Raw genomic sequence first — 49,682 nt, forward strand, 5'->3', positions numbered from 1 at the left:
GCTGGGCCAGCGTTGAACGCAATAATGGTGTGCGCGCTCTCGCTCGCAAACAAGCAGTCATTAAATCCCTTTATCGTTATTTGCTGCGCGAGGATATGATTTCTAAAGATGTTACTATCAAGCTAGACCCGATTAATGTCAACCAAAAGCTTCCTAAAGCTCTTGAGCCTAATCAAATTGCTGACCTTACTGACGTTTTACAGAACGGTGTTGGTTTATCTAAGGAACAACTCAAATATCACGCATATACTGAAAAACGCAATTACGCAATATTTCTTACCTTTATTGGTACAGGATTGCGTTTATCCGAACTCTGTCATCTTAATCTCACAACTACAAACCTTAGTAAAGGCTACTTTGAAGTTATTCGCAAAGGAAATAAAGAAACAGTCGTATACTTTAATAGTGAGATCAAGGAAGCTTTGGACGATTATCTTCAAAATGAACGACAACGATATGCTCAAGGCAAATCAGAGGCATTATTTCTCTCTATGCAAGGAAAACGCATAAGTACAAGAGCAGTACAAAATCTCATAACAAAATATATGGCAATTCTTAAAACATTGGGACATAATACTGACGGTTTTAGCGCACACAAAATGCGTTCAACCTTTGCCACATTACTACTCCGTGAAACGGAAAACCTGGCAATTGTACAAGACGCTTTAGGACATACCGACCCCAGAACAACAAGAATATATGCTAAGGTTCTAGATGAACAACTTAAACGTTCAGCCGAATTGATAAAGTTTAGGTAGGAAATTAATTAACGCCCACCTTTGTTGAAATCAACAAGGGTGGGCGTTTTATTTGTCTGATTCTTCCTCGCTAGGTTAAATAATCGGCCATACCGAAGAAGGAGGTGCATCGTTATCTTTAATCTTTTTTGTTATTTGTGTCAAGGTTTTGGCCAAGCGCTGCACACTTTCAAGCAAAACGGTTTCATTGTGAGTCGTAAAACAGAGACGAAACTCATTATCAGGGGTGGGCATTGTATGGAAAGCTTCGCTAGGCACAAAGGAAATTCGGTTTTTTGCAGCAGCTTGTAGGAGTTGTTGGGAAGTACCCGCTTGTTTTAACTTACACCAAAAGTAAAACCCTCCCTCCGGCACCTTAAAATCAATATCTTTTACACACAAACGCAGGAGAGCTTTTGCCATTGTATCTCGGCGTTTTTTGTATTCTCTCCGAACCTTGGTCAGATGCTCTGCAAGCTTCCCTTCATTTAAGAACATGGTCACGAGCCATTGGGCTATGTTGCTTGAATGCAAGTCAATAAACTGTTTTTCCAAGGCAAGCCGATTGATTAAAACAGGCGGACCTGCAAGATAGCCTGTACGTAAACCTGGGAATAGGATCTTCGAGAAAGTTCCCAAATAAACTACTCCTCCGTAGGAATCCATTGCTTTAAGAGCCTGAGGCGGCTGTTCACCATAACACAAATCGCTGTAAGGATCATCTTCCACTATAACAAGCCGATGACGTTTTGCGAGTTTTACCAAATCTTTGCGCTCTTGTTCCGGCATTACCCTGCCGGTCGGGTTTTGATAGGTAGGTATGATATATAACAATTTCGGCCGGTAACGAATTAGAAAGTCCTCCAACAGCTCTATTGAAAATTTTTCCGAGTAAGGGAGGCTTAAAATCCTTGCTCCTGCAGCCTGAAAAACTTGGATAGCACCGATAAACGTTGGTGTTTCCATCACAACATAGTCGCCAGGTTCCAATAATACTTTGCTCAGTAAATATATGCCTTGTTGGGATCCTGAGAGAGTTAGTATGTTCTCCGTCGAAGCCGGTATCCCCTTCTCGCTCAACATTGCGGCAATTGCCCTTCTCAATGGGTAATAACCTTCTGTAGGAATATGTCCAAAATCTGCAGGGGGGACAGTTCCAATATTGTGGTTAAATAACTCGGTAAAGGTTTCCAGAGGATAAAGGGCTGGATCAGGCATACCTGCAGCCAGAGATATAGTACCCGGAGCATTAGTAGAAACCAGATCCCTCAGGATTGACGCTAAAGGGTTTTGAGGATAGGCAGTAAACAGTTGGGGCCAGGGGACTTCAGATAAGGACTCTAAATCACGTGCTTGCGCTACATAAGTCCCGCTGCCTACTTTGGTCCATACCAATCCCTGCTGTTCCAACTTACGATAGGCATTGATAGCAGTTGTACGGCTTACAGCAAAGAGGTCAGCTAATTCCCGTTCAGGGGGAAGCTTCGTACCTGAAGGCAAGATTTGCTTTTGGATTTTGTCAGCAATGAGTAAGGAAATTTGCAGATAGAGGGGTTGCTTATTAGAGGTATCCAACTCTGTGCTATTTAGGTATTTGGATATGTCCATTTGGCATTTCTCCTTATTTTGTATCCAATTTATATTATATAAGCATAATTGGATATTTACAATATTTTCGTTTCTCGTTAAGATTTAAAGAAATATTAAAGGTAGGTGGATGATTATGCTGCTATCAAATCTCCTCTCAGGTAAGAACGAACTAGCGGAAGAAGTATGGGTTGCACTTCGCGAATGCACCCCAGTGGTGCTTGGAGTAGTGCCCTTTGGTATCACCTGCGGGATAATGGGGCTTACAGCAAAAATGTCAGGAATAGAAACTATTCTAATGTCTGTCTTTGTTTTTGCAGGTGCGTCACAGTTTATTGGCATTACCATGCTGAGCGCAGGCATAACGGGCTGGGGAATTCTTATGCTTACAACCTTACTGGTAAACTTACGCCACTTGATCATGGGATCATCCTTGGCACCCTATATGGTTAGACTGCCCTTTCCCCTTCAAGCATTCCTGGCATTCTTTTTGACCGATGAAGCCTATGCCTTGACCATTAGCCGAATTCACAAGACCAGATACAGCGTGCCCTATCAATTGACTGTGAGTATTGTGCTTTATTTAGTTTGGGTTTTAGCTACTATTACCGGGGTAGTTTTGGGAAGCTACATTTCCGACCCCTTAACTTGGGGGCTTGATTTTGCCATGCCGGCAACTTTTTTGGTATTGCTGATACCGCTGTTGGCAGACCGCATCAGTCTAATTGTATTCGCTATAGCTGCAGTGGTTTCAGTAATTGCTGCCCTGTACTTACCGGGTAAATGGTATATTATTATCGCCTGCCTTATAGCCAGTTTAATAGGGGGTTTATTAGAGGGGGATAGCGAACATGCGCAGTGAAGTTTTATACATCATTATAGGGATGACCTTGGTTACATATTTCACCAGATTTGGAGCACTAGCTTTGTTCCGGTTTACAGGGGTTCCAATTTGGTTAAACAGATGGTTAAAATATGTCCCAGTTGCCATATTGACGTCCTTAATTGTCCCTTTGTTACTTTCGCCCAAGGGATATTTGGATATTAGTTTATACAATGATTACCTGATTGCGGGCATAGCTGCCGCTTTTGTGGCCTATAAGAGCCGTAATATCATCGCTACCTTGGGTCTTGGGATGTCAGTTATGTTTGTCCTGAAGTTATTATAGAGAACTACTTAATTCAAAAGCTATACAACGACGGAAGCCCCTAATAGCTATTACGCCTCAATATCCAAATCAGAATTTGGGCAATCCCGACAAGGATGGGAGCCTTCTCTTCGGCTTGTCCCACAATTCGACAGCGCTGTCGAATTGTGGACAAGCCCGGCCGGGTCTGACGTTAACTATTTGGTTTACGATACATCGTTTTTAACTCCATGTGCATGGTTTTTGACGCCAAAGGCTGTTCTTTCGTGCATATATTACGCAGAACTACCCGCAAATCCTTGCAAAATCTAAACTTTTCGAGAAATTAGCAAACCCTAATTAAGGACATCCTTGTATGGGTATAACCTTTCTTCCATCCCACGTATAAAAAACCCCGAAATCCATAATCAAAGGATTTCGGGGTTTGCTAAGTAGTCTGTATGGTGCCGATGACCGGAATCGAACCGGTACGGATATTACTCCGCGGGATTTTAAGTCCCGTGCGTCTGCCAGTTACGCCACATCGGCAAATTGATTGGAGGCGGCACTCAGATTTGAACTGAGGAATAGAGGTTTTGCAGACCTCTGCCTTACCACTTGGCTATGCCGCCAGATTGAGTGGCCGTTTAAACCGGAATTTCATATTAGCATTTTTAACTTACGTTGTCAACAGCTAATCTGAATTGTGATTGAAAACTCTAAACATATCACGCCATAAGTTGATTACTTTGTTTGTAATACCCGTTCTGCAAATTGATTAGTTAGACTCATTATTTTTTCATAGTCTAATAGTTTCTTCAGCCAATGATCAGGAATATTCGAATACCCATAATGAACACCAGCCATACTACCCGTAATTGCTCCCACTGTATCCGTATCCCAACCTAAATTCACTGCTTTAAGCACTGCGTCCTCAAACGACGATGTAGTGAGAAAGCTCCAGAGAGCAGCCTCCAAGGATTCAACGACATAGCCCCCCGATTTTATATCACTTTCATCAAGATCAGGAAGTTCACCGCTAATAATACGTTTAAAATGACTTAATTGCTTACCAATTTTGCGGTCTATAAAAAACACAGTTTGAGATTTAAGTCTCATAGTGTCATAGGCTTTTTGGGGACTGCTCCCTTTTAGTAATTCTCTCACGAACAGAGAATACAAACTGCACGCCAATTGGCTGCGCGGATGTCCGTGGGTTATCTTGGAAACTTCACACATCCGCTGAATCATAGTGTAATCAGATTCATGGGCGAAAAATAGGGTTGCTGGGAGAATTCGCATCAGGCTTCCATTCCCATTACTTTTTGCATCAGTAGGACCCGCTTTAAATGGAGCGACCCCATGGATCAATCTCTTCATGGCTATTTCTGTAGTTCCGCCTATATCAAAGGACTTGCCCAACGGAGTCAAATAGCCATCACGATACCACATTACAAAGCGACGAGCAATATCAGCAGGATTATAGCCCACCTCATACAGACTTTCAGCCAGACAGAGTGTAAGGGAACTATCGTCCGACCATGCTCCCGGTTCAAGTCCAGAGGCACCTCCTCCCCTCATATCTGTGATTGGGTTTTTCTTTATTTCTGTTTTCGTCATGAACTGGACAGGTAACCCTAAAGCGTCACCGATAATTACCCCCATGACTCCACCAATTATTGCATCTCGTTTCAAATGAACCACTCCCCAATTTTATTGACCATGACTGTATTATTTGAGCTTTTAACCACTTTAATTAACGCCATATTAAAACTCTTTAAGTATGGCCAATATCAAAGAACTGACTATATCACTTACCAGAAAAAATTAATTTCCTTTTTTGACTCTAGACAATAGCACCGGACGTTCAACATTGAAGTGAGTCCCTGGTTCTATTGTTTAGCATTACCACGCACTCCACGTGCCTCTGTCACGTTGAAAGTGCTGTATTTTTCTCCGGCTCATCACTATATATAGCCATTGATTTTCCTAATACTTTTTCGATAAATACACTTGTCAGTTCAGGATCAAATTGAAAACCTGCATTTCTATGTAATTCCGCTTTTACTAATTCATCTGGTAATGCACTCCGATAACTTCTCTCACTAGTCATTGCATCATAAGCATCCGCTATCGTTAATATTCTAGACACAAAGGGGATCTCTTCTCCTTTTAAGCCTTTTGGGTACCCTTTCCCATCCCATCTTTCATGGTGATACAATACGTAGTTAGCAATGTCGGACATATCATTGATCGTACTTAGAATTCTATAGCCTATTTCAGGGTGGCGCTTAATTTCCTTCCATTCATCGTCTGTAAAGTTACCAGTCTTATTAAGTATAGTTTCGTTTATAGCTATTTTGCCTATATCATGTAGTAATCCAACCGTCATAAGTTCCTCATTATCATTCTCAGGCATTCCGAGTACTTCTCCCATGCTTTTGCATAACGCTGAAACTCTATGTGAGTGCGCCTCTTCTCTTTTGTTTTTCTCATGAAGCGTATTAATGATAGCACCCATTGTTTTCCCTCTCACACTTGGACTCTCCAAGAGTTTTTTCTTATACATATGGTCCTCAGCCTTTTTGAATATTTCTCGATTATTTTCTTCTTCATTATTCTTGGTTTCATAACCAAAGGAAATAGAAACATCAATGGATCCTACTTTTTCTTTTAATGACAGATCCTTGATCCGTTTAATGATTTTCTCTGTTACAAAAGCATCCGTTTTAGGTAATATAATAACAAATTCATCCCCTCCGAGTCTGGCAATGATGTCATCAGCTCGGCATCCCCTCTTTATCACTTCTGCTACTTTCTTAAGAAGCTCATCACCCATGACATGTCCAAAGGAATCGTTGATAAGTTTTAACCCATTTACATCAGCCATAACAATGGTCATAGGAAGGTTTCTTTCTGTATCTAACCGTTTTAACTCATCTTCATAAAATCTTCGGTTGAATAAACCTGTTAAGGGGTCTGTGTTTGAAACCCACTCCAGCTTTTCCATATTATATTGCAGTGATATTATTTGAGATGCTGAGGATATCCCTGCATAAACAAATACATATCCTAAAATGATAAATACTAAAAACAATAGCATGTCCCATGTAGGGTTAAAACTTTTCGAATGTTCGAATGATATCGTATAGTTATTAAGTAATAACAAAAATGCAAGAATTGGGTAGAGAGACATAAAGCTTATGGTTTTATTGGATACTTTGTTAAGAACCATTTTGTAAGGTTCACTTATAAAAAAATAAGTGGCTAATAACAATAATACCTGAATACAAATTCTAAAAATATATATAAGGTTGAGAAAATATTTCAGATCATCAATACCAGAAAATAATTGTACAGATGATATGGCAATTACTAAACATATTGTTGAAAACATCCAAATGCTAAACATTGCAAATACTTTTTTTGTTATTGATTCTTCAAATACCAAATTAATATACGATATGTATAAAAAAGAATTTAAATATAATACATATTCAATAATTATGGGATCTTGTATATATTGTTTCGCACAAATATTAGTAATATAAATGAATAACGTGATTAATAAGAAGGTGTTCAAACAGAATTTAAAGGATTTTTTTCTTGTAAGTAAAGTATGTGTTGTTAAAACATTAAGGATAGCAATTAAGAATAAGTACGAATTTTGAAGTGATATCAAGTCAAATCTTCCCTTATCTAAATTATTTGTCCAGTATTTTTATACAATTCCACTTATTTCCTCAAAATCCTTCCGAGAACACATAAATATTACAAGGAACAACAAAAAGAGCCCGAACATATCTAAATCAGAAGAATTGAATTCGTCGGGCTAACTTGAAACACCTAGGAAATATAGATTTGAGGTATTTCAGAGAAAGCTTAAGGGGTTATAGCGAAACATTAGTTTCGCTATAACCCCTGTCATTATACTGAGTAGGTTCACTCACAAAGATCTCTTATAATCCTGCCGTTCACAGACTTATTTTGGGAGTTTAGATAAATACTTAAATGACCCCTCTAAATCAACGTACAATTTCTTATACAGCTGATAATACTCGTCGTACACCTTTCGTGTGGAAAGGTTTGGCTTCTGGATGCTATTCTTGATAACTAAATTGTCACAGGCATTTTCTACTGAATCATAGATTCCTGCTCCAACTCCTGCTAGTATCGCAACACCAAAGGCAGGTCCTTCATCCGCTTTGATCGTGCTTACAGGGCAACCGTACATATCGGCAAGCATCTGTCTCCAGACGGGACTTCTTCCTCCGCCACCACAGGCTATCATCTCTTCGACGTTAACTCTCATTTCCTTAAAGACATCAACACATTCAAGCTGGGAAAAGGCTACCCCCTCCATTACTGCACGAATCATGTTAGCGCGATTATGCGAAGCAGACAATCCGAAGAATACCCCTCTGCAATAAGGATCTGGATGAGGAGAGCGTTCCCCCATCAAGTAAGGCAGATAAACTAATCCCCCTGCTCCGGGCATAATTTTTTCGGCCAAGGTATTCATGACAACATAGGGGTCAACCCCTAGCTTTTCAGCCTCCATCATTTCCTCAGAGCAACAAGTATCTCTCAACCATTTCAAAGATAAGCCAGCACCCAAGGTACAACTCATGACCGTCCACTTCCCTGGTACGGCACTGCAAAACGTATGCACCCTGCCCTTAATGTCAATGGAAACCTCATCTGAAATGGCGTAAATTACACCGGAAGTTCCGATGGTCGTAAAAGCATTCCCTGCCCTTACAACCCCTGTACCAACTGCGGCAGCAGAGTTGTCGGCTGCACCGCCCACAACGATTGTACCCTCTCGGAGTCCTGTTAAGTCTGCTGCCCTTCTGTGTACCTTACCTGTAATATCTGGTGATTCATAGATCTTCCCCAGCATAGACTTGTCGATATTGAATTTATATAATATTTCATCAGACCAACAACGATTAGGAATATCCATCAGTTGCATACCTGACGCATCTGACATTTCTGTAGCAAATTCACCCGTAAGCATATAGCGGATGTAATCCTTAGGAAGCAAAATATGAGCACATTTCTCATAAACTTCAGGTTCGTTGTTCTGAACCCAGAGAATTTTGGAAGCAGTAAAACCTGTAAGTGCAGGATTGGCCGTAATTTCTATGAGCCTTTTTTCACCGATTATTTTATTCATTTGCTGGCATTCATTGTCTGTTCTCTGATCGCACCAAATGATTGAATTTCTCAAGATGATTCCATTCTTATCGAGCATTACAAGCCCATGCATCTGTCCGGAAAGACCTATTCCGGCAATTCCGGATGTATCAATACCACTCTCATTGACAACGTATTTAATACCATTACATGTCGCATTCCACCAATCAGAAGGGTCTTGCTCTGCCCAACCATTTGCTGGCTGATATAATGGGTATTCAATCGTCTTTGAAGAGATGGCGTTTCCGGCAAGATCAAACAACACAGTTTTTGTACCCGAGGTCCCTAAGTCAACGCCAAGTAAATATTGCATCGCGCATCCCTCCTGGTTTAGCAGTCTACGAATATTAGTACCAATAGATTAGCCGATTTTTATAACAGCTTTAACAACATCTTCTTTATGGTTAATCGCGAAGTCAAAAGCATTGGCAACATCTTCAAAATCAAACTCATGGGTAATAATTCCAGAGATATCAATAATCCCTTTTGAAATTGCATTGATCGCTTGAGGATAGATATTTCTGTAACGAAAAACGGATTTAATTTCCGCTTCTTTAGCCATAATTTTTGCAAAGTTATATTCGATAGTATCCTGAGGTGCCATGCCAACAAGAACGATACATCCACCATTCTTGACAAGATAAGGGGTTTGAGCAATTGTTTGGGTAGCCCCTGCAGTTTCGATAACAATATCGACGCCTTTTTTGTTCGTAAGTTTATCGATTTCCGCTAAAACATCCACTTCTTTGGTATTTAAAACGGTCGTTGCTCCCAGTTTTTTAGCATATTCCAGCCTTTTTGGAATAACGTCCACAACTGTAATATCCGTTGCGCCATACGCCTTACACGCCAGGAGTGTAACAAGACCTATAGTACCTGAGCCGAGGATCACCACTGAATCTCCTAACTTAACATTACCCTGGGCTGCAGCATGCATGCCAACAGCTAATGGCTCAACAAGCGCACCTTCTTTAGTTGAGATGGTTTCTGGCAGCTTAAAGGCCATGTTTTCCGGAAATGCAATGTAGTCCATTAAGCAACCATGATAGGGTGGTGTCGCTAAGAACTCTACATCCGGGCAAAGATTGTATCTGCCTGTTTTGCAAAATTCGCATTGACCACAAGTACATCCCGGTTCTAAGGCTACTTTATCTCCAACTTTGAGATTTTCTACGCCTGATCCGATGGCAGCTACAGTTCCCGCACATTCATGACCAAGTATAAAATCACCATTGACGATAAAATCTCCTATTTTCCCGTGTTCCAAATAATGCACGTCAGACCCGCAAACCCCTACATATTCAAGTTTTACAAGGACTTGTTTTTCTTTCGGTACAGGGACTTCGATTTCACGGATTTCCAATTTGTTGAGACCGGTCATGTAGGCTGCTCTATTTTTCATTGAGTACCCCTCCTTGAGTAATGTAGTTAGTTAATAATGGTGCAAGCACATATAAACGCTAGAGTAGCTGTTAGCCAACAGGACATTCATCCCTGAGGGAGAATGTCCTGCGTACTCCAGAGAGCCCTTAAACGTATTATTTAATTGTTCCGGATTTTTTTAGGATTTCGATGTATTGATCAACATTTTCCTTAGTAACCAGGGGGTTACCAATATCAGTGTTAATCTCTTTTTCTGCGCCAGTTAAAAGCTTGTTACTTGCGTCAAGCATTTTCTCTGCAAGTTCATTAGCATTTTGCAAACAAGTAGACGTCATTTTGCCTTCTTTAATAAGGAACAATGCTTCAGCAGTTCCGTCAACACCATAGGCAAACATTTTTGCATACTTTGGATTGTCCTTAACTACTTCAAGTGCTCCGGCAGCCATGTTGTCATTCATGGCAATAACAGCATCAATTTTATCGTTAGCTTGAACCCAGTCTTCCATATACTTCATAGCTTCATCTTTGTTCCAATTAGCGATTTGCTCACCAACAATTTTAACATCTGGGCGTTTGTCAAAGAACTCTTTTTGCCAGCTGGCACGACGCTCATCGGCATGGAAGTTACCGGAAGGTCCTTTTAGGACAACGACTTTTGCATCCTGTGGAATTTGTGTTAAAGCTGCACGTGCATTAACCGCTGCTTGCTCATAAGGTTGAGCATCAACTGACGATGCACCTTCAATACCGGAAATACGTGCATTAGTTGTAATAGCAAAGATACCGGCTTTAACGACCTTTTCTACATAAGGTCTTTGAGATTCGCCACTATTTGGCTGTACGATAACTAGATCGAATTTGTTGGTTATAGCATTCTCAATCATAGAGTTTTCTTTATCATCGTTTGCCTGACCATCGAAAACCTCTAGGGTAATATTCGGATATTTCTTAGCTTCATCTCTAACTGCATTAGCAAGCCAAGCCGCAAATGAATCGGATTGGGCGCGTGCTATGTAGGCAACCTTGTATGTTTTCTCGCTGGACGAGTCACTCTGAGCAGGCGTTGTTGGCTTACTTGATGAACAACCGGCTAATAAAGCCACCATTAATAACACTGAAACTACGCTTAACAGTTTTTTCTTCATCTTTTTTCTCCATCCTTCTCTCTTGTAAAGTTATATTTTTAAACAGCAAGGCTCATTAATTAAGTTCATAAAATACTTCGTTTAAGAATTTGATTATTTCTCATCATTAAACAAGCCTTAACTGATGTTTTTATTTTTTATCTGCTCCCAGATCCTCTGCTTTGACTAACGTAGCTTTTGCTCTGCGGTTCCTTGATCGAATATCGTAGATTACAGCAAGTGCGATAATGGTGCCGCGAACTATTTGTTGCATATAAGAATCTACATTGTTTAAGTTCATGATGTTATCTAAAAACCCGACAATGAACGCACCGGCAAGGGTTCCTCCTACGGTACCAATACCGCCCGAAAAGCTCGTTCCTCCGATAATAGCTGCGGTTAGAGCGGTAAACTCATAATTGATAGCGCCATTCGGAAGACCTGCATTGACACGGGACATGAATAAAACACCCGCAATCCCTACAAAAATACCATTAATGATAAAAGCAGTGTATTTAACCTTATGAACGTTAATCCCTGAGGCAATAGCCGCTTCTTCATTACCTCCGACAGCATAAAGAGAACGTCCAAATCGAGTATGATTCAACAAATACCACGTTAGAATTGCAATCGCTATTAGAAAAATAATAGGAATGGGAATAACTCCAATTGATCCCTGTCCTAATTCCGTAAATTTTCCCAATTGAAGGATGTTTTGTCCCTTCGTGTACAGAAGTGCCACACCACGAGCCACTGTAAGCATTGCCAATGTAGCAATAAAAGGAGGTGCTTTAAAGGTACTAACCATGATGGCATTGATTACGTTACATACAATCCCAGTCAGAATACCTACACTAAGTGCTAATAACAAAGAGCCTGTCGCTTTATAGGTAGATACTGCAAATACTCCGGCAAGTGCCAGGACAGACCCTGATGATAAGTCCAGCATTCCACTGATGATAAGCAGCGTCGCACCCAGTGCCAGGATAGTGGTAACTGATAACTGCCTTGAAATGTTGGTTAAATTATTGACTGACAAAAAATTAGGATTTGCCAGTGAACATACAATGAATAACCCGACTAGAATCATATAAATGCTGTATTTCTTTTTAACAGTACTCCAAAAATTACTTCCTAGTTTCATTTCAGTTCACCCCCTTAGTTGTCAAAGTTCCGGTAGCATATCTCATAATGAGCTCTTGAGAAAAGTCTCCTCGATTTATCTCCCCTGTGATAGTTCCTTTGGCCATGACATAAATCCGGTCACACATCCCAATGACCTCAGGGAGTTCAGAAGAAACGATAATTACGACTTTACCCTCTTTAGCTAAATCCGTCATAAGCTTATAAATTTCTAACTTGGCGCCGACATCAATACCTCGAGTAGGTTCATCCAAGATTAGAATATCCGGATTTCTTATCATCCATTTGGCGAGAACAACCTTTTGCTGATTACCTCCGCTCAGTGATGCTATAGGTGTATCTATGTTTGGTGTTTTAATTCTCATCTTATTAAGAATTTCGGAGACTAGTTTCTTCTCAACTTTTTTATGATTCCTGTAAGCATAAAAAACACTTTTCAAATTAGAAAGGGTCGTATTTTCCTTGACTGATCGCATAGGAATTATTCCGTATCGTCGCCTATCCTCTGAAAGCATGACCATCCCATGATCGATACTCTGACGCACGTTTTTAATCGTAACTTCCTTGCCTTTAATTTTTACAACCCCGGATGTTTTTGGATCAAGGCCAAATAGAGCGCGCATAACTTCGGTTCTTCCGGCACCCATTAGCCCGGCAAATCCTAAAATTTCCCCTTTTTTAACATGGAAATTAATATTATGGAACACATTTGTGCAATTCAAGTTTTCAACCTGAAGCATATCTTCCCCAATAGCAACGTGTTCCTTTGGAAAGGTCGTGGTAAGTTTACGTCCCACCATCAAGGCGATAACCGTTTCGATGTCCAATTCTTCCTTAGGGTGGCTTTCTACAACCGTTCCATCTCTTAACACTGTTATATCATCCGCTATCTGGAAAACTTCATCTAACTTATGAGATATATAGATGATGCTTACTCCTCTAGCTTTGAGTTCTCTTATCTTAACGAATAGTTTTTCTACTTCCTTAAGTGTGATCGCCGAGGTGGGCTCATCCATTATGATGATATCGGACTTGTAGGAAATAGCTTTAATGATTTCCAGCATCTGAATATCTGATATAGTAAGATCTTTAAGTGGGGTCGTCGGAGAATAGGGTAGATTTTCAGCCAGTAAGAGCTCTTTAGTGCGTCGTCTTACCTCTTTCCAATTAACATTACCGAACCTTTTGACGGGGAGATTTCCAAGAAAAAGATTCTCTTCAACTGTCATCTCAGGAACATAACTCATCTCTTGAAATATCATGGAGATCCCTAGAGTTCTCGCTTGGATAGGATTATTGATTTTCACTGGTTTTTCGTCCATGTAAATCTGACCACTATCCGGTTGATAAATTCCATTAATGATTTTCATTAATGTTGATTTTCCTGCCCCGTTTTCTCCACACAATACATGAACAGACCCTTTTTTGACAGCGAAATCAATCTTATCGAGAGCCTTAACACCAGGAAACGATTTCTCAATCTGTGATACTCGCAGCTTAAAATTTTCTTTCATTTTCTTCCCCCATGAGATTATTTGTTTAATCCTTTCTCATGCTGATTCTAAAATCAGAATAGAGTCTTCTTTAACATCCCTCATATTTCACCACTTAAACATTTGTAAAAAACGAACTTATTTTTCCGTGATTTATATAAGACTTTTGTAAATATGTTTTAATAAGATTTAATAAAATTATATCCCTTTTTTCACTTAAGTCAACCTGTGCTTGACTAGTAAAGTTATACATTTCTGAATTAATTTTGTCATCTGAACTCTATGGGTTTTTCCATTTTTCTGCAACACAAACATGAAAAATCATCTTGCCTGGAATTACTAAGTTATCCAGTAAAGATGATAACATTATTAGAATTGGTACTCCTTGCAGGGGTTGAGTACGTTAAGTAAATATATTTAAATATTATTGATAAAGGTTTCAACATGTTGCAGGGCTGCGCCAACGGCTGTTGCTTCCAACTTATATTTACAGACATGCAGATAACTTCCGTCTACCTCAAACGAATTTCTTTTTGATACTAATTCTCTTAATTGATCAATGTACTCATCCATATAGGCTCCAGCATACCCACCTAGGATTACATTACAATCATAGAGCATTCTTAAATTGTTGATAATGATGACCAAGTGCGAGAGATATTCTTCCCAAAGAGTTCTTTGAGGTTCATTATTTGATCTTAGAAGTTTAAAGAACTCAGCAATATTCCCGTTTGTGCTATCTGATAGGATTTTAGCTGAGCAATATACATCAACACATCCTTTTTGTCCACAGTAACAAGGGCGACCGTTTTGAACAATTGTCATATGTCCAAACTCACCACTGCGTTGATTTTGTCCTGAAAAGATATTCTTTCCTATAATAATAGATCCACCCACACTATTATTAAGAGAGAGATATACCACATTTTGTATATCGTCTTCATTCCATAGTTCTGCAAATCCTGCTGCATTTGCATCATTACTCAAAATGCATGGATATGGTATAAATTCACTAAAATCCTTTACGCTTCCCCCTTTGAAATCGATAACCGTTGCGTAATTCACCCTTTGTTTATCTGCTGATAATATTGCAGGTAAGGCAATACCTACACCTAAAATCTTCGAACTTTCTATTGTGCAATCACTAATGAATTGCTGTACTAAGTTTCCAACTCCTGCAAAGTATTCTTTAGAATTGACAAATGGATATTGCTTTCGGACATTTTTGATCAACTTTCCGCTTAAATCAATTAATACAATTCCAACATGATTTCGGGTAATATCTAATCCAATTGCATATTTATGACTATTAAACGTAATAGCCTTTGCTTTTCTGCCTCCTGTAGACTCGAATAAACCAGTCTCAATAATTAAATCTCTTTCTTGTAATTCTTTAAGATTTTGGGTAACGGTGGGTAAACTCATATTTAGAGTCTGAGCTATTTCTTGAATAGAGATAGGATCCCGCTTATATAAAAATTTGTAGATAGCATTTCGATTGATCTTTCTCACTTCAATGCTATTCACTCTGTTAATTGTCATCTTATCCCCGACTTTCATAAATGTGTTTTAATAATGTATTCATAGTATTATATTTTTGTTGTTTTTACAATCATAATGTCGAAACACTACTTGCTTATGAACATTTAAATCCTGCTTCAGTATCCTGAATTTTCTTTTCACGCCTGCATGGCAGTGCAAAATAGCCCGATAACCTTGATTTTGATAGCATCAAGTTATCGGGCTATTATTTATATGTGCGCGAGATCTCTAGGCAAAGTGCCTAGAGATCATAATTCTGTAAACATCCAAAGATACCTATAAAATTAAACCAGCATATTTCTGATTTCTTCATAAATCATGGAATCGCTAATCCCACCATAAAAGCATACCTTCCCCTTTATTGCGACCATAGGCAAGGCATATCCGGTTTTGAACATCATATGGGCTGTGTCATAGCCACTCAAATCATCCTCTAGTACATCAAGGAAGCGTATCTGCACCTCTTTAGCCACATCACTATGCAGTAGAAATCGTTTCAATTGCTCGAACATTTCACCCATGGTCTTTTCATGGCTCGAGTCACAGGAACCGCCACAACTGCAAATCCCTGCAGGTTCCTCATCTCGGATTCCAAACACCTCAATTTCGATCATACCTTTTCCCCCTCTATATCTTATTTTCCTTACTTTTTAATTTCAGGTGATACGTTTGGGAAATGTGCCTGAAAGATTAGAGAAATTCGACATTACCTTGATACTCTACCATAAATTATTAATTTTGCTTTTCAGGTCCATAACCTTCTGTTCTATCATTTGAGCAGTTTTTATAAACTCATGCTTATCCTTACCCGTCGGATCATCCAGTCCCCAATCTTCCCTGTATTTACACGGTAGAAAAGGACATTTGACGTTACATCCCATGGTAATTACAACATCCACAGGAGGAATATCTGAGAGCAATTTTGATCTTTGGGTTGTGTTCATATCAACACCATAAATCTCTTTAATTACTTCAACTGCATCTTGATTAAGCTGTGGCTTGGTTTCAGTCCCTGCTGAATAGGCCTCAAAGTTATCCGCTGCAATTAGCTTTGATATCGCCTCTGCCATCTGTGACCGACATGAGTTATGAACGCAAATATAGGCTACTTTAATTTTTTGCGGCATAATTCAAACCCCTTTTTCAAATATATGCTTTGGCAGACCATTTTCATTAAAATACTTGCGTTTGAAGAAGAGTGCGGCATTTACCAAAGCAATCATGACTGGCACCTCAACCAAAGGACCGATTACTGCAGTGAAGGCAACATCTGATGCTATACCGAAGACAGCTACAGCAACTGCTATGGCAAGTTCAAAATTATTACTTGCCGCTGTAAAAGCTAAGGTTACAGTTTGGTTATATCTGAAACCGCCTTTAAAAGACATATAAAAGCTTACAAAAAACATTATTGCAAAATAAATTAACATAGGTATTGCAATTCTAATGACATCTCCAGGATTTTGAATAATTTGCTCTCCTTTTGTTATAAACATAATGACGATTGTATAAAGAAGGGCGATCAAAGCCAAGGGAGATATCTTAGGAATGAATACCGTTTCGTACCACTCTTTTGTTTTGAATCTTATCAATCCAAACCTTGTAATAAAACCCGCTGCAAAAGGGATACCTAAGTAAATAAGTACACTCTTTGCTACTTCCCACATCGAAACATCCACCACCTGGCCTCCCCAGGAAAGCCCCAGCCACTTAGGTATGACAGTGACAAATATATAAATATAGACTGTGTATAAAAGAATTTGGAAGATAGAGTTAAGGGCAACCAAAGCAGCACAATATTCGTTATCACCTTTAGCGAGGGTATTCCAAACAATAACCATTGCAATACATCTGGCAAGACCTATGATAATAAGTCCAATAGCAAAGCCCGGTTTATCGCCAAGTAGCAGTATAGCAAGCACAAACATTAAGATAGGACCTATAATCCAGTTTTGAATCAGCGAAAAGGAAAAGATCTTTTTATTTTGTGTAACTTTTCCGATCTCTTCATACTTCACCTTGGCAAGGGGGGGATACATCATAATGATAAGACCTACAGCTATCGGCCATGATATTGTTCCGGTGCTGAATTCACTTAGTGACTTTGCTAAGTCAGGAAAGAAATACCCACCAAAGACACCGACTGCCATTGCGATAAATATCCATAGTGTCAAAAATCTGTCTAAAAACGACAACCTGGGTTTATCAACATTCTCCATTTCAATCATCCTCCCTATATCTAGTCACATTTAATATTCTTACGCTTTAGCCAATCCTTTAAGTTTTGCAAGTCATTTTGATATAATTCCAGATTCCTCAAGTTATCATATACCAAGCTATCCATGAACTTCATACGTTCATCTAAAGCCATGGAATAGTAGACCCATTGGGCATGTTTACGGTCTTTCACCAATTCGGCATTCTTAAGATAAATCAAGTGCCTTGATGCCTTGGCTTGTGAGATTTGTAAGGCTTCCATAATATCGCAAACACAGAGTTCTTTTTCGTATAACAGGTTTAGAATCCTCAACCGAGTTTCATCAGAGAGGGCCTTTAAGGCATCTAACAGCTTTTCCATTCAATCACCTCTTTTAAGTATAATACTCATATATTCGCTTAAGCGATTATATGAGTATTATACATCATAGTTTAGTAAAAGAATACTAGTATTGATAAATATGTATTAAGTATAGCTAGCCTATGCGTCAGTCGATTTCCTTTTTTACTTAGAAGTTCTTAGTGATTAAAAAGAAGCCTATTCGGCTTCTAAATTAATTCAAGTTATTCTGACAGAATTCTTAAAGCATCATCAAGGGCTAGGTGATAATGAGATGGCAAGTCGTGAACCGTTTCCTTGATTTCTTTAAATGCCCTCCGATGGGCCTCTAATGCTTGAGCGTCCTGAGGATAACAGGAATCCACCAAATTGACCATCGCCTTAGCTTCTTCAGCATATCCATGCTGATTGAGATAATCGTACAGGGGAAGTGCAAATTTCAAGACATCACTTTGAGTTTTAATCATAAAAGGCATTCTTTTAAACTCCAATCAAACAATTTTAGAAAGATTACATTACTATATATAATAACGCCTTAAAGGTCTAGCGGCTCCCAGCAGAATGCTAAAATAAGCAACTGGATTTAAGCGTTTAGTCATAACGGCATTCCCTAAAACCCATTTTTTCCATTATCAGATAAACCATAAATAATGTCACAACCTTCAACCTCTTTATAATTTTCCGGAACATATTTGACTTCTGCAAAATTTTTTGTAACTAATTCAGTCTCGATAATTTCTCCACTTTTCCTTCTTACTATCTTATTTCTCCATATTTCATTTTTTCGGTAGTATTTCTCCCCAATCTTAAGAAACTGATGATCTTTTTCAAATACGTGATATGCAAAATCTAAGTTCTGATCGATCCTTAATTCTCCTTCTAAACATTTATCAGAAAGCCAAAGTCTCAGTTGAAAAGTATACGGAGTACAATTCATAAACTGATAGTCTATATAATTGTAAAAGACTGTTGCCCCACTGCCGAAGGGCAATACCCTTCTGTCATCTGGGAATGGATCAAAACTATGATGAAACCGTTTCGTAACAATTAAGGGACTATGAATAACCAGCCAATGGATTAAATTGGCGATTTGACAGATTCCCCCGCCAATGCCGGGCTTCGCTTCACCACAAGACAATAGCATGCCAGGTAAATATCCCTTCCGCTTAGTGGTTAATCCGACTAATTGACAAAAAGAGAATGTTTCACCAGGCTTGATGAGAATACCATCAATTCGCTTTATCGCTATCGAAAGATTTTTAACTTTGTTATATTGCAACTGTATGTCTGTGTCGCCAAGTTTCCTTATCAGAACTGACTGATGCTTCTTGACTCTGTATGGTAATCTTTCGGAACTTTGCAACGAAGCAAACGTCTTATCCTCGAAACACCATCTTAAATATATTGCTAATCTTCGAAACCAGACTGATAAAAAATAGAGTATTGGGTGTATCTCGCTTATTAGCCTACGTGCCATACTAATCCTTCTCTCTATAAATCATCAAATGATTAGCCAGGTAAGATAATCTCATCTTAATACTTATCTACAACCACCCCAAACGAAGAAGCCTTAATATGTGGATTGTCAATAAGCAACTTAAGCTCATCCTTCGTTCCATATACGATCACCCCTAAAATAGGAACATTGGAGGAATCAGTGTAGCCTTTTGCGACAAGTTCGTTATAGATTTCGTTATACTTGTTATCTTTACTGCTTTTCAATAACTCACGGAGATTATTGTAGCCCTCGTTAAAGTCCTTAAGATCGTGGTATACGCTCACTCCTAAGGCATCATCTTCTCTAATATAGGTTGCTTTACCGTCGTTTTCAGTTGCTTGTTTTTTGTGTCGATCCGAATCTTCTTTTCTAAAGGCATCAACCCAATACCATGATATCTTAACCAAAGGTAGTATAGTTGGCATATCTGTTGCAATATATGGTTTATCAAAGGATAGTCCTAACTCAATAAGTTTATCCGAGGAGACCTTATCCAACTCGTCCAGATCATTCTTATATTCTTTATAGGATATTTCCGGATTAAAAAAGATCATTTTTCTGTATCCATTTTCCCAATAATCAACCGACCATTCTCCTGCAAAACTTCCCACGCCCTGGCTCCTTCCGAGAACAAGTGGCGTAAGCAAGCCATAGGCAGAAACCTTATTTTCCAGAACCACAGGTTTAGCTGCTACATCTCTGGAGACTGTATAATCACTCCTCCCCACTAAGAAACCCATAGAATCAGTGGACTTGCTAATATAACCGTTGGGTACATGAAGCTTAATGTTATTCTCATTAAAGCCAAAGATTTCATTACTCAACTTATGTGTTATGGCTAGATTAGCAAAATAGATTGCAATAAATGCTACAGTAATCACAACCAGTGATATGAAAATCATTTTTATAGAAGACTTCCTTATCCTCTTTTTGATTGCCATTGTTAATTTTTCATCATCAAACATTTCATCCAATTCACTGTTGTACAATACTCTTCCCCCCAAAACTTTAAAATTCATTTCAGGCCCAAAAAGACGACCACAAAAACAAATTTTCATTCGGGGTCATCTGCTTCTAAAAAAGTACCGGCAGACCTCGTGAAACCGGATACGCCTTCTAAAATTCGTATGCTAATCTGAACAAATGCTATAAGTCTAAATACATAGCCTTACTTAAATCTTTAAAACCTTTCCTTAAATAAAATTCATCAGCATACTTATTGAAGGAATATACTTTTAATTCGATTCTTTTTATCTCTTTACTTTTAGCCCACTCAACAACTTTCCTTAAAAGTAAAGAACCGATATGATAATTTTGATAAGCTCTCTTAACTGCAATACCATCTAATTGTACCCATTCCCTCTTCTTGATAACTGGGAATTCAGACGACTTCTGAATGAAACATTCTGCAAAAGCCACAACTTTTGTGTCAATATCGGCAACAAAAAGTGCCTTATTACTATCATTGATGATTTCCGATATGTACTCTTTTGCTCTTGCGTAATCTTCAGGTTTAATAAAAAGTTCAGGATGATTTAACCTGTGTTGCTCATCCAATTCAACATAAATTTCACATAAACTTTCATAATCGTTTATGACTGCTTCCCTTACCTTTATATCCATATAGTTAAATCCTCCTAAATGAGTTAAGGCATCTTCGTAATGATTATTCGGTTAGCAAGAAATACGCAGTGGAATTATTGGACACCGCTTATCATCCTATTCAGCTTTTCGGCAGACTTCATTACAACTGTCTTAACTGCTCTCGATATTGCCTTAATTCATCTTCATCAAAATCGTCAATAGTGTCTTGCAACACTTTAAGCATCTTGGGTTTGTCTTCGGGGATTTTGCCAACCACGGGAGTAGCCATTGATACATGATTAGCAAAGACTTTAGTGTTTGTATCCAGATGTTCGATAAAACATTTTAATTCTTGAACACGTTCAAATTCTGTAGCCTCGAGGAATTCACCTTTGAGTTTTTGTTCATATAAGTTTGTACCGGGTATCAGGGTTAAGGAGGTTATCCCTATACTTTTGGGCTTTAGTTGATTAAAAAATTCGGCTGTTTCTAAGGCGCTAATTTCTCCTTTGCTATGACCAGCTAAGCCATTCAAATAAATTCCATGATAAGTAATTTCGACTTCCTCTAGTCGTTTGCATTGTATGATAGCTTCCTCAGCCGTATTCCCTTTATGGATTCGAGTTAAAGTTTCATCATGACCGGTTTCAATTCCAATATACAAATGATCAATCCCCAATGAACGCAGTGCCTTGAGTTCTTCCGTTGATTTTGTTTTAATATTGGTTATCCGAGCATACATGGAAATAGTTTCACAGAGGGGAAGATATTCTTTGATTTTTTCAGCAATTATTTTTAGTCGTTCAAAGCTTAAAACAAAGGGGTCACCACCGACAAGGTAGACCCTTTTCGCATCAGGGCGCTCGGAACGAAACTCTCTTAAATCTTCCTCTATTTGCTCTATAGGCTCGATGCGAAATGGGACATCCTTATACATGCTGCAAAATGTACAACGGTCATGTGAACATCCGACTGTAACTTGTAATAGTAAGGTTTTAGCCTCGGCGGGTGGTCTATAGATCGTACCTGTATAATGCATTTTAATAAACTCCCTTTTAAGTTCTTAAGTGTAAGAACTTTCTAATCATAACAATTGTTAACGTTCCAATTATCGACGATTTTAATATCGAGACCAATTTAATATTCCACATATTTTCTTAGACTTCCTGCCAAGATCAGTAAATAATCTAAGTAAATAAAAAAAACCAGATCTAACGATCTGGTTAAGTTTTATGATGTTAAAATTCTTCAGTAACCAAATCAAAGCCTTCAAGCGTGGCCGTGTCATCAATTCTAATCATCAAATATCGTATACCGTCTTTGGTTACTTGCTTAACATTTTTTAAATCCTGGGGGCCAATGGAAATTGACGCTGTGTTGTTGTCAATTTTAATCGACTTCGTTGCATAATTAGGGGTAATACTCGAGGCTTTAAACTCGTAGTTTTCCTCACCCATAATTCCCAGAAACGAAGATCTCAACTTATCTGCGGTATTAATTCCGCTATTTTCCAAAATTCTCTCCATATCTTTCAAACCTATTAAAGAAACTTCTCCGCTTTCTTCCTCTACGTCAAGTCGACGACCAAGTTCTTCATAAATGCTCGAAACAACTTCCGGCTCAATTTCGGCCCCTACAATGTCTCGAACAACTTCAAAAAACCGCTCTTTGTCAGCCTGGGCTGTCGATTTGAAATCACAATCGAGAATGTTTTCTACAAACAAATGATTGGGCTTGTTTTCTTTTTGGGTATAGTAAACAACCTTGTCAGTCTCTGCAGCATCTTCACTAAACGAAGGGAACATAAAACCCTCAAAAGGAGAGGCTGTATTAATGATAGCTTTTGCAGGTACACTGGTGCTAAACTCTCTTTCAATGAAATCAAAATTAAGTGAGTTTTTCGGAATGATAACAGGGCAGACACTGCATATAAAAAACCCCAAGGAGTAGGCTACGTCATTATCCACTTCACCGTTATCTTCATTTTTAACTGACTTATAAACTTCTCCTCGAACAAAACTAATCATAAAATCTAGCTCATATTTTTCGCAAGCTTCTTCCAGAATCTTACTTACGAGAGTTTGGGTCGCTTCTTTGAAATTATTTGTTTTCAAAATATGAAGCATTTGCTTCTGAGTTTGATTTTCGCCCAGTTTGTTGTTTTTGAATTCTAACTCAAAAATTTTTGAATCAATCTTACCGGTCAATACTTTTTTAAAGTTTTTTAAATACAACTCTTTTTTTAGTTCGTCCATCATATCAAAGTATATTTCTTCAGAACAGAGGATATCCTTACTGTCTTGTTTGATAAAATAGCTACATATTTCTTTAATTTTTAATTTAGAATTATTTGTTTTTAGCTCTTTACGGATGCTGGCAATATCTTCCTTGTTCAATCATCTATCTCCCTTTTATTAAATCCTTAGGCTGAACACTCCGGCCTCTCCAGCAAATAATCAATCTAAAACAATTCCAGCTTTGTTGATCAACAAAAGCTGATGACTGATAATTCGAGTGATACCTACAGATTATATGTTATGCATACAATATTCGTCATCTTTTCTTTAATTCCTCCCGATAACAGAAGTTAACATTGATAAAAACGAAACCAGACCGCCCAAATAGAGCGATCTGGATATATTAATGTTTTAGTTCTTGTCCACAATTCTTACAGTAGTTTGCATCTTCATCTTCAATTATTATACTGCAACTGGGGCAAGTTCGCCCATTACCCTTTGTTGATCTAGTTCTCGCCAGTTCACTAGAAACAATTCCAGTAGGAACTGCTATTACTCCATAACCAAGGAGCATCAGCAAGGAAGCTACTACCCTTCCAAGTGGAGTGATCGGAGTGATATCGCCGAAACCGACCGTGGTAAGCGTTACGATTGTCCAGTATACAGATATAGGTATACTATCAAAACCACTGGTCTCTCCTTCGATCAAATACATCAGTGTTCCCACAATTACTACGATAACCAAAACAGCTTCGAGGAAAACAATGATTTTATACCTGCTGGCTTTCAGCGCATTAAGTAAAGAATAAGATTCACCGACATATCTTCCAAGATTTAAGATTCGAAATACCCGTAACAAACGAAAAATCCTTAAGATCAAAGCGAACTGACTTCCGGCAATAAAAATACTTAAGTATGCCGGTAGTATGGCTAGCAAATCTATGATGCCGAAGAAACTTTTCAAGTATTTTAATTTATTTCTTACAATCCATATTCTGGCAATGTATTCAATCGTAAACAGAACTGTGATGACCCATTCAATCCGATAAAGGTACTCTAGGTAATCTTTAGATAAACGCGGCAAAGATTCCAAAAAGATACTTAAAATACTTATTAGTATCAGCCATAGAAGTGCAATATCAAAAGCCCGTCCAGCTCTAGTATCGGCCTTGAAAATAATTACAAATAATTTCTCTTTCAGAGATAAGCTCTTTTGGTCGGTCACCATATATGAAATCTCCATTTTCAGTCTGCACTTATTTACATCAGATCGTTATTAGTTTAGTATACTACATCCTTTCTAAATAATCCTCGTTTTGCCGGCAAGAAACTTTGCTAAAAGATTTGCTTCATTCTTCATTAGGCCACCTCATAATAGGATTTACTGTTTCTTTGGCATTATTAGAATTCCTTCACCATTTCATTCCTTCTCCGAGGCTGTCATAGATATTCCTCTTAGCATTATGGTTACGATCTCTTCTATCGAAACTCACTTTTAAGAAAGTAAAAATCATTGCCACTTATCTTCCAAGTATTTAATATTCTCTGGAGCATATTTTACGAATGGATTATAACCTTAAAAGTGATTTAACTGGTCCATACTTGGGATTAACATCTTATACATTTCCGTTGAGATACTCGTTTCCCAATATCCAGTCAGCTTAGCAACGCCGACCAAAGCGATCCATAAAGCAACTACTCCCAAAGCCAACATCCTTGGTGACAAAGGGAACGCAGTCTTAGGAAGGTCAAATCTTAAAGTGTTGCTTACTGGACACTGCTCCACACAATCTAAACACCCTGTACACTCCGGTGACCTAACGGTTAGTGCTTTATCAACTTTAATTCGGTTCGGACAAGAGATCGAACATCTTTCACAGGATATACATGAGAGGGGCTCTCTTCGTATCTTCCAAGGGCTTAACATGCCCAATAAACCTAACAACGCTCCATAGGGACAGAGATACCGGCACCAGAAATGCTCAATAAGGATGGAAAGCAGCATCAAGCCGATGACAACGCTGAATCCTACCCAAGTCATATTCCTAAAAAAGTCTAACATCTTAATATCCGCGACCATGTTATAGGGAGTTTGTAAAAACATGTAGGTTGAAGCTCCATCCATGAGCACAAAAATAAAAAGGACAAAAAAAGCAAGAATTATATACTTTAGAGAGCGCAAAGGATAATCGAGCCAGTTTGGCAGGATAAAATTCCTCTTGAACATCTTTTTACCCAATAAAGCTAAACCCTCAGATAATGTGCCAAAAGGACAAATCCAAGAACAAAATGCCCTCTTCCATAATAGAGATACGATCATGGCAGCCAAAAATATCACAAGTCCAGCCGGGTGGATCCGGTCAAATATACCATTAGCGAGCCATGATTTTAAAGCAACTAAAGCACTGATCGGAAGAAATGCCTCCACTCCCGCCGGTCTTGCAATGAACTGCATGGTGTCTGGATTAGTAATGCTGTGAACAAAACGGATAAATTGAATCCCTATTAAGACAACAATAATGGTGAATAGTAATTGAATGAGTCTGCGCCAAGTGTAAATGTTTTTATGCTTCGACATAAGTTCTCCTTTGTGCTAATTATTTCTCGTTAATTATATAGTTTTATGATGAATAATGTGTGATACAGTTCACAGTAAACTTAAAAAAAGGAAACCATCTTGGATTTCTACGGATGGTTTCCTTTTTAGTAAAAGTCTAAGCCAAAGGCTCCGAAATCCACTACATCTGGTGTCTTGGTCCTCCTGGAAAACTTCAACCTTCAACTAACCTTTAGATGTCAAGACTGACCTAAACAATATGTTAGCAGGAAAACAAGAAAATATAAAGCAAAAAGCACAAGCAAGAATTTCTTGGCCTGTGCTTTTTGCTTTAATTCCCCTAAACTAAGGCAATTACTACTGACGAAATCTTAATAATTTAATGAAAAAATTGCTTCTCCTCATCTACTAAACCCAATGCAATTTCTATTAAGGCAGTGAGATGCATCATTTTCATACCCAGTTTGTAATGCTTATTCATATCAACAAACTGGTCCATACAGTTATGGCAAGGGATACATCCAATTGTCGCGCCTGTAGCCACTAATTGATCAACTTTAGGTTTGGCTTTTACCATACGCATTGCTTTAGTTTCAGCTACGGCACCCGCTCCTCCGCCAGCTCCACAACAAAGGTTATACTCCCTGTTAGGAAACATTTCGCGAAAATCCATTACAGTATTACTCAACACATAGCGCTGTGGTTCAACAACCCCCTCTTTACGAACCGTATTACAGGGATCATGTAGAGTTACTGGGATTGTATTTCTGGTCTTATCTAGTACTAATATACCGTCTTTAATCCAATCGGCATACAACTCCATTATATGGCGAACAGGGAACTGTTTCCCTTTCCAGTAATCACGCGCAAACACTCTGGTCGATCGGAAAGCATGGCCGCATTCTGTGACAATAATTTCCTTAGAGTTTAGCCTCTCAGCTTCTTCAAACATCGGGCGTGAAATTTGATCGAATTCATCGTTTTTACCCGTGAACAAACAAATATTAGTAGCATCCCAGCGTTTAGAGCTGATCGTAAAGTTTGCTTTGGCAGCGTGAAATACATTTAATATACTTTGCAGATCAGCTGGATAATGTTTAATCTCCCGAGCATTGAATCCAAAGAAGAAATCTGCATTAGGAACATCTAAAGGAATCTTATAAGTCGGATCTTTCAGCTCTTCCTGCATCATTTCTTCAATCCATTCTAATGTCTCATCATAATCAATTTGTTCAACACCCATCTGGTTACCTGTCCGTATATGATCATCAGCAATAACTTGCAGATAACCCGGCGCCTTTGCCACTTTTCCTCGAAAGGCTCTCGTGAGTGCGTTGATATTCACTCCCATTGGGCATTCCACGGTACATCGATTACACATTGTACAATTCCAAATAAAGGGATCATTTTCCGCTTCTTCTCGCATACCAAGGACTACTTTGCGTATGAATTTACGAGGGTCCTGATCCTTATGCAGATCGCTATAAACACAGCCAGCTGTACACATACCACAAGTAAGGCAATTAGAAAAATCATAGCCATTCAATAATTCTGCCACTTCATCACGTAAGGTCGGATCTAAACTTTTAACTCTTATTGGTTCTCCCAACTAATGTTCACCTCCGATTGACTTTGGTCAAAGTCCCAAATTCAGCTCTTTGAAACCTTGCTCAATACTTAATTATTCAATAGCAATACAATGTGCCGGGCAACCCTCGGCAGCTTCTTTAGCGGCTGCCTCACACTCACTAGGGACTGGGTTTGTATAAGCTACTGCTAACCCGTCGGCCCCCATCTTAAAAACCTCAGGACAGAATTCAGGGCATGATTCACACCCGATGCATTCATCTTGGTTTACTACAGCAATCATAATGTCTCCTCCTCAATTATTTTGTTAAATAAGGCGAACACAATTTTTAGAATTCTAAAAGACTTATGTGATAATTTTCTCTAATCATTATTAAAATGTTGAAAAATTCGTTGGATTTTCATTTGGTCGGCAACTCTTACTGCACAACCCTTCTAAGTCGATGAGTTGTATCGTTTCATACTCATCGGACATCAGAGTACAATTGTCTTGACAAAAGTAAAAGGAGCGTCCTTCTTTCACCTTTGCTTTCCTTTTAACCCGTTCCATCTCTACCTGACATATATTTACCTCCTTGTGGTTATTGACATATGCCCTTTATGATTAATTATACTCCGTATTGAACATATGTCAATAATTGCTATGACATAATTTCCTTCCGTGGTCGAGGAAAAAACAAGAGAAATAAAAGTTCCAGACTGTCTTAAAAAACAATCTGGAACTTCAGATGCTTAGTGATTAACTTCGAATGACTTAAGAAAGAATCGTCCTTAATACTTCTATATCAGGTACCGCAAAAAGTTCGGTAAGGTTGGCTTGATAGCTCTGGCAATGTACAATAATCAGCCTGTTCGGGGGAGTGTGCGTAGGGGTTTGAAAGAACATCAAGAAGTTGTTCCATTACGCTGTAGTCTTCTTGTTTCACCGCGGCTTCCAGTGCAGCTTCTACTTGGTGGTTGCGAGGGATCAGTGCAGGATTGGCGTTCCGCATCAACTGATACGAAGAGATTTTCGATTCCTGTTGCCTGCCAAGTCTGGCCTGCCACTGCTCACGCCACTGACCAAATTCTGGGGTGCCAGACAGAACCGAATCCTCCAGTCTGTCGAAAGTTAACGCGCGAAAAGTATTAGTATAGTCCGCACGATACTTCTGCATCATCTTGAGCAGACCTTCAATAAGGGATTCATCCTCGATCTCTTCGTTAAATATACCCAGTTTGGCTCTCATTCCTGCGAGCCAATTACGGTGATACAAGTCAGTAAAGTCCGAAATCGCATCCTGGGCCAGTTTAATAGCTTCTTCTTGATTGTCATGCACCAGCGGCAATAGGGTTTCAGCAAATCGGGCGAGATTCCATGCGGCAATATTCGGCTGATTGCCATAGGCATAGCGGCCTTGAACGTCAATTGAACTGAATACTGTTGCCGGGTAATAGGTATCCATGAAGGCACAGGGACCATAATCAATGGTTTCTCCGCTAAGGGTCATGTTGTCGGTATTCATCACCCCGTGAATGAAGCCAACGAGTTGCCATTTGGCAATCAATTCGGCCTGACGCTTGATCACTTCCTGAAGCAACAAAAGATAGCGGTTCGGGGCATCAGCAACGTCAGGATAATGTCGTTGCAATGTGTAATCAGCTAAAACCCTGAGATCCTCGACCGCGCCCCATTCTGAAACGTATTGAAAGGTGCCGACTCGCAGATGACTGGCTGCTACGCGGGTTAAAATTGCACCCGGCAGCTTGGTTTCGCGGATTACTGACTCTCCGGTTGTCACCACCGCAAGGCTGCGGGTGGTAGGAATACCAAGAGCATGCATTGCTTCGCTGATGATATATTCGCGCAGCATCGGTCCAAGCGCTGCTCTGCCATCCCCCCGACGGGAATATGGAGTTGGACCTGAACCCTTAAGCTGAATATCAACTCGCTCCCCTTTGGGAGTGATCTGTTCGCCAAGCAACAGTGCACGGCCGTCCCCTAACAAGGCAAAATGCCCGAATTGATGTCCCGCGTAAGCTTGAGCAAGAGGGGAAGCGCCTTCAGGAATTCGGTTGCCAGCAAACACTGCAACGCCATCTATGCTTTTCAACGCTTGGAAGTCCAACCCCAGGGATGTTGCCAACGGATAATTGAGAATAATCAACTTGGGGGAGCGAACAGGGATTGGGTTGAGGCTGGTGAAAAATGACTTTGGCAGACGTGCATAACTGTTGTCTAAGTTCCATCCAGTTTCTATTATCGCTTTTTCCCTTGTCATCGCATCTCCTTCTCTTTTTTCTTATTGTATCCTAGTTGTTTCTTTTACATAGTAAAAAATGCCCTAGGGATTCTATGATGCTTTTGTTCTACATTCGATTCCAACACAAGGCAACCTTTTTTTAGTGTCTGCTTATGCTAATATATTATACCCTTCCATCAAACGGGCTTTTATCCGTTGCGAACGGCTTTAATGGATCTGGTGTTTTTCAGCATCAAGCATTTACTCTCTTCATTTCAATCTGGCTCCTTCCGTATAACGAGAAAAACTGTTTTTGGCACTAATAAGATTTTGTAAGCAAAAAGCCCAGTGTTATTACTGGACTTAATTGTGTCAATTATTGATTTATAAATTTCTAGAACATAGTTGTTAGCTTTTCTCCTACCACCCTAAGGTTATCCAATTTCTGAGACAACACTTGGGTTGATTTCGCCTGCTCCTGGGTTATCACATTACTCTGCTCAACATTTTTCTGCACGTGAATGACCGACTCTCGAAACCTTTTAAGCATATCATCAATATTTCTCGCTGACCGGTTGCTCTCCTCAGCCAGCTTGCGTACTTCCTCAGCCACGACTGAAAATCCTCGTCCATGTTCGCCTACACGAGCAGCCTCAATAGCGGCGTTGAGTCCCAATAAGTTGGTCTGCTGAGCCACTCGCCGGATAACGTCTAATATCTCGGAGATGCCATTCACTTCCTGAGTGGTTATCCGGGCAATATCGGACGATTCCTGGCTTGAAGCGGCAAGTTCTTCTGAGGATGCAGCTAGTTCCTCTACGAAAGAAGCCGACTCTTCTAGTTCTGTATAGAGTTCAGATAACACCTGCTCGTAACGGCTTGTTTTCTCCCGTTCCCTTTCACGCTCTCGTTCCTGTGCTTGGGCTATTTTCAACGCCTCGTTTATAGCCCGTTTCACTGCTAACAATCCCGACTCCAGAAGGTCCACAATGTAACTCTGCTGCTCCTTGGCAGCCGTGTACCCCCCTTTATCTCCCGTGATGGCATTAACCCCTATCTGACTCAACTGTTCTAGTATCTTTGGTATGTCTTCAAGCGTGTCCCATGGCCTCACATGTATCGTCACATCGCCTACAACAAAGTCCGAATTGCCCATTTCCAGAAATCCCCTATGAGCCACCACACCCACTTTAACAGCTCCACCTGCTATCAGCCGTTGCACTGCTTCAAGCATCTCACTGATAGTCATAGTAAGCCCCACAACTGGCTTGTCAGTATTTTTCCTTAACAAGTCAACCATAAGACCCCTACTGATCATGACATCCATCTGTGAATTAGCTCTGAGCACCTCTAGTCCTTTATCAAAACTTACAACTTCAATAGGAAAAGACAAATTGAGCTCACTCATCGCCTGCTTGGCTACCTGCGCCATATCCGGTGTCAATGCTGCGAAAAAGATTGATTCCATTATTTAATACCACCTCAATATTTCCTGGTTTTCTCGCTATTACTTAAATTTTTAAATATGCCGTTACCGAGCCAATAAATATTGCCATTTCTCTGTAAATTTCTATTATTCTACTTCTATCTACAAATATCCTGCATTAAAATTGCTAAGTTCTCCTAAAAAACGATAAAAAATCTTGCACTTACTTCTCAAGGTATATTTGTCCGGAAATTTATATTACAAGGTTTGCGGCTTAGTATAAGCTTTTATACTATTAACAGATTCAACATTTAGCTCTTTTATCCTTCCATAAGAGGAGAAACGATTCAGATTAGTGAAACAAGTTTGCGTGTTAACTCTCAATAAAATGCGCTGGTGTGGGATCGTTGTCTCAAGCATAAATCATCGCCTAGTACTTCTTTAATTGACTCTGCACAAATAGTTACTGCTCTATCTATTTCTTCTTCATTGATAATCAATGGCGGATTAAAATACAACACATTTCCGAGTGGTCTTAAGATGAGACCTTTCTCTAAAGCTTTCTTGTAAATCTGATAACCTATTCTAAGTTTAGAATCATAGGCTTCCTTAGTCTTCTTATCGATTACCAATTCCATAGCATTCACTAAGCCGATATGTCTAATTTCGCCTATATGCGGATGATCTAATAATGCTTCATTTAGTGCATTGTGAAGATATTCAGCTCTTACTACAGCTTTCTCTAATATCTGGTCTTCTTTAAATATTTTCTGAACAGCTAATGCTGCCGAACATCCGAGAGGATTTCCACTATAAGTATGGCTGTGCATGAATGCTTTTCCTTCATTATAATCTGCGTAAAATGCCTCATAAATCTTATCTGTCGTGATAGTAATAGCCATTGGCATATATCCGCCTGTCATTCCTTTTGAAATACACATTATGTCAGGGCTTACCCCTGCATGATCAAAGGCAAACATTTTTCCTGTTCTACCAAACCCTGTTGCGATTTCATCCGCAATTAAAATTACATTATACATATCACATAATACACGAAGTTTCTTTAAATAGATTGCAGGGTAGATTCTCATACCTACGCTTCCTACCGATAGCGCTCCTACGGTTTCTCCATGATACCCTTCCGTTAGACACATAAATTTGGTTTTCTTTTCATGTCCTGTCTGATGCTGATATTGAAAACTCATCTTTAACGCGCATTCTACAGTTGCTGAACCATTATCCGAAAAGTTAAATTTACTAAGTCCTTTAGGGATAATCTTAATTAACTGTTCGCAAAGAGTAATTGCCGGCTCATGAGAAAAGTTTGCAAAGATAACGTGCTCTAACTTATCCAATTGCAACTTTATAGATTCATTAATCTTTGGATTACAATGTCCTAGAAGATTGCACCACCAGGAACTTATGATATCGATGTACCCTTTACCTTCATGATCGTATAAATATACTCCTTTTCCGTAGTCAATAATAATTGGCTTGAGTTCTTCATAATCCTTCATCTGTGAACAGGGATGCCAGATATACTTTAAATCCTTCTCTACTAAATTCATTTATATCCTTCTTTACTGTCTATTTTCAAAGTTTTTATTCGTATAATGCAACAAGTTTGTCTGTATCTATCTTAAGTTCGGTATCATTCTCTTTTACAAAAGCTATTACAGAAAGCCCTGTCATGATTTCTACCATCATTTTATTATCTTCTTCCATAACACTGCCTTCATGATAACGATTGAATATGATCCCTTTGATAGGTATGTTTTTCTGCCTCATATATTCAACCGTTAAAACTGTTGCATTAATAGTCCCTAATCCTGCATCTGCAATAATCAAAGTACTTAAACCCAATTCCTTAATAATATCCTCTAACATAATCTTGGTATCATCATAACGAATAGGACAGACGATTCCTCCGCTGCCTTCCACGGTAAGATAGTCATAGTTGGTTGCTGCTTTCTTATATGCGGCCTTAACAATATCCATTTCCACAGGATTGCCTTCTATTATGGCAGCCAAATGTGGAGAAAACGGATTTTTATAAACGTATGTCACAAGATTTTCCATCGTTTCTCCAATAGCTGCTACCCGATTAACAGAGTCTGCATCTCCCGGAATTAAGCCGTGTTCTGTCACTTCTGCCCCGCTTAATGCAACTTTATAGTATCCTGCATTGTGTCCTGCTTCACGTAACTTTTTCACCATTAATCCAGTAACAAACGTTTTTCCAACATTTGTTCCCGTTGCTGTAATAAAAATCCCCTTACTCATTCCACAACACAGCCTTGTATCCTAATTGCTCTAATAGTCCCATATCTTTTTCAATAGAAATTCCGGATGTGGTAAGCATATCTCCTGAAATAGCTGCATTTGCTCCTGACTTGAAGCATTTTACTCCCTTATCCGGTAATAATCCTCTGCCGCCGGCAAGACGAATGGATCCACTCGGTACCAAGAAGCGGAATACCGCTACAATTCTACACATATCCTCATTCGTAAGTTTCTTATTATTTTCATAAGCCGTTCCTGGAATAGGATTCAGCATATTCACGGGAATCGAACGGATACCTAATTCCCTAATGGTAAGAACCATGTCAATTCTGTCTTCCATGGTCTCCCCAAGTCCCATAATACCTCCACTGCAGACATTAAGTCCTGCCCTTTGAGCAGCCTTTATGGTCTCGATCTTCTCATCAAATGAGTGGGTAGTACAAACATTTGGAAAGTTTCTTCTGGATGTTTCCAAGTTGTTATGAACTCTGCTTACACCAGCCGCTTTTAATTTAATAAACTGTTTTTCCTCCAAAAGTCCAAAGGAGGCACACACAGAAATCCCTGTTTCGTTTTTTATAGCACTTATGCTTTCACACACCTTGTTTACTTCCTGCTCGTTCAGTTTCCTTCCGGAAGTAACTATGGAATAACGAAGTACCCCCTTTTCGTCATTGTACTTTGCCTGCTCCACAATTGCTTCTGTATTTAACAGTGAATATTCTTCTGTCTTGGAACTATAGAACGATGATTGGGCACAGTATTTACAGTTTTCGGAACACTTTCCACTCTTCCCATTAATGATGGCACAAATATCAAAGTTGTTTCCACAAAAGTGTTCTCTTATTTCATTTGCGGCCGTACAAATTTCTTCCAAAGGAGCATCTGCAATGATCAAGGCTTCTTCTTTTGATATCAAGGCTCCATTGATTACCTTTTCTTTATATTGTTGAATACAGTTCATTTGTCACCCCTTTATACTTGTTAACAATATTCCCAATTGTCTGGGCGGTACGCTTTAGTTCTTCCTTGGTATGAGTTGACATCAATGTTACTCGAAGTCTTGCACTTCCTTTCTTAACGGTAGGATATCTTATAGCGGAAATATAATAACCCTGTTCAAATAATTCCTTCGATATCTCCATTACTTTTTTCTCATTACCAATAACAATAGGAATTATGGAACTTTTCGAATCTGCCTCAATTCCCGATTCTCTTAAACATTGGCAAAAATATTGGATATTCCCCTGCAATGCTTGTACCCTTTGAGGCTCATTCAGTATTAATTCAATCGCTTTTATTGACGATGCCATAACAGCAGGAGACAAGGATGTTGAGAAAATAAAACTGCGTGATTTATTCTTCAAATATTCAATCAAAATTTCTTTCCCACATACGAATCCACCTTCGCTTCCAATTGCCTTACTTAAAGTTCCCATTGTAATATCAGGCTTTTTATCCATATGATAATGCTCCACTGTCCCAAGACCTCTTTCACCGATTACTCCCGTTGCATGTGCTTCATCAATCATTGAAAACAGCTCATATTTCTCTGCTATTTCTACTACCCGTGATAAATTCACTATATCTCCGTCCATGCTAAATACAGCATCGCTTACGATCAATCCTCTGGAACATGGATTGGCTATTATCTTATCTTCTAAGTCATTCATATCATTATGACGATAAACTACAATTTTTGCCTGACTTAATCGGCACCCATCAATAATACTGGCATGGTTCAACTCATCACTGAAAATAATGGCATCCTTTGAACAAAGTGTCGAGATAACTCCTACATTTGCCATATATCCAGTATTGTAAACTAGAGCGGCCTCTGTGCCTTTAAATTTTGCCAGTAAACTTTCCAGTTGTTTATGTATAGATGTTGTACCCGTCGTTAATCGCGAGCCACCTGAACCAACACCATATTCATCTATAATATTCTTTGTATAGATTTTCACCTGCGGATCATTCGACATATCCAAATAACTATTCGAAGCCAGCATAAGTAGGTCTTTACCCTGAAAGTTTACATGAGCACTTTGGGCTGAATTCAGTTCATTCATACCTCGGTACAAATTAGTTTCTTTTAAATTTTCTAAGGTATTCTCTATGAAATTCCATTTAAAATTCGTATTAGTATTCGTAATTTTCTCTGCCCCCAAATATTTTTTTTACGTTCATTCTTGATAGAGCTTGCTTTCATTTTCAAACTACAGAGTTTTATGTGCTTTACCTGATTTCTAGATAAAATTTTTTTGAGATAATGCATCTCCGTTTGATAGTATAACTAATAATAAATATTCCGCCTTTATATTGTCAACCATTTTATTATATTTCGATTGACAATATAATCTCAAAAAATAGTATTGTATGGACTTTATTGTGCATATCAAAAACGCACTCATTTTTGAGTGCGTCCATTGCTTGATCTTGTAATTAAAAAATATTATTTGGGTTTCATAAAAGGAGCTTTATCTGTTGATTATTTCTATTTGCATTCCTTGCATTACATCTAAAGCCTTTTGATTCAGGCTCTCGTCATTGCTGGCAGTGCAAGAGGCATCAACTATTATTTTAGCTTCCGGTAAGGCTGCTTTAGCGATTATGGCATTGGATATCACACAAATATTGGACACGACACCAATCAATTCAACACAATCATATTCATTATTTGTAAGGTAAGTCGCCAGTTCTAATGACCCAAAGGTTATTTTTTCAAACCTCTTGGACGTCTTATCACAGAGCTCGGCAACTTTACCGTACAAATTCCACCCCTCAGTGTTCCTAACGCAATGTAGAATGGGTAGATTTTTTCCTTCCTGTGTCTGCAGGTAATTGTCATTATGAGTATCAAACGTAAAAACTACTTCATCGCCGTTTTGTTTGTACTGCTTGATTTTATGACGAATTCTTGTTTCTAATGAAATGGCTTTTTCAAAGCCTAAGCTGCCACTCACAAAGTCCTTTTGATAATCTACAACAACTAATATCTTCTTCATTGTAATACGCTCCTCAAAACGGAAAGTACTGGGAATTTTATTAAGCAACCCCCTATTCAATTAAATACCGGGGATTGAAAAAGCGGTTATCTACATCCGCTAAATCAGAATAATATACAAAGCAATCGGGTGTATTCTGGGCCAAAAGCAGAGTGGATTTTTCAACCAGCAACAGGTTATGACTATACCGCTCATCTGTGTTATCGAAGCGTCCTGAACGGGTTTGAACAATCCCACCAATATCCAGCCCAAAAATTGTTTCTACAATCTCACCATGCACCCCTGATTGTTGAGGATCTCTAGGTTTTGTAGCATAATCCCAAAATGCTTCGACATTTTCCCACTCAGGAGAGCCGCCTCCTGGCCCTGCGTACCACTGAGAGCTCATGTTCTCTCGTCCTGCAACATTAAACCCGGTTATCATCTCCAAACCCGTACCATAGGCATTGAGAGGTGAAGTTGGCGCAGTTGCCTATCCAGTCTCCAATATCATAGAAGGCAGGATTGGGTGACGCAAGATGGGTCTTGGCATATTCAACTGATCGGACACCATTATATGGAGAAGAAACGGCAGGGAATTTTGTTTCACCGGACGATGTGTCCAGAGATAATTTCTTAAATTCTTCCCTTAAATCCGCAAGCATCTCCTCCTCAGACAGTAAAACAAGGGGAGTCTTAGTTCTATATCTACTAGAACCCGGGTAATAGTGAAAGGTGATTTTACCACATTATTAGACATATCTAGTATACCACCTGGGTGGCAATTTAGGATAATTATACAGTGTTTAATCTTCAACTTAAGTGTTACATTTGATATAATACACTTAATACAAAGAGATCATCTAGAGGGGGACCGTTAGTGGACAGCATACAAGTTGGTGATTTTAAGTTTCGATTGGATTTGTCAAAACCTTTATATGAGCAAGTCCTGCAGCATATACGCCAGACTATAGCTAGAGGAGACGTTCTATTAGGAACAAAGTTGCCTTCCGTGCGCGATCTTGCACACCAATTAAAACTTAACCCCAACACCGTAATGCGAGCCTATCAAGAACTCGATCGTTACCACTTAACAGAAACTCGCCGAGGTCAGGGAACCTTTATCACCTCTGATTCTGAAACTGTCGAACTAGTAAAAAAGGCCTTGGCACGTGAGGCAGTGATTGCCTTTGTCTCGTCAATGAAAAATCTGGGGATCGACCGATCAACAACAGAATCCTTACTAAAGGAGGTTGCTTGGCATGAGTAGTGCCCTTGAAATTAAACACCTAAGCAAATCCTATGGTTCCAAGATCGCCCTCGATGACTTAACCGCATCTTTTCCAGCAGGCCAAATAACAGGACTTATTGGTCCTAACGGCGCGGGAAAGTCGACGCTTTTAAAAGCCATCGTTGGGCTTGTCAAACCACAACAGGGAAGTATCGGGATTTTTGATCAGCCTGCTCACTGGAAGTTAAACGCAGAGATCGCCTACCTCCCCGATCGTGCAAAATGGTACAAATCCCATACGATTAAACAAGCCTTAAACTATGCTCTCAATATTTTACCAGGCTTTGACCTGCCACGCGCTCTTGAAATGGCCAACCTCATGAGTCTCGATTTGGACGTACTGGTATCCACCTTATCAGAAGGTCATGAGGCCCGCTTACATATCATTCTTTGCCTGGCACGGAGAGTCAAACTTGTGCTCCTTGATGAACCATTTTCCGGGATTGATCTATTGTCCCGTGAAACCATTATTCAACTGCTCATCAATTCTATGCTGGATCAACCACAGACTATATTGATCAGCTCCCATGAAATACACGAGGCAGAAAGCTTGTTTGAACATGTTGTATTTCTGAACAAGGGACAACTTGTTTTAGAAGGAAATGCGGAAGCCCTGCGTCAAGAAAAGGGATCTATCGAATCCATTTACAGGGGGTTATTTCGATGAAAGCATTTTTGGCTTTGGTTAGAAATGATTCTAAACTCAAAAAAGAATATCGTCGTCATCAATCTCTTTTAAGTAAAGTTTATGCAGTTTTTGCAGTAGTCTTAATAAATGCTGCCTTAACCTTTTCCAAGGGATACATTGACATTAATTTGATTATTAGGTGTTTGCTAATTTTAACTCCATTTGGGTGCGCCATCTTAGTTGTCAATAAAGAATGGCAAGAAGGGACCACAGGGTGGTGGCTGGCGCTTCCTTATTCAAGAAGTTTACTTCTTAGTGCCAAATGGGTTGCCAGTTTCTGGCACGTTTTAAAAATGTATGGTATCTTCTTTGCTTCAATAATGATAATAGCGTCAATTTATAATTTAACGTTGCCTGTTTTTACACCTAAAATGCAACTGCTAGACTTGCTTCAGGCTTGTGCAAGAGATCTAAGTTGGTTACTCATTATAAGCCCCTTCTCAATTACTCTAGGTGCCTTGATGGTTATCCTTACAAGGTCATATTGGATACCTGGCTCTCTAATAATTTGGTTTATGTTTGGCCTAATGACCAACCTTTATGTGGCTGAAGCCCTTGGTCTTTCTTCACAGAAGGGTTCCTTTGTCTCACACTCTGGTCAAGGCTTTTGCTTTAGCATAAATGGGAGTGATTTCGTCACAACCTTTCTTATCTCTCTCGCACTCTCATCACTATTATTCGTTTTTTCCGTGTACCTTCTTAAGAAGCATGTGGAAGTATAGTACCGATCAGAAAACAACGTGAGAGGATTACCTCTCACGTCGCTTTCTCTTTGTCTTTGAGCTATGACTATTTATTAAAGGTATTTCATTTCTACTGTAGTCTTTAAAAATATATGCTTGAATCAGTCTGCTTTTACTTCGCTCAGACTAGCTCCCTTTAGAAATAAACCTTCGATGTTCTTTTCTACTTCCGGATCAGGAATTAAGGGCGGTGCATGGTGCGGCTTTTTGCGGGCATCAATGATCATATTGTCACAGGCCCAGTGCTTGTTTTCAGTGTAACTATTAACCCCATAGATATCATGGGAAGGATTACTCCGCGTAAATGTCGCCCAAAAAAAGTTATTCAGAGAGCCGCTGATGAATGAACTGTCATCACAAAGGATAATCATTGGACAAGTCGGCATTTCACCTTTTGTCTGTATAGCCAAGCTTAACTCGTCTAATTCCTTTTGTGCTTGCGGATAGTTTACAAACTCCGGTCCTTCGATCGCAACAATCCCCGGCATCACTAAACATGGATTTTTAAAGTCTCGTAAATCCTTCAACTGTTCCGGGACTGCTCTGCACACATCTCTTTTTTGATCACCATAGGCGGCGATAACCACCTTGCTGCCTGAGTTTAAACCTGTTCCCGAATAGTCAAGGGTATCGATTGTTGTATTAGTTTGGAAATGAATGTCACGATGCAGATCAATTCGTTCGAGTATATATGTTAAGAATTCTACTTCTCGATGGGTATCTAAAGGTTGATGCTCTTCGGCCGTAATAAATAAATATTTAGCTAGACTTACATGCCCTGTTCCTAAAATGCGGTTAGCGATAGTGAGAAGTTCAGTCGGTTGTTTGACGATTTGATACGGCGTATAGCGTTCGCTTCCGATCGCAAATAGTAAAGGATGAACTCCTGCAGCATCTACAGCATGAACTTCTTTCACTCCAGGAATTTCTTGTTTAATTGCATGGCCCGTTAACCCATGGATGAGATCGCCGAAAGCAGTATCTTCTTGAGGTGGACGACCAACAACTGTAAACGGCCAGATCGCGTTGGGCTTGGCAAATACTTTATGTACCCTCAGGAAAGGAAAATGGTGAATAAGACTATAATAGCCTAAATGATCACCAAAAGGCCCTTCTGGCTTTGTTTCACCCGGATGAACTTCGCCGGTAATTACAAAATCAGCATCAAGGCTAATGCAATAACCATCAATATAGCTGTAACGAAAACGACGTCCGGCAATCAAACCGGCAAACGTCATCTCACTTAGACCCTCTGGTAATGGCATAACTGCTGCTAGGGTATGAGCAGGAGGACCTCCGATAAATATACTGACTTTTAACGGAACACCAAGCTTTTTTGCCTTTTCTTGGTGAATACCGATTCCGCGGTGGATTTGATAGTGTAAACCAACTTCCTTATTTATTTCATACTCGTTACCGCTAAGCTGAACACGGTACATACCTAAATTGCTGTTCATAATCCCAGGCTTTTCCGGATCTTCTGTATAAACTTGAGGCAAAGTTATAAACGCACCGCCATCATCTGGCCAATGGTGAATAAGCGGCAGATCAGAAACTTGTATTTCCTTGAACCCAGACAAAGTGTTATTTGCTTTTTTCAAAGGCAGTGCCTTGGAAGCCGCCAATCCTGAACTGAAATGTTTAAAGGGATTTTTCAACGCCTTCATTGGATCATTGCGCAACGCGATCACGTCCTGTGTCGCCCCTAATGTATTCCGAAAAATAAACTTACTTCTCTCTAAGTTACCGAACAAATTAGATACTGCTCGGAACTTCGAGCCTTTTACATTTTCAAATAACAGTGCAGGGCCACCAGCAGCATTGACTCTCAGGTGTATTGCTGCCATTTCAAGATATGGGTCGACTTCTTCACGAATCCGAACCAATTGACCAGCCTTTTCTAAATCAAGAATACATTCTTCTAAATTGTCATACATTCTTCACTACTCCCATTTCTAATCGATCGTTAAGCTTAATCATACCCCGTCTAGTGTTCTCTCAGTTATTGTTTCACCTTCTATTGTACTATATAGCTCGTAATATCGCCTATTGGTAATATGAAAAGGTGTAAAAAAAACGAGGTCTTGTTTTAAGAACCTCGTTTTTCAAAATTGATTATTAAATCAACAGACTTCTATCTCCTTTATAATAAATAACGAGTCGATGGAGCGCTCGCGTACAGGCAATGTACAGCAATTTTCTATCAAAATCACTCGAATAGTTCTCCTTATTAGCATCGTAAACAATCACAACATCAAATTCTAATCCCTTCGCCATATAAGATGGAATGACCAATGCACCTTTTATTACTTCTCCACCCCGTGGTTTAATGAGGGTAATTTGCACTGACTCTTTCAGCCGACAATACACCTTTTCTGCTTGATCTTGAGTTTTACATATTACGGCTATGGATTCATACCCTAGCTCTGTATAATTAGCAATATCCCCGATGATAGCCTCATCCATCGACTCAGATGTTTCTTGATGGAGAACTAAAGGTTCTTCACCATGCCGTTCAATAGAACAATAATTTTGTTTGGCACCTTCATCCAGAAGCTTCTGAGTGAAGGTGTTGATTTCACGAGTTGATCTATACCCTTTATCTAATGACAGCTTAACCGTCTTACGTTTATCGAGTATCTCAGAAATATCATCATATAGCGAACGATCTATCGCCTTTTCAATCGTCTGCTGAATGTCTCCCAATACCGTATAAGTCGCGTTTTTGTACAAAAGCTTAAAAACCTCATATTGTAGGGGGGAATAGTCCTGAGCTTCATCAATGACCACATGTTTGATCTCGGAAAACAAATCATTTCCTTCGATTTTTAACTTAAGATAAAGAAGTGGAGCATAATCCTCATAGTGCACTTGTCCCTTACGAAGGTATTGTTGGGTTGCTGTGACAATTTCTTCAATATTCTCTGGAAGTTCTAGACCTTGTGACAGCTTAACTAAAAGCCCATGGTTATTGAAAAGCACCTCATACAACTGCCTATAATCAACGTTCGTAAATCTTTGGATTCGTTCCCTAAATGCCTTGGCTTGTTTAATAGCTAATAATCGGCTGAATGACTTTATCTCAAATTCATGCCCTTCACTTTTTTCAACAATCTTTTCCAAGCGTTTGAGTCTATTTCTCTGTAAGGGGTGGACCTTTTCCAAGAGTGTCTTTTCGATTATTTTGAGCTGTTTTGCCATCGGAATACCAATTTCATTGTGTAAAAAACGGTTCTTTAGCTGTTGCCTTGTCGCAATAATCGTTCCGTTATAATATACATCCTCAAAGACAATGAGACGATGCCCATAATGCCATAATAGTCTATCAAGAATTTGCTTAAAGATCCTCGAACCTTTGAAATCGATGCTTTGCCGCCTTTGGTCTCCTAAGGTCTTCGTTCGGGAATATATCAATGTTTCAAGCTGCATATCCCTAGTTTCTTCACCAAACCTGCCTTTAAAAGCATCTAGTACTAGATCGTCGAAAATGCTTTGCCTCACGTTCTCCTCTCCAAGCTCGGGGAGAACACTTGAAATATAGTGACTAAAAACGGCGTTAGGGGAAATTATGATGACATTATTAGATTGCAGATTGGAATTAAGACCTTCATAAAGGAGGAAGGCAATCCTATGCAGGGCAATCGATGTTTTGCCACTCCCGGCTACACCTTGTACGATTAAAAGCTCATGCTCCCTATCCCTGATAATTACATCTTGTTCCTTCTGAATAGTTTCAATAATATTTTTCATTTTGGCGGAAGTATTATGACTTAATACTTCCTGCAGGATTTCGTCGGTAATCCTGACACTACAATCAAAAAAATATTTTAGCTTAGAATTTCGAATTTGATACTGCCTTTTCAACGAAACATCTCCCCGACTAATCCCCAGCGGAGTGTCATACATTGCTTCGCCCAGTTCATACCTGTAAAATATGCTTGAAATAGGCGCACGCCAATCATAAACGTATACTTGACCTGTGTTCCTATCCATTAAATTGTAAAGTCCGATGTAGATTTTTTCTTTTTCACTAGAACCCTTTTCTATAAAGTCAAACCGTCCAAAGTAAGGAGAGCTTATCATTTTATTGAGTTTCTTAATACGCTGTAAATTTATATTGTAATTTGAGATTTGATTATTAATCTGCGAATGATATAGGTTCATATCAACAAGACTCTCAAAGTCGCTCGAAATATGAACAGTGTTTTCATACATATCCTTTCTAGCTGCAATCAAATCACTCTTTTTCTCTAATAAATCAATCTTTTCCTTTTCCATTTCTTCGTTAATAAAGGCTATTGTGTTACTAAGATACTCAATTTCCTCTTGATGACTTTCTTTATAACTGTCCATTGGATCACACTCCTAAACTCAGAATCTTAAAAACCCATTTGACATCATTTAGAATTTGTGATATGATATCAGTGAGATAAATAAATTATATTATGGTTTTTTATGTCTATTTTTTATTATACAACAATAACGTCTTTAAGTATAGTCAAAGTGAGAATATCTTGTCTGTTTCTATTCTCGCCTTCTCTTTGTAAGATGTTAAAGAATACACCGCAAAAAGCCAGCTTTGAAGCTGGCTTTTAAGCTAGTTGATTATTTCAATCCCATTTTCGCAGTATAATATGTGAAATTATTGAATCGCCATAACTTAGATTGTTTGTGGCTTATAACAACCTTTTCTACTTAAGATCATGTGTATGGTTTCACCCGCTAATAGACGGCGTTCCCTCAACACTTCCAGGTGATGAGGGAACATTTTTTTCCATTATCGTAAGCAAATTTCCTTTAACTTTCCTTTTGAAAAAGGGATCTGGGGAACATCTTTCAACTGAGTGTTGTTGAAATTATTTTTAGAATAATCAAACAAAAATAAAGTCGCTTTACGGACGACTTTATTTTTGTGAAACGTGATTAAAGGCATCATTACTGCATATATATTTGTAATAGACATAATTATCATATTTGCGGGCATGCAACCAATTTCTCTCTGAAGGGAGGAAGTTGGATCATGAAAACATATGAGACGTTAATGATTGCGATCGGATCCTGCTCATTATTAGTTAGTTTACTAGTTTTAATCGTGGAGGTGATAAAAGTTATTGTGAGGTGAACTATCTCCTCAGTGGTAAAAAGTAGCCAGCGCCAAACCGAGCTACTTCTCACCGGCCGATAAGGTTGCCTTGCTCGCACCGATAAGGACACTTCCTTATCTTTTTTTTGCCCTGCAATATAATTATGTCGCGTGTCACATTTGTATTACAAATAAAATAAATTTATCTGCTAAGCCCTGTCACCGAGTTAAAGACGCGTTCGTCAAATAAATGCAAGCGAGGTGCTTCTTGTTCTATTAGACTTCTGTACCCTTAAACATCGAGGTGTGAATCAATTACTTTCCATGAGATAGTTCCATTATTTATATCGTAACTTAACAGCATGTATCCGGAAATATGTCCATCATCAAAATAAGCGAATACCCACCTATCCGTAAGAACATGTATGTCTTCATTATGATAAAAACCCATGGTGCCACCCAGAATACCCTCATAGGGAATCAACTCGCTATGCATCTTGAGGTCTGCAACAATATCTTTCAGTTGACCTGTATATCCTTTAGCCTGTAATTTAAGCATTGAAGTTTGGTCATAATTACCTAATTCTAATTTCTCAAGTTCGCTCCTCAATCCAGAAGCTTGAGTGGCACAATCTTCATTTTCTTGCTGTAGTTGACTATTGTCGTTAAATAAACTAGTCTTCTTTTCCTCAGCGTTGCTTAACTTTATTTGGTATTGAAAAATAATGATTAAAGAGACGGCTAAGATTATCACCATTGAACTTATCCATAATATACGCTCTTTGTTTTTCACATCTCCATCCCCTTCTTAAGTTTAAGCACTGTTCTTAAATAGTTGTTTATTGTTGAACAAAAAAAGAGTGCCTATAATCCGGGAAAAACTGGGGATTACTGAAACCAGCCTAGGCAATGAATTACCTGGAAAAAATAGACCGAGAACTGAAAATGCAATTCTTTGAATATCATTAGCACTTATCCTTGTCCCCTCGTTAAAATGAGTTTCCTTCTTTACAATAACTACCGATAACTTACTCGATAGAAGCCACAGTAAAACTCCGAAGAGAATATACATTAACGGATAACTGATATTCAGCAAATTTTCACGAGTTATTTGATGGGACATTGCAACAGCAAAAGAAAGAACATTGGTTGATACGTTAATCCCTTGAATAATCATGTAAATACTAAGAATCTTACAAGCTAGGCTTGCAATCTCACGGTTACTCACTCTTTATTCCCCTTTTTATCGGATATTATTGAACCTGCCACCGACACAAAATAAGTTCTAAACAATAAGTAATTACCGTATATTTTCTAATTGTCATCGCAAAATGTTTGTCTCTGCCAATACTATATTCTAGATTTGCGGCGAAACATGGCGAAAAGGCGACGTGACTCCTAAGGGCCTTCGTAATATTCTTTTCCTTTGGTTCCTATAAGACTACTTATCTCCTTCTTCAGGAACAATACAGATGAAAGCAAATCTGCCATCGCCTGTATTTGTAAACTGATGTAACTCATTGCTAGGTACAAAAGCAAACGACCCAGCTTCTAACGCATAATCTTGTCCATCCAAATACAAAGACCCCGTACCTTCGAGAATGTAATTTATATGTGGCCAAGGGTGAGTATGACGAGGAGTATAACCTCCCTGACCCAGCTCAAATTCGCGCATAACATAGCCTTCCCACCCTTGATCAGGAGAAATAAGTACTTTCTTGACGGCATTTTTTATTTGATCATTGTTTATAGGGGTTCCTAAAACGTCCCGGTTATGACTTACTATCATTTTTCTACCTCCCTAAATACATCATTCATCCTTGAATTCTTTCCATTCATTCGTTCAATTATTTAAATTGGTATCTTCTGTACGCTTGATCTAAACAAACCATATTATAAGTTTCCTCACCAGATGCTAAATTCCTCTAATACATTGCTTGACAGCTTAAAAAAGCAGGCTGACTGTTAACCTTTTATGAGTTACAGTCAGCCTACTTTTTTATGATTGGAGCACTATTCTGCAAAATAGCAGGTTATTTTTTGTGAAACCTACATGGCCGTAATAAATATGCCCTTAAACTATTAGCTAAAGTTATCAGCTTTTTAGGTTTGGTAATTAACAAAATACCACCTGCTGTTAAAAGGATACAGAGCACCTGGATAAGTCTCTTGACCGAAGTGGCACTAGTCAATAGCACAGGATTTGATGGTTTTGAAACACATTGAACTTTTAAAGTTCCTTGCCAATACTTCGGCTTGATTGACAAACTAATCGCTGAGGGAGGTATTTTTCGGTAAACTCTGCTGACAACTACACTACTGGAAGAAAGTCGTTTTGTTGTGCTTTTAACCGAATATGTACGACTTCCAATTATGTTCGCTTTTGAAACCGGACAAGCATGAACAATCCCGGTCGAATCCTTTTGCAGTATCACAACACTTGTAAATGGAAATTGGTGTCCCTTCCTGTTATCTGACCTGATGATATTATTGTTTAACATTGTCAGCCTCCTATATCCGGGCAACAAGTTAAGTAATATTCTAACTTCATCTTATGTCTTCTTATGGTGTAGTGTTCATGTCCTTGTTAGTCTTTCTCTGCAACATTAAATTAAGAATTGAACCATTGAAACCAGAAGCATTTTATATGGGAGAGCATATAATAAATAAGACTTGTAAACTTACGACCATGATAGCAACGATTGCACATCAAACTAGACTTCTAGATATACAGGATAGAGGTTACATTTGTAATTTCATGGCGTTAAAAGGAGCGGATAAGAAGTGGGAAATAATAAGGTGAACAAAAAGAGTACGGTAATTAAGGCAGCCATGTTTGGAAGTCTAGCAGGAGCAGTGATGGGCCTATTGTTTGCTCCAAAAAGCGGACTAGAAATGCGCCAAGATCTAGTCGAACAGGCCCATGCAATCGGAGACAAAGCTGTAGATATTAAAGACAAAGCGCAGAGTGTTTGGCAAAATGTTGAGGAAAAAACCCAACTGACGGTTAATAATGGTAAGAGCTGGATTAACAAAGGAAAACAATTGGTTAGTAACCTGAAAACATTGGTCTCTGAGATTCAGCAGGGTGCTTTGACAAAGACCGTTCCTGTTTATGCAATAGAAGAATTTGTTAGTGACAAAGATAGTGACAATAATAGTGATATTTATCGTGAAATTGATGCTAATAGTGGTACTGGTACTGATATCGAAACTGATATTGATACCGATACTAATAATGACAGTGATGAGTCAGGAAAGATATTTTAGACCAAAGATATTTTCTATTGTCTCAGGAACAAATACCTGTATTCCTCTTGTTACTTAATTTAAATATTCAACGGTATTAAAAAGACAGTTTAGACTGTCTTTTTTTCGAGTGAGACAAATTAAAGAGTCTTCATAATGCCTTACAAAGACTGACTCGTCATAAACAAAATCGAAGATAATTTTAATGATCAATATGCTCCTTAGGGATAAGACGTCGCTCTCGTGGAATGAGATTCTAACCCTCAAATAAAGCACCTTTTTTAACTTACTACAATATATTAAGTTAAACAAAGCCGGAAATAGATCATGCTTGTGTAATTTTTACTCAAAGATTTCCTTATCTCAAAACTCATCTATTTCGTGGGGGTTTATATATGAATAAGTTAAAACGTATTTCTAAAGTCTTTGAATCAGCAGACGAAATTTCCTTTGACGACACCTCTAGGATTGTGTTAATGAGCGACATCCATAGGGGTGATGGAAGCTGGGCAGATGATTTTTCAAAGAACCAAAATCTATATTTCGCTGCCTTAACCCATTACTATAATGAAAATTATACTTATATTGAGATTGGTGATGGTGATGAACTTTGGAAGAATAAAAAAGCTTCTGACATTATCTACGTACATAGTGATGCATTTTGGCTTCTTTCTAAATTCTTCAATGAGGGCAGGCTATTTTTAATTTTCGGGAACCATGACATGTGCAAAAAAAATGATAAATTTGTCAAAAACAATTTATATCAATACTTTGATGAAAGAGACAAAAAGTACTATCCCTTATTCGAAAATATTAAGGTTCATGAGGGCCTGGTTTTAAGGCATTCAATGACGGATCAAAAGATTCTCTTGATCCATGGGCATCAAGCAAGTTTCATGGATTATGAAATGTGGAGGTTGTCCAGATTCCTGGTTAGATATTTATGGAGACCCCTGGAGCTATTCGGTGTAAATGATCCAACAAGTACAGCCAAAAACTATCATATGAAAGATGCAGTTGAAAATAAACTTACAGAGTGGGTAATACAGGAAAAACATATGCTTATTGCCGGTCATACTCATAAGCCTATGTTCCCAGATATCGGTAATCCTCTATATTTTAATGATGGAAGCAGTGTCCATCCACGTAGTATAACGGCAATTGAAATTGCTGATGGTTTTATTGCACTTGTTAAATGGAATGTCAAAACAAAGGATGACGGTACATTGTTCATTGGCAGAGAGGTACTGGCAGGGCCAAGAAGATTAAGGGATTACTATTTATCATAATAACGGATCACGTTTAAATTACCACCCTCTATTTCTACATCATGGTCATATGGTTTTTTCTGCAAGGTATTATGAATTAAATTCAGTTACAATACCATTAAGGATATTGATTGCATTCGTTACAGTGTTCTACCTTAGGATTGATGGCACAAGCTCTTATTACACAATGCTTGCAGTTTATGAATAAATTATTCGATTTACACCCATTGCACTTAGCGAATTTTGGAGGACTACCTCTTTTCAAAAAAAGTATAATATAAGACAACTTTTTCGGGTAGCGAAATGGTATAGCTCCGAATAACTTACCATATATTACCTATTTTAACAGAGATATGGAGAGTGACCTTATGCCTTTAGATAGAATGAATATGTTTTGGAATCAACAAACAATGCCCCAACAGAATCAGTTCTTTCAACCAACGCCTGCTCCGGGGCAATTTAGCGAGAGCGCTCCCACTTGGATGTTGAATCAGAGTCAGAGAGTTCCGTCCACGATGGGAGGGCAAGGCAGTTTTCCGATACCACCAGGATATAGCCGCAACATGAATATGAATGGTCCCGGAAGCGGTCTGGGGGGAGGAATGCCTAGATATCAAGGAAATTTTGGAGGGAATCTTGGTTTAGGAGCCGGACCACAAAATGCGGGTGGTCAAGGCTACACCACACCAGGGTATCCACCTCAAGGCTTCGGGCAGCTACAACAATACCCCCAACCCCAGTTGCCTTTGACTCAAGTGCGAATGTCAAGAAAATAGTGAGCCACTCGCCAGAAAAAAGTTGATCCACTAACGCCAGTAAAATAGTGAGCCATGTTGGTGAAAACGCTGGAAGAATATTGAGCCACTTATTGGTATAGATATGCGCCTGTAAAATCGGAAGGAGGGCGTAGCCCGAATGGAGATTTTACAGGCGCGCACGGCAAGGTTCCATCACTTAAGTTGCTCTTGCTAGTGTCTGTTCTAATCGATAGGAATCCTTCACATTCATATTCAATACGTGCGATCGGAACGTTACTCTGTCAATTAAGGCTGCAACCATGATTTCGTTTTCAAACAATTCCGTCCAACGT

Annotated in this window: 47 protein-coding genes, 2 tRNA genes and 1 pseudogene; 9 read left to right on the forward strand and 41 right to left on the reverse strand. The window is 38.9% G+C overall.

Translation table 11 applies throughout. The annotated features are described in order from the left end of the window. Positions 1-758 (forward strand): tyrosine-type recombinase/integrase (locus BUB11_RS23575; protein WP_073032767.1); only part of this gene is annotated, 758 nt, incomplete at its 5' end. Between the two features lie 75 nt (positions 759-833). On the opposite strand, the gene pdxR is transcribed toward BUB11_RS23575, so the two are convergent. Beyond that, on the reverse strand, positions 834-2,345 hold the full coding sequence (pdxR, locus tag BUB11_RS23580; RefSeq protein WP_073032769.1) for a MocR-like pyridoxine biosynthesis transcription factor PdxR: 1,512 nt from the start codon (positions 2,343-2,345) through the stop codon (positions 834-836). Positions 2,346-2,460: 115 nt separating this feature from the next. Here pdxR and BUB11_RS23585 point away from each other — a divergent pair, with 115 nt between their 5' ends. Both BUB11_RS23585 and BUB11_RS23590 read left to right on the forward strand, forming a co-directional pair. Next, the gene (locus tag BUB11_RS23585) at positions 2,461-3,186 is read left to right on the forward strand and encodes an AzlC family ABC transporter permease (protein ID WP_073032771.1); all 726 of its coding nucleotides are present in this window, start codon (positions 2,461-2,463) and stop codon (positions 3,184-3,186) included. Continuing rightward, positions 3,176-3,493 (forward strand): AzlD domain-containing protein, encoded by a 318-nt coding sequence (locus BUB11_RS23590; protein ID WP_073032772.1) that lies wholly within the window; start codon positions 3,176-3,178, stop codon positions 3,491-3,493. Before BUB11_RS23585 ends, BUB11_RS23590 begins: the two co-directional genes overlap by 11 nt. A 420-nt stretch (positions 3,494-3,913) precedes the next feature. On the opposite strand, the gene BUB11_RS23595 is transcribed toward BUB11_RS23590, so the two are convergent. From BUB11_RS23595 to BUB11_RS23755, 33 genes and pseudogenes are all read right to left on the reverse strand, one after another. Further along, a tRNA-Leu gene (locus BUB11_RS23595) sits at positions 3,914-4,000 on the reverse strand. A gap of 8 nt (positions 4,001-4,008) precedes the next feature. Continuing rightward, positions 4,009-4,083, reverse strand: a tRNA-Cys gene (locus BUB11_RS23600). A 112-nt stretch (positions 4,084-4,195) separates the two neighbouring features. Beyond that, positions 4,196-5,155 (reverse strand): ADP-ribosylglycohydrolase family protein, encoded by a 960-nt coding sequence (locus tag BUB11_RS23605; protein ID WP_242947722.1) that lies wholly within the window; start codon positions 5,153-5,155, stop codon positions 4,196-4,198. 226 nt (positions 5,156-5,381) lie between these two features. Beyond that, positions 5,382-6,455 (reverse strand): annotated as a pseudogene (locus BUB11_RS23610) (HD-GYP domain-containing protein); the annotation flags it as partial. Positions 6,456-7,433: 978 nt separating this feature from the next. Continuing rightward, positions 7,434-8,963, reverse strand: coding sequence for a xylulokinase (xylB, locus tag BUB11_RS23615; RefSeq protein ID WP_073032774.1), 1,530 nt, complete (start codon positions 8,961-8,963; stop codon positions 7,434-7,436). 48 nt (positions 8,964-9,011) lie between these two features. Next, positions 9,012-10,052: an NAD(P)-dependent alcohol dehydrogenase gene (locus BUB11_RS23620; protein WP_073032775.1), complete on the reverse strand. Its 1,041-nt coding sequence runs from the start codon at positions 10,050-10,052 to the stop codon at positions 9,012-9,014. 136 nt (positions 10,053-10,188) lie between these two features. Further along, complete coding sequence (locus tag BUB11_RS23625) at positions 10,189-11,178, reverse strand: sugar ABC transporter substrate-binding protein (protein WP_073032777.1); 990 nt, start codon at positions 11,176-11,178, stop codon at positions 10,189-10,191. 130 nt (positions 11,179-11,308) lie between these two features. Further along, positions 11,309-12,301 (reverse strand): ABC transporter permease, encoded by a 993-nt coding sequence (locus tag BUB11_RS23630; RefSeq protein ID WP_073032779.1) that lies wholly within the window; start codon positions 12,299-12,301, stop codon positions 11,309-11,311. A gap of 1 nt (position 12,302) precedes the next feature. Continuing rightward, positions 12,303-13,814, reverse strand: a complete 1,512-nt coding sequence (locus BUB11_RS23635; RefSeq protein ID WP_073032781.1) for a sugar ABC transporter ATP-binding protein — start codon at positions 13,812-13,814, stop codon at positions 12,303-12,305. 396 nt (positions 13,815-14,210) lie between these two features. Then, on the reverse strand, positions 14,211-15,335 hold the full coding sequence (locus BUB11_RS23640; protein ID WP_073032783.1) for an ROK family transcriptional regulator: 1,125 nt from the start codon (positions 15,333-15,335) through the stop codon (positions 14,211-14,213). A gap of 284 nt (positions 15,336-15,619) precedes the next feature. Next, the gene (locus tag BUB11_RS23645; protein WP_084110507.1) at positions 15,620-15,949 is read right to left on the reverse strand and encodes a hypothetical protein; all 330 of its coding nucleotides are present in this window, start codon (positions 15,947-15,949) and stop codon (positions 15,620-15,622) included. Between the two features lie 105 nt (positions 15,950-16,054). Continuing rightward, positions 16,055-16,462, reverse strand: a complete 408-nt coding sequence (locus BUB11_RS23650; protein ID WP_073032786.1) for an arsenate reductase ArsC — start codon at positions 16,460-16,462, stop codon at positions 16,055-16,057. A gap of 3 nt (positions 16,463-16,465) precedes the next feature. Continuing rightward, entirely contained in the window at positions 16,466-17,554 is a 1,089-nt protein-coding gene (arsB, locus tag BUB11_RS23655; RefSeq protein ID WP_073032788.1) for an ACR3 family arsenite efflux transporter, read from the reverse strand. Positions 17,555-17,574: 20 nt separating this feature from the next. Further along, positions 17,575-17,913 (reverse strand): ArsR/SmtB family transcription factor, encoded by a 339-nt coding sequence (locus BUB11_RS23660; RefSeq protein WP_073032789.1) that lies wholly within the window; start codon positions 17,911-17,913, stop codon positions 17,575-17,577. Positions 17,914-18,116: 203 nt separating this feature from the next. After that, complete coding sequence (locus BUB11_RS23665; protein ID WP_073032791.1) at positions 18,117-18,368, reverse strand: adenylate cyclase; 252 nt, start codon at positions 18,366-18,368, stop codon at positions 18,117-18,119. Positions 18,369-18,502: 134 nt separating this feature from the next. Continuing rightward, complete coding sequence (locus BUB11_RS23670; RefSeq protein WP_073032793.1) at positions 18,503-19,369, reverse strand: VanW family protein; 867 nt, start codon at positions 19,367-19,369, stop codon at positions 18,503-18,505. Between the two features lie 56 nt (positions 19,370-19,425). Continuing rightward, the gene (locus BUB11_RS23675; protein WP_084110509.1) at positions 19,426-20,379 is read right to left on the reverse strand and encodes an anti sigma factor C-terminal domain-containing protein; all 954 of its coding nucleotides are present in this window, start codon (positions 20,377-20,379) and stop codon (positions 19,426-19,428) included. 157 nt (positions 20,380-20,536) lie between these two features. Further along, a complete protein-coding gene (locus BUB11_RS23680) occupies positions 20,537-21,013 on the reverse strand; it encodes a GNAT family N-acetyltransferase (protein ID WP_073032795.1) in 477 nt (158 codons plus the stop codon). A gap of 121 nt (positions 21,014-21,134) precedes the next feature. Then, positions 21,135-22,013 (reverse strand): radical SAM protein, encoded by an 879-nt coding sequence (locus BUB11_RS23685; protein WP_073032797.1) that lies wholly within the window; start codon positions 22,011-22,013, stop codon positions 21,135-21,137. A gap of 199 nt (positions 22,014-22,212) precedes the next feature. Beyond that, on the reverse strand, positions 22,213-23,370 hold the full coding sequence (locus tag BUB11_RS23690; protein WP_073032798.1) for a DUF4317 family protein: 1,158 nt from the start codon (positions 23,368-23,370) through the stop codon (positions 22,213-22,215). Positions 23,371-23,614: 244 nt separating this feature from the next. Next, on the reverse strand, positions 23,615-24,454 hold the full coding sequence (locus BUB11_RS23695) for an ion transporter (RefSeq protein ID WP_073032800.1): 840 nt from the start codon (positions 24,452-24,454) through the stop codon (positions 23,615-23,617). A 333-nt stretch (positions 24,455-24,787) separates the two neighbouring features. Further along, positions 24,788-25,789 (reverse strand): 4Fe-4S binding protein, encoded by a 1,002-nt coding sequence (locus BUB11_RS23700; RefSeq protein ID WP_073032802.1) that lies wholly within the window; start codon positions 25,787-25,789, stop codon positions 24,788-24,790. A 358-nt stretch (positions 25,790-26,147) separates the two neighbouring features. Further along, entirely contained in the window at positions 26,148-27,377 is a 1,230-nt protein-coding gene (locus tag BUB11_RS23705; protein WP_073032804.1) for a (Fe-S)-binding protein, read from the reverse strand. Between the two features lie 72 nt (positions 27,378-27,449). Beyond that, positions 27,450-27,638, reverse strand: a complete 189-nt coding sequence (locus BUB11_RS23710) for a ferredoxin (RefSeq protein WP_073032806.1) — start codon at positions 27,636-27,638, stop codon at positions 27,450-27,452. 502 nt (positions 27,639-28,140) lie between these two features. After that, entirely contained in the window at positions 28,141-29,616 is a 1,476-nt protein-coding gene (locus BUB11_RS23715) for a protein adenylyltransferase SelO (protein ID WP_073032808.1), read from the reverse strand. 355 nt (positions 29,617-29,971) lie between these two features. Then, entirely contained in the window at positions 29,972-31,045 is a 1,074-nt protein-coding gene (locus BUB11_RS23720) for a PrpR N-terminal domain-containing protein (RefSeq protein ID WP_073032810.1), read from the reverse strand. A gap of 338 nt (positions 31,046-31,383) precedes the next feature. Continuing rightward, on the reverse strand, positions 31,384-32,571 hold the full coding sequence (locus BUB11_RS23725) for an aminotransferase family protein (RefSeq protein WP_073032812.1): 1,188 nt from the start codon (positions 32,569-32,571) through the stop codon (positions 31,384-31,386). 34 nt (positions 32,572-32,605) lie between these two features. After that, positions 32,606-33,286 carry a dethiobiotin synthase gene (gene bioD / locus BUB11_RS23730; protein ID WP_073032814.1) on the reverse strand — a complete coding sequence of 227 codons (681 nt, stop codon included), beginning with the start codon at positions 33,284-33,286 and terminating at the stop codon, positions 32,606-32,608. Beyond that, positions 33,279-34,250 carry a biotin synthase BioB gene (gene bioB, locus BUB11_RS23735; RefSeq protein WP_073032816.1) on the reverse strand — a complete coding sequence of 324 codons (972 nt, stop codon included), beginning with the start codon at positions 34,248-34,250 and terminating at the stop codon, positions 33,279-33,281. Before bioB ends, bioD begins: the two co-directional genes overlap by 8 nt. After that, complete coding sequence (bioF, locus tag BUB11_RS23740) at positions 34,228-35,454, reverse strand: 8-amino-7-oxononanoate synthase (RefSeq protein ID WP_242947726.1); 1,227 nt, start codon at positions 35,452-35,454, stop codon at positions 34,228-34,230. Before bioF ends, bioB begins: the two co-directional genes overlap by 23 nt. 309 nt (positions 35,455-35,763) lie before the next feature. Next, positions 35,764-36,291 carry a cysteine hydrolase family protein gene (locus BUB11_RS23745; RefSeq protein ID WP_073032818.1) on the reverse strand — a complete coding sequence of 176 codons (528 nt, stop codon included), beginning with the start codon at positions 36,289-36,291 and terminating at the stop codon, positions 35,764-35,766. Between the two features lie 52 nt (positions 36,292-36,343). Beyond that, a complete protein-coding gene (locus tag BUB11_RS23750) occupies positions 36,344-36,721 on the reverse strand; it encodes an amidase domain-containing protein (protein ID WP_207650053.1) in 378 nt (125 codons plus the stop codon). Next, positions 36,699-36,935: an amidase domain-containing protein gene (locus tag BUB11_RS23755; RefSeq protein ID WP_073032822.1), complete on the reverse strand. Its 237-nt coding sequence runs from the start codon at positions 36,933-36,935 to the stop codon at positions 36,699-36,701. Before BUB11_RS23755 ends, BUB11_RS23750 begins: the two co-directional genes overlap by 23 nt. 215 nt (positions 36,936-37,150) lie before the next feature. On the opposite strand from BUB11_RS23755, the gene BUB11_RS23760 reads away from it, so the two are divergent. The 3 genes from BUB11_RS23760 to BUB11_RS23770 are packed head-to-tail and all read left to right on the forward strand — an operon-like array spanning position 37,151 to position 38,971. Continuing rightward, positions 37,151-37,540: a GntR family transcriptional regulator gene (locus tag BUB11_RS23760; RefSeq protein WP_073032824.1), complete on the forward strand. Its 390-nt coding sequence runs from the start codon at positions 37,151-37,153 to the stop codon at positions 37,538-37,540. Beyond that, the gene (locus BUB11_RS23765) at positions 37,533-38,228 is read left to right on the forward strand and encodes an ABC transporter ATP-binding protein (protein ID WP_073032826.1); all 696 of its coding nucleotides are present in this window, start codon (positions 37,533-37,535) and stop codon (positions 38,226-38,228) included. The genes BUB11_RS23760 and BUB11_RS23765 overlap by 8 nt, the downstream gene beginning before the upstream one ends. Beyond that, complete coding sequence (locus tag BUB11_RS23770) at positions 38,225-38,971, forward strand: hypothetical protein (RefSeq protein WP_073032828.1); 747 nt, start codon at positions 38,225-38,227, stop codon at positions 38,969-38,971. Before BUB11_RS23765 ends, BUB11_RS23770 begins: the two co-directional genes overlap by 4 nt. Positions 38,972-39,093: 122 nt before the next feature. On the opposite strand, the gene BUB11_RS23775 is transcribed toward BUB11_RS23770, so the two are convergent. The 5 genes from BUB11_RS23775 to BUB11_RS23800 all read right to left on the reverse strand — a co-directional run bounded on the left by BUB11_RS23775 (position 39,094) and on the right by BUB11_RS23800 (position 45,864). Further along, positions 39,094-40,929, reverse strand: coding sequence for a UbiD family decarboxylase (locus BUB11_RS23775; RefSeq protein WP_073032829.1), 1,836 nt, complete (start codon positions 40,927-40,929; stop codon positions 39,094-39,096). A gap of 181 nt (positions 40,930-41,110) precedes the next feature. Next, on the reverse strand, positions 41,111-43,345 hold the full coding sequence (locus tag BUB11_RS23780; protein ID WP_073032831.1) for a HelD family protein: 2,235 nt from the start codon (positions 43,343-43,345) through the stop codon (positions 41,111-41,113). A 1,022-nt stretch (positions 43,346-44,367) separates the two neighbouring features. Next, positions 44,368-44,868 carry a hypothetical protein gene (locus BUB11_RS23790; protein WP_242947728.1) on the reverse strand — a complete coding sequence of 167 codons (501 nt, stop codon included), beginning with the start codon at positions 44,866-44,868 and terminating at the stop codon, positions 44,368-44,370. Between the two features lie 21 nt (positions 44,869-44,889). Continuing rightward, positions 44,890-45,303: a hypothetical protein gene (locus BUB11_RS23795; RefSeq protein WP_073032835.1), complete on the reverse strand. Its 414-nt coding sequence runs from the start codon at positions 45,301-45,303 to the stop codon at positions 44,890-44,892. Between the two features lie 213 nt (positions 45,304-45,516). Continuing rightward, on the reverse strand, positions 45,517-45,864 hold the full coding sequence (locus tag BUB11_RS23800; RefSeq protein ID WP_073032837.1) for a cupin domain-containing protein: 348 nt from the start codon (positions 45,862-45,864) through the stop codon (positions 45,517-45,519). A gap of 995 nt (positions 45,865-46,859) precedes the next feature. On the opposite strand from BUB11_RS23800, the gene BUB11_RS26690 reads away from it, so the two are divergent. Then, positions 46,860-47,345 carry a YtxH domain-containing protein gene (locus BUB11_RS26690; RefSeq protein WP_143187705.1) on the forward strand — a complete coding sequence of 162 codons (486 nt, stop codon included), beginning with the start codon at positions 46,860-46,862 and terminating at the stop codon, positions 47,343-47,345. Positions 47,346-47,719: 374 nt separating this feature from the next. Further along, the gene (locus BUB11_RS23820) at positions 47,720-48,613 is read left to right on the forward strand and encodes a metallophosphoesterase (protein ID WP_073032842.1); all 894 of its coding nucleotides are present in this window, start codon (positions 47,720-47,722) and stop codon (positions 48,611-48,613) included. A 97-nt stretch (positions 48,614-48,710) separates the two neighbouring features. On the opposite strand, the gene BUB11_RS29150 is transcribed toward BUB11_RS23820, so the two are convergent. Further along, positions 48,711-48,878, reverse strand: coding sequence for a DUF3795 domain-containing protein (locus tag BUB11_RS29150; protein ID WP_427846332.1), 168 nt, complete (start codon positions 48,876-48,878; stop codon positions 48,711-48,713). 82 nt (positions 48,879-48,960) lie between these two features. Here BUB11_RS29150 and BUB11_RS23830 point away from each other — a divergent pair, with 82 nt between their 5' ends. Then, positions 48,961-49,368 (forward strand): hypothetical protein, encoded by a 408-nt coding sequence (locus tag BUB11_RS23830; RefSeq protein WP_073032844.1) that lies wholly within the window; start codon positions 48,961-48,963, stop codon positions 49,366-49,368. A gap of 178 nt (positions 49,369-49,546) precedes the next feature. Here BUB11_RS23830 and BUB11_RS29155 read toward each other — a convergent pair whose 3' ends face one another. Further along, on the reverse strand, positions 49,547-49,669 hold the full coding sequence (locus BUB11_RS29155) for a hypothetical protein (protein WP_282434046.1): 123 nt from the start codon (positions 49,667-49,669) through the stop codon (positions 49,547-49,549). Positions 49,670-49,682: the final 13 nt, after the last annotated feature.

It is taken from the genome of Desulfosporosinus lacus DSM 15449 (assembly GCF_900129935.1).
In the GTDB taxonomy this organism is placed as follows: Bacteria; Bacillota; Desulfitobacteriia; order Desulfitobacteriales; family Desulfitobacteriaceae; genus Desulfosporosinus; species Desulfosporosinus lacus.

Excerpts from the sequence above, each read along its gene's own strand:
- pdxR (WP_073032769.1), bottom strand. The coding sequence starts at position 2,345 with ATGGACATATCCAAATACCTAAATAGCACAGAGTTGGATACCTCTAAT.
- BUB11_RS23585 (WP_073032771.1), top strand. The coding sequence starts at position 2,461 with ATGCTGCTATCAAATCTCCTCTCAGGTAAGAACGAACTAGCGGAAGAA.
- BUB11_RS23590 (WP_073032772.1), top strand. The coding sequence starts at position 3,176 with ATGCGCAGTGAAGTTTTATACATCATTATAGGGATGACCTTGGTTACA.
- xylB (WP_073032774.1), bottom strand. The coding sequence starts at position 8,963 with ATGCAATATTTACTTGGCGTTGACTTAGGGACCTCGGGTACAAAAACT.
- BUB11_RS23620 (WP_073032775.1), bottom strand. The coding sequence starts at position 10,052 with ATGAAAAATAGAGCAGCCTACATGACCGGTCTCAACAAATTGGAAATC.
- BUB11_RS23625 (WP_073032777.1), bottom strand. The coding sequence starts at position 11,178 with ATGAAGAAAAAACTGTTAAGCGTAGTTTCAGTGTTATTAATGGTGGCT.
- BUB11_RS23630 (WP_073032779.1), bottom strand. The coding sequence starts at position 12,301 with ATGAAACTAGGAAGTAATTTTTGGAGTACTGTTAAAAAGAAATACAGC.
- BUB11_RS23635 (WP_073032781.1), bottom strand. The coding sequence starts at position 13,814 with ATGAAAGAAAATTTTAAGCTGCGAGTATCACAGATTGAGAAATCGTTT.
- BUB11_RS23640 (WP_073032783.1), bottom strand. The coding sequence starts at position 15,335 with ATGACAATTAACAGAGTGAATAGCATTGAAGTGAGAAAGATCAATCGA.
- BUB11_RS23645 (WP_084110507.1), bottom strand. The coding sequence starts at position 15,949 with ATGATCGAAATTGAGGTGTTTGGAATCCGAGATGAGGAACCTGCAGGG.
- BUB11_RS23650 (WP_073032786.1), bottom strand. The coding sequence starts at position 16,462 with ATGCCGCAAAAAATTAAAGTAGCCTATATTTGCGTTCATAACTCATGT.
- arsB (WP_073032788.1), bottom strand. The coding sequence starts at position 17,554 with ATGGAGAATGTTGATAAACCCAGGTTGTCGTTTTTAGACAGATTTTTG.
- BUB11_RS23660 (WP_073032789.1), bottom strand. The coding sequence starts at position 17,913 with ATGGAAAAGCTGTTAGATGCCTTAAAGGCCCTCTCTGATGAAACTCGG.
- BUB11_RS23665 (WP_073032791.1), bottom strand. The coding sequence starts at position 18,368 with ATGCCTTTTATGATTAAAACTCAAAGTGATGTCTTGAAATTTGCACTT.
- BUB11_RS23670 (WP_073032793.1), bottom strand. The coding sequence starts at position 19,369 with ATGGCACGTAGGCTAATAAGCGAGATACACCCAATACTCTATTTTTTA.
- BUB11_RS23680 (WP_073032795.1), bottom strand. The coding sequence starts at position 21,013 with ATGGATATAAAGGTAAGGGAAGCAGTCATAAACGATTATGAAAGTTTA.
- BUB11_RS23685 (WP_073032797.1), bottom strand. The coding sequence starts at position 22,013 with ATGCATTATACAGGTACGATCTATAGACCACCCGCCGAGGCTAAAACC.
- BUB11_RS23695 (WP_073032800.1), bottom strand. The coding sequence starts at position 24,454 with ATGGAGATTTCATATATGGTGACCGACCAAAAGAGCTTATCTCTGAAA.
- BUB11_RS23700 (WP_073032802.1), bottom strand. The coding sequence starts at position 25,789 with ATGTCGAAGCATAAAAACATTTACACTTGGCGCAGACTCATTCAATTA.
- BUB11_RS23710 (WP_073032806.1), bottom strand. The coding sequence starts at position 27,638 with ATGATTGCTGTAGTAAACCAAGATGAATGCATCGGGTGTGAATCATGC.
- BUB11_RS23715 (WP_073032808.1), bottom strand. The coding sequence starts at position 29,616 with ATGACAAGGGAAAAAGCGATAATAGAAACTGGATGGAACTTAGACAAC.
- BUB11_RS23720 (WP_073032810.1), bottom strand. The coding sequence starts at position 31,045 with ATGGAATCAATCTTTTTCGCAGCATTGACACCGGATATGGCGCAGGTA.
- BUB11_RS23725 (WP_073032812.1), bottom strand. The coding sequence starts at position 32,571 with ATGAATTTAGTAGAGAAGGATTTAAAGTATATCTGGCATCCCTGTTCA.
- bioD (WP_073032814.1), bottom strand. The coding sequence starts at position 33,286 with ATGAGTAAGGGGATTTTTATTACAGCAACGGGAACAAATGTTGGAAAA.
- bioB (WP_073032816.1), bottom strand. The coding sequence starts at position 34,250 with ATGAACTGTATTCAACAATATAAAGAAAAGGTAATCAATGGAGCCTTG.
- BUB11_RS23745 (WP_073032818.1), bottom strand. The coding sequence starts at position 36,291 with ATGAAGAAGATATTAGTTGTTGTAGATTATCAAAAGGACTTTGTGAGT.
- BUB11_RS23755 (WP_073032822.1), bottom strand. The coding sequence starts at position 36,935 with ATGCTTGCGGATTTAAGGGAAGAATTTAAGAAATTATCTCTGGACACA.
- BUB11_RS23765 (WP_073032826.1), top strand. The coding sequence starts at position 37,533 with ATGAGTAGTGCCCTTGAAATTAAACACCTAAGCAAATCCTATGGTTCC.
- BUB11_RS23770 (WP_073032828.1), top strand. The coding sequence starts at position 38,225 with ATGAAAGCATTTTTGGCTTTGGTTAGAAATGATTCTAAACTCAAAAAA.
- BUB11_RS23775 (WP_073032829.1), bottom strand. The coding sequence starts at position 40,929 with ATGTATGACAATTTAGAAGAATGTATTCTTGATTTAGAAAAGGCTGGT.
- BUB11_RS23780 (WP_073032831.1), bottom strand. The coding sequence starts at position 43,345 with ATGGACAGTTATAAAGAAAGTCATCAAGAGGAAATTGAGTATCTTAGT.
- BUB11_RS23800 (WP_073032837.1), bottom strand. The coding sequence starts at position 45,864 with ATGATAGTAAGTCATAACCGGGACGTTTTAGGAACCCCTATAAACAAT.
- BUB11_RS23820 (WP_073032842.1), top strand. The coding sequence starts at position 47,720 with ATGAATAAGTTAAAACGTATTTCTAAAGTCTTTGAATCAGCAGACGAA.
- BUB11_RS23830 (WP_073032844.1), top strand. The coding sequence starts at position 48,961 with ATGCCTTTAGATAGAATGAATATGTTTTGGAATCAACAAACAATGCCC.